The organism is Allopontixanthobacter sp. (genome assembly GCF_034376665.1).
GTDB lineage: Bacteria > Pseudomonadota > Alphaproteobacteria > Sphingomonadales > Sphingomonadaceae > Allopontixanthobacter.
Map to the genome: position 1 here is coordinate 1 of NZ_JAXMJI010000067.1, position 57222 is coordinate 57222.

Here is a 57222-nt window from a genome sequence, read left to right on the forward strand (position 1 = left end):
GGTCGTAGCTGGTGAAGGTTATCTGCGCGAGGCGCGTATTAAGACCGAGAGCCGCGGTAACGTTTTCCTGCAAACGCAGGACAATATCGTCGCTGGTGGCATTTGCGCCGCCATCCTCAAAACCGAGGGCGGCCAACAAGCCGGGATTTGCACTGATCTTCAGGCGTTCCGCGACGCGTTCGGCAGTGTTCCTGCTCAGTATCCGATCAAGCTGCGTTTGCAGGAAGCGTTCGCTTTCCTGTACCGGAATCTCGGGCTCGAGGCCTCCTTCGGGAATGACCGTCGCCGATTGCTGTTCGAGCTGGACCGAGGCTTGGGCCGTATATTTGGGTTCAGTCAGTAGCGTGATCAACAGGCCGATCAGAAGGGCACCTAAAATGAAGCCCAGCAATACCCAGCGTTGACGATAAGCCATTGCCCAGGTTTTGCTCATGGAAACAGAATTCCCCGCCGTCTTGCGGCGCGTGGTGGTGTGGATCTGTGCCCTTGGTACCTGCGTAGCTAGCGTGTTCATCGCGTCACCTCACTCATTATTTTCTGTTTGCCCACCAGTTCCGCGCTCAAAGCACGCGGAACACATTGAAGACCGGGGCAGCAAGGTAGTCCTGCCAGGCTGCTGCCACCTCGTTAAGACCCACCACGACGCGGTCGCCCGCGATGATCGCCGGGTCGGCATCGATCCCCGCCCTGATTCTCTGCAGATCAAATCGCGCGCCATGCGTCTGGCCGTTGATCTGCCGGAAGACGAACACCTGGTCGAGATCGGCTACATTGGTCGGGCTCTGCGCCATCGCCAGTGCCTCGATCAGCGAAGAATTGCCCCGGATGTCGTACACTCCCGGCTGCTTGACGCTGCCTTCGACGATAACCCTCTGGGTGATCGAATTGACGGTCACGCTGACATTCGGATTGACCAGATAGGTCGCCAGTCGCTGCCGGATGTCGGACGCCAGTTCGTCGGCCGTTTTGCCCGTGGCATTGACCGAACCAAGCAAGGGCAGAGGCAGGCGGCCGGACGGGTCAATCTTGACTTCCTCGACACTGAGGTCGGGTTCCTGGAACACGGTGACATTTACCGTGTCCAGCGGGCCGATCTGATAGCTTTCAACAGTCCGCGGCGCGTCTAATGGAGGGATAATAGCATAGGCCGCCTGTCCCGTCGGAAGCGGACTTTTGACACCGCACGCAGCGCAGGAAAGACTTAGAACAGTTACAACAAGAATTCGCTTCATGAGCCTTCCCTCCAGAATTGTGCCATTCGCAAGATACAAACGTGCCTGCAGCAGCCTGCACACCATGTCTGACATCGCAGCATTCAATACACCCCGCTTCGCTTGATGATCGCCCCTGGCGTTTTCAGGATGACCAGCAGATCGAGCGCCAAACTCCAGTTACGGCAGTAGAACACGTCGATCGCAACCCGGCGGCGGTAGCTGGTGTCGTTCCTGCCGCTTACCTGCCACAGACCGGTCAGGCCTGGCCTGACGAAGCAATAATCCGCGAAGTACCGGCCGTAGCGGGCGCTTTCCTTCTCGACGATCGGCCTCGGCCCGACGATGCTCATATGCCCCATAAGTACGCAGAAGAATTGGGGAAGTTCGTCGAGACTGCTGAGCCGGAGGAACTGGCCAAGCCGGGTGATCCGGGGATCGTGGGTCAGCTTGTGCAGCTCGTTCCACTGCCTGCGGGCATCTTCATTCCGTTCGAGATAGTCTGCGAGTGCCTTTTCCGCATCCTGCGCCATGGTACGGAACTTGAGGCAGTCGAATGCTGCCCCGTTAAAGCCGATCCGGCGATGCGCGAAGAAAACCGGGCCTCCGTCAGAGATCTTTATCAGGCCGGCGATCAGCAGCATCAGCGGGCCGAAAAAAATTATCGCGCCGACGCTGATCAGGATGTCCATTGCGCGCTTGCCAGGAGGAATCGTCCGAGCCGACATGGGAACCGGGCGCCTTTCCGTGCGCCGCGCAGATGCATAGTGGGAACGTAAGCCGTTGGCCGATGCGATCGCTCCCGGGTTGGGTCCCGGTTTGAACCTTGCGGTCCTGTCGCCTCTAGCGAACATAATGATAATCCGTAGTTCAGGCGTTCTTTGCGCCTTTCAGGTTAATGTCGAGCGACCCCTCGCTAAACTTACCCCCAGAGCATCCTTCGGATTTTACTTCCGGACGCCCATCCCTCTACAAATCGGAGGCCGTGCTAAAAGCGACGACTTCTTCCATTATGTTTTACAAACGCAACTATCGTGCGGATATTGCGACTCGAATAATCCGAATAACACTGAGATGACAATTGGTAAACATGAAGTGTGCCATATCGGATCGGTTCTGGTCAGAAGATGAACAGTTCGTTATACGCCTGACAGGCGCTGGCGGTTCCGAAGATTCGCAAAACCAGTCGGCCCCGCATTACGCAGGAGCATCGGAAACGGACACTCGGCGCTGCGGTTTTGCGTGGAAAAGCGCGAGACAATACTGCTGTTCAGTGGCCTTGTTACGCCGGGCAACATCTCAATACGATATGCGCCGACTGCGTGATCGACCCGTCAGGCCAGGCGTGTCTATAGTACGCTGGCCAGCAACGAGGAGCCAAAATACAGGATCAACCAAAGAGATGTTGCCATGAAGCCGGCAATGCTGATCCGAAGTGCGCCAGGCCATTTGGCATTTCCCAGCATATCCGCCCAGGATTCGGCGTTTCTGTTACCGGCAATTCGAATCGATCTGGCACCAAACGGCAGTCTAGCCAGTGCCGTGGCCAAAGTAATCCTTGAAATGTGAGCCATTATCCCCTCCGCGACCGTCGGAATCTCCTGAAGCCGGGCCGACGATCCGAGCCATTCATGGCAAACAGCCAAGATTGGCAGGATCAGTCGGAAACTCGATAGTTCGAGAAAGGTTGGGCCATAATGCGGCTTCGCCCCCGACTAACTCTGATGACCAGGATTCTTCCCGGTTCGTTATAAAACATAGGTTAACACCATGAAGGCGGCGAAGCAACTATTCTGGTCTCGACTTTCATGCCGTTGAAGTTCTTGACATCTTTGACGGGCCTCAAAGGTTTTCAACAGACCTTCAACAATGCAGCCATGTACTGCAAGACTGCGAATGCCTGGAACCGTGAAGCAAATCGGAGGTTCTATTCGCAAGCGGACCACCGGCAGCGGGTGCGATTTGCCACGGTTCCGCAGCCACACTACATTGATTGTCCAGTGTCCGCCTGATTTCGGTTTCGATTGCGAGTTGCCCCCTTGATCCGCCACTTGTTCCGCAGGAAAGCAAAAAGCGCCGTCACCCACGCCGGCGAGCGGGTGTACGCGGTCGGCGATATCCACGGACGTATCGACCTTTTTCGCAGTATACTCAAACAGATACAGATTGACGGCCAGGAACGTGGCCCCAACTCGACCCGTATCGTACTGCTCGGCGACCTTATCGATCGCGGTCCGTCGTCCCGGCAAGTGCTGGAACTGGTGCTGCACCTGCATCGCTCCAGCGAGGGCTTCGTTGTGCTGTCCGGAAACCATGAAGAAATGCTGCTGGAAAGTTGTGCCGGAAACGGCACGATGCAGAACCTGTGGCTGGACTGCGGCGGCATGGAAACTCTTCGCAGCTACGGTATCGAGCGTGCAATGCTTCGTGGCCTGAGGCCTGCGGAGCTTGGTGAGCTGATCACCCGGACGATTGGAAGGCCGACACTGGAATGGATCAGCGCGCTTCCCCTTACATTCCGGTCGGGCGACTATTTCTTCTGCCATGCGGGTGTGCGTCCGGGGGTGGCGCTGGATGAGCAGCGGCGAGAGGACCTGCTGTGGATCCGCGACGAATTTCTCGACAGCTCGGCAGACCACGGCGCGATGATCGTCCATGGCCATAGCGAACAGTCCAGGATCGAGGTCGAGAACAACCGTATCAATATCGATACGGCGGCGTATCGAACCAATGTGCTGTCAGCCTTGGCAGTCGAGGGCAAGGAACGCTGGTTCGTGGAAGCCTGCCATCCTTAAAAAAACTGGGATTTTGCCATCCCGCTGTGACCCGCCCCGTTCGCGCGAGATCCACTTTCGGAAGAAACGCTCTTGAAAGCTTGCGTCAGACAGGGGCCTTCAGACGCCCGGTTAGCTTGCCGAGCTTCCTCCACCCAGCGCTTGTCGCCAGCTTTATCATCGCCCCGATGTCCATTACGCCAAGCCGACCGCCGTGGTGCCGTTTGTAACCGAGCCGCTGCATCGCCCTGCCCGGGATCAATTCCAGAGCCATGGTTTCGCGCGTCGACAATTTCTTTTGCCACCTGTCGATCCTGTCAGCCATCGGTCCCCGGCCTACGTTGCGGTGCAGGTGCTTCTGTTCGTCGGGGATCAGCTCGACGAGGGTCGCAGGTTCAGCAGTTTCGCCTGCACTGAGCCGGCCGCTGTCCAGGCCGAGAAGTTCGGCAATCTTGCCAAGCGTTGGCTCGTTTTCCAGAATCAGGTCTTCATAGCGTACCATCATGCCGAAAGGGGCATGGGAAAGCCGGGTTGCCTCATTGACCGCTTGCCGCCAGCGCAAGCCTGCAACCAGAGGATTGTCCTGCATCGGCTGATGAGTCCGGCTTGAAAGGCTTTCCCGCTGCGAGACGAACATGGCGCGCGGGTCGCGGATCAGAAATATTGCGCGCACTTTCCGATCGCGCTGCAGGGCCTGGTATCCATGGCGAGCGATCAGATCGCTCAGGAAGTGACCTTTTACCGCCACCCAGGATGCGTTTGGCCGATGGGTGTCTGCAAAGCTGTCGCAAAGAGCATAGAATATGTCGAGCTCGTCGCTTGCCGCAGCGGCGCGTTCGCCCAGCAGCGAGCTGGACACCTTCCACGATGAAAGTTTTGGATCCATCGTCAGATCTTGCCCGAGACGCTCTATCCGGGCCCCCACTGCGGAAGGCGTGCAGGCCCGGCTCAGCAACCGTTCCAACGGCTCGTGGCCCTCCGGGGCAACGGCTACATCGGGATGCTGGCTAAGCTGGTTGGCCAGGAACGTAGAGCCGGTCCGGTTCTGATAGATCAGGAAAAGAATGTTACGTTTGTACATGATCCGCATCACGGCCCGAGGCGGCGGCGCCAGCCATCGGCTTCGGGCAAGATCGTGGCGAGAGCTTCGAGATCGGAATCGAAAGCCTCCCGGAATATCTGGTGGTCTACTTCGGGCATCTGGGACTTCTCGTTTCCGGCATTGTAAACCTTGTAGTCGATCCCGGAGGGAGGCGGGGCAATTCCCAGATACTCACAGCATTGTGAAACAGCCGTGGCAGGGTCAGACTGGAGCTGGTCAAGTGACAGTACATGTATCCCTTCCGCGCCGGCGATTTTCTGGAACCGGGAAATCTGGGCCATGTATCGGCCGCGGGCAAGATAGGATTGGCGCTTCAACGCCTCGAGATGCGCCCGATCGAGAACCCGGTCCGTCGTGAACCGCAGTCGCTCGCCTTCCGCGCGCAAGGCATCGGCAAAGCCGAGCTGTTCCCTGCCTTTGCGTTTTTCGTGCCGATAGTGTGACCATGCACGTTCGATCGGACAGCGCAGGATAGCAACAAATTTGGCATGAAGCCCAGCCGCCTCGATCCGGTCCGGAACATCCGGGTGGAACAGGTAGAACGGCGTCGCTTCACCTGTTACCGAAGCGCGGCCGGCGTGATCGGGAAAAAACGCCTTGTACCAGCTGAGCGGCGGCAGCGTGAACTGGCTGAAATAATGCACTTCCTTGCGCAGCGGAGGGGCCACATCCGGAGATTGGCACAGGTAATTGTACAGACTGGTCGTACCCGCTTTCTGCGCGCCGAGGATCAAAAAGTCTGGCAAGCGGCCCTGGCCCGTCAGCCGGCGCGCGGTGTGCCGCGAGACAAGTGACGCGCGGGAAACTACGCTCATGGTGTGGCCGCCATTGACTTGCGCGCGGAGAACGCACCTGTTCGGTCAAAAATGAACCAGGAATCTTGTGCTGAAGCGGAGTTTATCCTGGCCAAGGTGAAGCCCTCAATCTCATGTTACATACCTGGCGTGAATTGTTGGTGCATCATGCTAACTCGCTCCTGCCAACATAGTTTCCCGATGCACGATTTATGTCAACCAACCAACCAACCGCTGACCCTCGTCACCCGGCAGCAGGTCCTCACGTTTTCTTAACCAGTTTTGACCAGTCTCCAGGCTTGGGCCACGATTGCCAGCGCTTCGTGCGGCAATCTGGTCTGAACTGTAGGCTAAAAGCGAAAGCGGATTGGGGCCGAACGATGGAAATGAAAAATATCGGGCTCGCCGCGACCGACCGCGGGCATATCCGACCCGCCCCCCGGCTTTGGGCCGGCTGGCTGCGCGTGAGCATTGCTCTGGGGCTGGCGATTGGCACATGGTCCGCCGCGATCTATCTGATCGATGCCATTGCCCTTTGATCGCAAGGGGCACTTCTTGGAGGTTTGGCTTGCCACCGGACGCGCAATTTAGCGGGCCGGAATTGAATAGGGTGTTGTCAAATTCAATTTGAAAGACTTTAATGCAGGGTGAGGGGAACCTTCCAAACTGCGTTAGGCTTTCAACACATTGAGCTTTTGATGGTCCCACAACAAGAAATCCTGACAGAACCGCGTCCCACGATTTTGGAACGGGCTTTGGCGGCTACCTTGCTGGCGGTCCTGCTTCTTATCAACGTGGCCCTGATCGATTTCAGTATAGCCGATTTTCCGGTCCGCGGCATGGCTGCGATCGCCCTGCTTGGTGCAGCGATTCTGATCTATCCTGCACGGGTGTTGGCTGTCGTCCGGCAACATTCGCTTTTGCTGTGGCTCACGGCGGGGTTTGCCTTTCTCGGTGCCTTTGTCAGTTTCGCCAATGGCACCGAATTCAGCCTGGTCTGGCAGGGTCTGATGGAAGTACCCCTGCAAGTTGCGGTGACGGTCATCATCGCCAGTGTCCTGGTTCAGATTGCGGGTGTCGGGGCCGGTATCTGGGTGATTGCCGCAGTAATCGGAGGAAGCGCGCTGGTCGCGGTGCTCCAGTTCATGGGTCTGGATGCAGCCTGGCAGTTGCGCGAATGGCTCGGCAATCTGCAGGGTCTCTCCCGCTCCGAACCGGTGATCAACCGCAGGCCGATGGGCATTTCCTTTTCGCCTATCCAGCTATCCACCCAGCTGTGCGTGGCTTTTGCGGTATTTGCGGCAGCACGGGACAGGCTTGGCAGCACGGCCGAAAGCAAGGCGCCGGCCGACCCCCTGATCCTGTTCGCATTGGCGGTACTCGTGGTGGGAAGCCTGGTCACCCTGACGCGCTCACCCATTTTGGGTGCAGCGATATTCCTGGTATTTTACACTCTGCTTCGACCGGGTACCTGGCTTGTGTTTGGCGGGTTGCTGGCGGTCGTCGCCATTTACCTCATCGGTCCCTACATTCTTGATCTGGTCCAGCAAAGCGCTCCACGGGTGATCCGCACCGATGATGGCTCGGTCATGGCGCGCGCATCGATGAACACCTTCGGCCTGATGCTGTTTGCCGACAACCCCCTGGGGTACGGCTATGCATTCCGGCCGGGAGACCATTGGACAAGATTCTGGCAGGAGCTGCAATATACTCCCTCGCCTGATGCGGCGGCCGATAAGGAATTGCATAATTACCTGCTTAATATGCTCAACACATACGGGATCGGGTTGTTGCTGATCCTCCCGCTAGTGGTCGTGCTGCTGAAGCGGGCACAGCCGGTGCTGATTTTCTTCATTCCCTATATCGTCCACATCCTGTTCCACAATTCCGGCCCCTTCTGGACCGACATTCCGTTCTGGTTCGGGGTCGCAGTGCTTTCCGCTTTGCCGCGGCACGTACAGCCTGACGACGAATACGTGGAATACGCGATGGACGAAGATGGCCGGAACCGCGCCAGCCGTGCGCGAACCGCTGCCGGTTGATCGTAGTTCCTAGTAAATTTGGGCGACTCGCGAAGGACAATTTACGACTTTGTCAGTGTGCAGCTTGGCCGTTTGGTCTCGTTGTGGCGAGTGCAGTTGCCCTTAAATGAAAATCAGTCGTGCAGATCTACGCCCGTGCTCGGGTTGCATTCGAGTATAGGCGGATGGTCGGATGGACCATTGAACATGGATGGATCAATCGCTCCCTGTCTGACCAGCTGCCCGTAAGACTGAACTCTCATTGCTTCGAGATCATCGTCTATGTAATATTCATCGTTCAGCCCCGAGAACGCGCAAATGGATCTGCCATTTACATCTTTATACTCGCCGCCATTGCTGCCCTTCACCTCACCGGCAAAAGAAGGGGGGCTGAGAAACACAGCTGCAGTCGCTGCAAACACGGTCAATTTCTTGGAATACGTCATCACAATATCCTCCTACCTAAACGGAAAAGAACATCTGCGACTCGCCGCGGGTTTCATACCACAGGAACACGTCTTCTGGAACTGAAGGCCTTGAATACGAGGTGGCGAAAGGCGATCGGAAATTCCATGCATCTCATTGGAAACAGCTTTTCCGAGCAGCAACGGTGCCGAAGAAGGGTTGGCAGTGGCGGCTGACACCCGAAGCGGCCTTATTGCTCGCAAAGATCTGACGCTTTAACCCCGGCGCAGGAAGCCTTCCGCAAGGACGGCAATGCCCGGTGCCGCAGATCCGGCGCGGCCCGCACAGGCCGCACCGGAACCCCGCAGACCTGAAACTATTCGCCGATGTCGATATGTCCGACGTGACGCTGCTCCGCTGCGACGAGCGTCTGGAGTTCGTCCATCAGAGCCTTGGCCTTGTCCTCTCCGCCGACCTGGCGAGCAAACTCGGCGTCCCATTTTTTGCCCTCAGGGCTTTCCTTCCATCCCATTTCCGCAATTCCGTGCTTCATCGGGAAGGCAACGATGCTGTTCCATTCGCCGGTCGACATGTGGAAGTCCAGTACGCCCTGTTCGCCCAACGCCTCATCCACTTTTTCGAACATCTCGATGATTTCGTGGGCTCGTGCGCCCTTGCCCGATACCCAGCGTATCATATGGATCTGATACCACTTTACGTCCCGTAGTTCTGGCTGGGCGTCCTGGCTCAAGGCCGGGGCGGCCGGCAAAGTAACGCACAACGCCGCCGCAATAATCAAAAGCTTCTTCATAAGTTCTCTCCGGTTACAAGATGCTACCCTTGAAGCGCCCGAGAATATTCGCTGTTGTCCCCCAGCAACCGGAAAGAGGCGCTCCCGGCCGCGGCTTGTCAAGAATTTTGCTCGCCTGGCTCAGCAGCCGCAGCCGCTCCCCTCTTCGCCTTCGGCGGTGTTGGGCCTTCGGTGGTGACGGGCAGAGGAACCTGCGCCGAACGCAGACGATCCCCTCCGCGCCGGGGAGGACCGTTCCACTTCAAGCCTCAATTTGCTTACAGGAAGTGGGTGGTGCCGCTTAGAGGATTCGAACCTCTGACCCCATCATTACGAATGATGTGCTCTACCGACTGAGCTAAAGCGGCCCATGGGCGCGGGATTTGCTGCGCCGGGGGTATGGAGGCCCGAGCCGGAATCGAACCGGCGTGCAAGGATTTGCAGTCCTCTGCGTAACCACTCCGCCATCGGGCCACTCCCTTGGGCAGCGTTGCAAAAACGCCGCGATGCCCGCCGGAAGCGGCCACGTAGCGGCTCGGCGCGGGCAAGGCAATACGCTTGTGACGAATGGGGGATGGTCATGCGCGCCAGTTTCGGTATGCGCTCGCAGCCATGAGCATTCGAGAACTTATCGATCCGATTTCTGCCGAAGGCGGCGCATTGCATTTGCCAGGTGCGGAGAAGTGGATGCAGGGGCGGACCGTGTATGGCGGTGCGTCGGCGCTGCTGGCCTATGTCGCGGCGATCCGCAAGTTTCCGGACCTGCCGCCGCTGCGGGCTGCGCAGATCGGGTTCGTCGCGCCGGTTGGCACCGCGGTGGAATTGCGCGCCGAGATGACCCGGCAAGGGCGCAATGTTGCCCAGATCCGCAGCGAAATCCTGTGTGAAGGGCGCGTTGCGCTGACCTCCATGTGGCTCTTCGGTACGGGCCGCGAACCAAACGGCAACCATGCTGCGCTGCCGCTGGAAGGTGCGACAGGGACACCTGAGGACGGAGTGCCGGTGGACGATAGGCTGGCGCCAGCGTTCCTGAAGAACAATTACGAGGTGCGCCATACTGCCGAACAGGTGGCACCGGGCGTGCCGATCGTGCGCCGATGGGTCCGGCTGCACGACCGCACTGCGCTCGATCCGGTAGAGGAACTGATCCTGATGGGAGACACGCTGCCCCCTTCGGCAATCCGGATCATGCAGCGGCCGGGCCCGCTAAGTTCGATCAACTGGTCGTTCAACCTGCTCGATCCGGCACCCGCGACACGCGACGGATGGTGGTTGGTCGAAACCGCTAGCGATCACGCCGACCACGGTTATTCGAGCGAGCGACTGAGGCTATGGAACAGTGACGGGCGGCAGATGATTTCCGGGTTGCAAAGCGTCGCGATCTTCGGCTGAAGCGAACTCTTGCGACGGCCCGTCAGACATCGGAGAATTTCGGCTCCCGCTTGGCCATGCCCGCCATCACTGCCTCGATCTGATTGGGCGTGCGCATGATCGCGTGTTGCTCGATACTTTCTTCCATCAGCAGATCGTTGGTCGATCGGTCGTGCATCGCGTTCGACAGCCGCTTTGCCGCGCGAATCGCATGCGGATTGCGGCCGGCGATCTGCTGCGCCAGCGCCGTCGCACGCGCGCCGGGATCATCGTCGAGATAAGTCGCCAAGCCCAGCCCCAGCGCTTCTTCCCCGCTGAATTCGCGATTGGTGTAGATGAGTTCGCGCAGCACGTCGTCACGCACCAGCCCGCGCCACAGGGCATAGCCGCCCATGTCGGGCACCAGCCCCCATTTGAGTTCCATGACCGCCATGCGCGCATTGGGTGCCGCAATCCGGATGTCGGCGCCGCTGGCAATCTGCAACCCGCCGCCGAAACACACCCCATGGATGGCTGCGATGACGGGCACCGGCAGTTTGCGCCACTGCATTGCGACCTGCTGGAACTTGTTAGAATTGCCGTAAGTCCGCTCGGTCAGGCTCGGTTCGTCGGACGAGGGTTCACGGCCGAAACTGGCAGTATCGAGACCGGCGCAGAAGCTCTTGCCTTCGCCTGACAGAACCACCGCCCGCAATCCGCGGACCTTCTGCAGAACATGCCCTGCTTCGATTATCCGGGCAAACATTTCCGGATCGAGCGCGTTCATCTTGTCACCACGGGTCAGCCGGACCTGGGCAACACCTTGATCGTCCATGCTGATGGACACGCGGTCATTCGAGGGGAATTGCATCGGGTTCACCTGTGATCGAGAAGGTCTGCATATCGTTGCCGATGCGATGATTGCTGTCCAGAGATTGTTGCGGCACCGATTCGCACTCCCCCATCATCGCGCCCGCTTCCGCATCCAGCAAATATCCCCCGGCCGGGTGGGTGGCGACCAGCCAGGTCAGGCCGAACGTCCTCAGCTTGGCGCGCAGGCGGGCCACGTGGACCTCGACACGGTTGGTCAGCGGGTCATGATCCAGCCGCCATACTTCGGCCAGCAGGCGCTTTCGAGACAGGCGCTGGCGAGGGCTTTCCGCCAGCCGCCACAGCAATTCGAATTCCCGCGGATGCAGGCCCAGCCACTTGCCATCGAATTTGCCGTCCCGATGGAACAGGTCGAGCATCACGGGGCCGGCGCAGACATGGCGCGGCATCATCCGGGTTCCGGGAACATGGGGGCCGCATGATTCTGCGATTTCCGAACCCGGGATTCCCCCGGCATATCTACTCACAGACACCTGCCCATCCGGATCGAGTAAATATCTGTGCGGGTAAGTATCAGATGATCGAGCAGCGTGATGTCGAGCGCCCGTGCAATAGCGCGCATCCGGTCGGTCGCAGCCAGATCTTCGGCGCTCGGACGGCATTGGCCGGAGGGATGATTGTGGGCCAGCAGCAATCCGCCTGCGCCCAGCGCCAGTGCCCGGCCAAACAATTCGCGCGCTCTGACCGCCACGTAACCCGCCGCTCCGATAACCAGGACCTCGTCGTCAAGATAGCGCCCATGCCGGTCGCTATAGGTCGCGTGGAGCCGTTCCTCTGGTGCGGCAGTCAAGCTTGACTGGAGATGGCGCAGAAAATCGGGGGTGCTGACCTGAAAATTATCGCTCACCTGCGCAGCCGCGCGCCTTAGCGGTTTCTCCACTGGCTCCCGCGGGGCGGCGCAGCTTCGCCCCGCTGGCCAATCCACGAACGGTACGGACCGAACCTCGCCACGCGGCGGCGATGCGCCCATAACCCCAGACCCTGGATCAGCAACTGGAAATAGGACGGTCCGACATACAGGATCGCGTAGGCAATCGGCGTCATTGACTGGGTCAACTCCCGCGCCAGATGCGCGTTGAAGGCGATCAATTGCAAGGCTGCAATCCATAGAGTGTACATCCGGTTTGCGCGCAAGGCGATAATCGCAAAGGCGATCATCGCGGCCAGATCGATCAGGGCACGTCCGTAATCGATTGAAACGAGATTGATGAAATTGCCGAACACCAGACTGTAGATCCGGCTCGAGATCAGCATGCCGAGGAAGACTCCGGCAACCGCCCGTTCCGGACCCGCCCCTTTCCACAGCCCCATGGCAGCAAGGATGAGCAGCGCTACGAGTTGTAGTTGATCCCTCAGACCCGGGATTAGTTCTGCCATGCGCTCATCCTTCGGGGATCATGCCGTTTCAAGCGACAAGGTTTCCGGAAAATCCGACATGGCCTGGATTGCCGAACCGCTTATTTCGGTAGGTATGCCTTCATCGAGGCCCGCCTGTTCGCGGGCGACCTTGCTCAGTTCGCTGTGGACCCGCAGCAGGCTGGTGGACATCGACATGGCCTGCTGTTCCGCCTGGCACAGGCGCATAATTGCGCGCTGTCCGGCATCAAGCGGGACGCCAGGGTTCTGGCGTGCGACCAGCATCGCCTGCTTGAGCTTTGCAAAGGCAACCATCGCTTCGTCAGACAAGGCTTCCGCCTCCCGGATCAACTTACGGATATTGCTGGCATCGTGGGAAAGAATGGTGGTCATCGAAAAATCTCCGGACAGCAGGCCCAGGCTCGCCGCGCTCAATCGGCGTCCGTATTGCTGACGAGGGAAACCGATGCTCTGCCATCCAGGACCTCGCTCAAGGAGAGCGCCGCGGAAACGACAAGGACCACCCCGGCAATGATGCCGAAAGCGAGCGCGACCATAACCACGGAACGGTACAGGACGGCATGTTCACCGTCGAGCGCCCCGAAGACGACCACCGGTTCGATATCGTGTGCCCAAGGCGCATCGCGTGCGACCACATGGGCATCGGACAAACGGATCGAACCGGGGTCGTCCCGGTCCGCCAAATCACTGACAGGCGCCCGATTGCCCATCTGCTTTTTGCTGTATGCAGTATTTCTCAAGGGGGGCATTGCAGCGGGCGGCGCGCCTGCCGGAAGGACAAAACCGCTGCTATCGAGGGGAGCGGAATCTGCGTCTTCGGCCAGATCCGACATGCCGTTGGCAGCCCTGTAGGTTTCAACGAGCTCGTTCAGGCTGCCGGCATTGTAGATCTGTTTGAGCGCACGAATATGCTGGTTGATGCGCGTTGCCGAGACTCCCATCTCGCTGGCAATAAGCTTGATCGGCATCCGGCGATCGATTCGGTGCATCACTTCGCGCTGCTTCTCCGTCAGCTGAGGCGCAGCTTCCCCGATCATTGACAAACAACTCCTATGCTATGCGGACCCAGCTCCGCGGAATACGGCAATCGTCCGGCCTTTGAAAGTAAACCCGTGTAATTTACGCCGCCAGGTCCGCCTCAACCCACTTCTGTAGGTGCTCCGTTATGCCCCAGGGACGCGAGGTAGCGCTTCACGTTGCGGGCTGCCTGGCGCAGCCGCTGTTCGTTTTCGACCATGGCGATCCGCACAAAGCCTTCGCCTTCTTCGCCGTAACCAACGCCCGGCGCTACGGCGACTTCGGCGTGGAGCAGCAGCTGCTTGGAAAATTCAAGGCTGCCCATATCCTTGAGGGCCGGCGGCAAAGGCGCCCAGGCGAACATCGATGCTGGCGGCGGCGGGATATGCCATCCGGCGCGGCCAAATGCCTCAACCATTACGTCGCGGCGCTTGTGATAGAGCTGGCGGTTGCTTTCCACGATGTCCTGCGGCCCGTTCAGCGCTGCACACGCCGCCGCCTGGATCGGGGTGAACGCGCCGTAATCGAGGTAGCTCTTGACCCGGGTCATGGCGGCAATCAGTTCCTTGTTGCCCACCGCAAAGCCCATGCGCCAACCTGCCATGGAGTAAGTCTTGGACATCGAGGTAAACTCCACCGCCACGTCCTTCGCGCCCTTGACCTGCATTATCGAAGGCGTTGGCTTGCCGTCGAAATAAAGCTCGGAATAGGCGAGGTCGGACAGCACCCAGACCTTGTTTTCCCGCGCCCACGCGACCAGCCGTTCATAGAATGCGAGATCGACCACCTCGGCAGTCGGATTGGACGGATAGTTGACCACCAGCACGCTCGGCCGCGGCACGGTAAAGGCCATCGCGCTTTCGAGGGCGCGCCAGTATTCCTCGTCAGGCGTGGTCGGCACGGAGCGGATCGTCGCCCCGGCGATGATGAAGCCGAAAGTGTGGATCGGATAGGACGGGTTCGGCGCCAGCACCACGTCACCCGGTGCGGTGATCGCGTTGGCCAGGCTGGCGAGGCCTTCCTTCGATCCCATCGTCACCACCACTTCGCTGGCCGGATCGAGTTCGACCCCGAAACGTGTCGCGTAGTAATTCGCCTGCGCCTTGCGCAATCCGGGGATGCCCTTTGACTGGGAATAGCCATGGGCATCTGGCTTGCGCGCCACTTCGCACAGTTTGTCGATCACATGCGCCGGTGGCGGCTGATCGGGATTGCCCATGCCGAGGTCGATGATGTCTTTGCCCGCCGCGCGCGCCGCCGCCCGAAGACCGTTGACTTCGGCGATCACGTAGGGCGGCAGGCGCTTCATGCGGTAGAAATCGGTATCCATCATATCCCTTGATGCGGCAGATCGGGGCGTGCCGGTGTTTGGCGTGGTTGGTACAAAATGTTCGTCTGATTATTCCGTGAAGCAATAAATGCATAGGTGCAATCTTATCCGTCAGCCTGTATGAGTTTGCGGGAGCGAAGAGACCACGCAACGGGAAGAGAGCCAAGATGGCGGCTGCAAAGACACCGGATGACCCCTTCACCGCGCTGATAAAACTGCAGGCCGAACAGGCGCAGTCCTTTTTCAAGCTGATGACGCCGGTGACGAGCGGTGCGGCGGCTGCCCCGCAGTCTGCAGATGCCGCCGACCAATGGGCACAGCTCGCCAGCAAGCTGCAATCCATGTGGAACGATTTCCAGACCGCACAGCAAGGGTCCGCCGATCCGGCGGCGGCGATGTTCGACCTGACGGGATGGACCGATCTTTCGAAAAGCTGGCTGGCCCAGATGCCGCTGGTTGATCCGGCGCGGCAGCAACAGCTGATGGAAGATTCGGTGCAGCTGTGGCAGGCAGTTCTCGGGCAGTACGCCCCCGGCCCGGACGGCGGAAAGCCGGAAAGCTCCGTGCCCGAACTGCCGCGCAAGGACCGCCGCTTTGCGGATCCGCGGTGGCAGCAACAGCCACTGTTTGCGCTGATCCACCAGACCTATCTCCTGATGACCGAGCGGCTCCTCGCCATGGTCGACGACGTCGAGGGTCTCGACGCGGCGAAGCGCGAACAATTACGGTTCGCGACCAAGGGCATGATGGAGGCGCTCAGCCCGGCGAATTTTCCGCTGACTAACCCGGTGGTGCTGGAACGCACGCTGGAGAGCGGCGGCGAAAACCTGGTCAAGGGAATGGAACACCTGCTGTCCGATCTCGAACGGGGCCAGCTGACCCATACCGATCCGGCCGCGTTCCAGCTTGGCCGCAACATCGCTACCACTCCGGGCAAGGTGGTCCACGAGACACCGCTGTACCAGCTGATCCAGTACAGCCCGACGACGGAGGAGGTTCTGGCCGTACCGCTGGTGATTTTCCCGCCGTGGATCAACCGGTTCTACATCCTCGATCTCAATCCGGAAAAGAGCTTCATCCGCTGGGCGGTGGAGCAGGGCCTCACCACATTCGTCGTCAGCTGGAAATCGGCCGATGCCTCCATGGCCGACGTGGTGTGGGACGATTATATCCGCGCCCAGATCGACGCGGTCGATCACGTGCGCCAGCGGCTGGATGTGCCCTCGACCCATGTCATCGGTTACTGCGTCGCGGGCACCACGCTGGCCGCAACGATGGCGATTCTGGCGCGGCGGGGCGAGGCGGACAAGATCAAGAGCGCCACCTTCTTCACCGCGCAGGTCGATTTCGAACGCGCCGGGGAATTGCTCAATTTCATCGACGACACCCAGATCGCTGCAATCGAGAACCTCGCGCGCGATGGCTATCTCGATGGGCGAGTGATGGCGGCGACGTTCAACCTGCTCCGCGGCACCGATTTGATCTGGAACTATGTAGTCAACAATTACCTGTTGGGAGAAGAATATCCGGCGTTCGACCTGCTCCACTGGAACGGGGACGTCACCAACCTGCCCGCCAAATGGCACAAGAGCTATCTGATCGACCTGTACCGCGACAATCGGCTGGTAAAGCCCGATTCGCTCAGCGCCGACGGAACGCCGATCGATCTGCGGCTGGTCGAAACGCCGAGCTATATCCAGGCGGGCAAGGAAGACCACATTGCTCCAGCGGAAAGCGTGTGGCGTATCACGGAGCATTTCTCCGGCCCGCTGCGCTTCGTTTTGGCGGGGTCCGGACACATTGCCGGGGTGGTAAATCCGCCCGCCGCCGGGAAATACCAATACTGGCGCAACGACGATAAAGCCGCGTCGCTCGAAGAATTCATCGCCGGTGCAACCGAGCACAAGGGGAGCTGGTGGCCCGACTGGATCGAGTGGATCACCGGGCAGGACAGCAACAAAGTTCCCGCCAAAGGTGCCCGGAAGCCTGGAGGAAAAGGCGATAAAATCATCGAAGACGCGCCGGGTCGCTATGTCCTCCAGCGCTGATTACTGCTTTTGATCAACAGCTTGTGCAAATTATGCTGCACTGCACAAAAAGCTTGACATAGTCGCCGCACCGCCTATTTTGTGCACTGCAACATAAAGGTCCCGATTATGGGATCGGCAACGCACAAGGATCGGTATCATGGCAGACCAAGCCACGAGTAAAATTGATGCAGCGGCCGAAAAGGCTTTCGCCGAAGCGGCTGCCCAGAGCACGGTTCAGAAGACTGCTGCGAAGACTGCCGCAGCGGAAACCCCGTCAAAGCCCACTATAGCGCAGAACGTCGCTGAAGCAGTGGCTGCGCCGAGCCCCGCCGCGCCAGCGAAGAAGGCCGCACCGAAAAAGGCTGCCGCCAAGAAGACCGTCGCCCGCAAGACCGCAACCAAGAAGGTCGCCGTAAAGAAGCCTGCTACGCGCAAAGCAGCTCCCAAGGCGGCGCCGAAAAGCCGCAAGCCGGCGGCTGTAAAAACCCCCTCGATCAAGAAATCCATCACGAAGGAAACCATCATGACCAAAGCACAGGAAACCGCCGCTGATTACACTGCACAGCTGAAGGACGGCCTGGCCGACCTGCAGACCCGCGCCAAGACCGTTTACGAAAAGAGCACCGTGCTCGCTTCGGAAATGGGCGAATTCAGCAAGCATAACGTCGAAGCCATTGTCGAATCCGGCAAGATCCTCGCTTCCGGCATGCAGGAACTGGCGAAGAACTATGTCGAAGAAGGCAAGGCCGCCGTTTCGACCATGACTTCGGACGCCAAGGAAATCGCCGCCGTCAAGTCGCCGACCGAATTCGTCCAGCTGCAGAGCCAGATCGCCAGCCGCAATTTCGATGCGACGATTGCAACTGTCTCCAAGACCACGGAAGCCTGGGTCAAGCTGGCCAACGAAGCGTTCGCGCCGATTTCGAGCCGCGTCAGCGTTGCCATGGACAAAGTCCGCAAGGCAGCCTGAACCGGCAATCGGGTGACGGAAGCCAACGGGCTATCCGCTGTCCCGGGATTAAGCGTACCGGGATCCTCTCCTCCCGGTAGGCAAAAGAATGCGGGCCGAACGACATCCTCGTTCGGCCCGTTTCTTTTGTCCGGAGACCGCACTTGTTCGGCCGATCGCTTCCTATCCAACCCTGCAGCAGCGATTTTGCGATGAAATGTGCGTTAGCGGGCGGATTACTACCTCGGCCACCTTGCGAAGTGCGGACCGGATACGATATTACTGCAGACATGACCTTTGACCGAGCCGACCTTCCCACCCTGATTCAGGATGCCAGCGCCCCTTCCCGCCGCAACGGCGCACTGTGCGCGGGTGCGGGCGGCGGGGCCAAGGATGGCGGCAAAGGCGGTGAAGGCCAGGTGGGTGTGGTCACCAAGACCCAGCCCAAGACCAAGCAGCCCAGCATGTACAAGGTGCTGCTGTTGAACGACGATTACACCCCGATGGAATTCGTGGTGATGGTGCTCAAGCGGTTCTTCAAGATGGACCTTGAGCAGGCGACCCGGGTGATGCTGCACGTCCACCAGAAGGGCGTCGGAATTTGCGGGGTATTTTCCTACGAAGTGGCCGAAACCAAGGTCAACCAGGTTATGGATTTCGCCCGACAGAACCAGCATCCGCTTCAATGCACGCTGGAGAAAGCGTGAACGATGGCTTCGAATAGCGACCCCGGCCGCATTGGGGGGCATGACCGCGGGCGTTTTTCGCGCTAGGGGCAGGAATCCAGTCTTCGGGCTGACCTTTTGAAAGACTGGCAGGCGCCGAGCTATTGTTCAATTTCATCCCCGCCATTGACCGGTACATCTTCCGGCTTGTGACTGTACCGATGCTGGGCGTGTTCGTACTGGCTGCATCGCTGCTGACCCTGGACAAGATGCTGCGGTTGTTCGACTTCGTCGCGACCGAAGGCGGTCCGATCGGCGTGGTGTTCAAGATGCTCGGCAGCCTGGTGCCCGAATATGCCAGCCTGGCGATCCCGCTCGGCCTGCTGCTGGGGATCCTCCTCGCCTTCCGCAAACTCGCCACCAGCAGCGAACTGGACGTACTGCGCGCGGTCGGCCTCAGTTACTGGCGCTTGCTGCGCGTCCCCTATGCGATCACCCTGATGTTGGTCGGGCTGAACGCCGCATTGGTGTTCTATATCCAGCCGGTCAGCCGGTATTATTACGAACAGCTCGATTATGACCTGCGCTCCGGCGCGCTGGGCGCCTCCATCAAAGTTGGGGAATTCACCACGCTCAAGGACCGCATGGCGCTGCGGATCGAGGAAAGCCGCAACGAAGGCCGGCAGTTGATCGGCATCTTTGCGCGGGTTGCCAATGAAAAGGGCCAGGTGCTGTCGATCACCGCGCGCGAGGGGAATTTCCTGGCCACCAGCGACAATCCCAACACCATCATCCTGCGGCTGAACGATGGCACAATCGTGCAGGATATGGGCCGCGGCGAAGAAGGCGGCACACCCCGCGTACTCAGCTTCACCCGCCACGATTTGCCGATCGACCTGCCAGCGATCGAGGAATTTCGCGAACGCGGGGATGCGGAGCGGGAATATATCCTGCCCGAATTGCTCAGCATTGGCTGGAGTCCGGAAAGCACCCAGCAAGTGCGTGATGCCAGCCAGGCCAGCTTCAACTTCCGCATGGTGGAAGTGGTGATGATGCTGCTGATGCCGCTGCTGGCGGTCGCGCTGGCGATACCGCCCAAACGGTCGACCTCGGCGCTGGGCGTGTTCGTGTCGATCGTGATGGTGGTCGCCTATCACAAGGTCAATCAATACGGGGAGGACTTTGCCGCGCTCGGACGGGCCGACCCCGCCCTGGCATTATGGGGTCCGTTCATGGTTTTTGCCGCACTGATCATCTGGATGTTCTACCGCGTCGCCTATGTGCCGGGCGGACAAGCGATCGGAGCGTTGGAAAGCGGATCGGCAAAGCTGGCCAAACAGCTGCGCAAGCTGCTTGGCCGCAAGCGCCGCCGGTTCGAAGCCGAACATGATACCGTCCCTCATTTTCAGGCGGCGGAATAGACGGTGCAGCTGGAATTCTTCCCGTCCCGTACGCTCACGCTTTATTTGGCGAAGTTGTTTTTCGTCCGGATCGTCGCGATGCTGGCGGTCCTGGTGATGGTCCTGATGATGCTCGACCTGCTCAGTACCAGCGGCGATATCCTTGCAGCGGAAGGCAACGGGCAGGCGCAATTATGGACCTATGTCACGCTGCGCGTACCGCAGCTGGTGGCCAGGTTCCTGCCCTATTCCGTGCTGCTTGCCACGATCATCTCGCTGATCACGCTCAACCAGAACAGCGAGGTGATCGCGATGAAGGCCGCAGGGCTGTCCGCGCACCAGGTGCTTGCGCCCTTGCTGCTCACAGCCGGCCTGGTGTCGATTGTGAGCTTTGCCTTCAACGAGCGCGTCGTGACGCAGGCAACCGCCACGCTCAGCGCCTGGGAAGCGAATGATTACGGCCCGATCCCGCAGGATACGGGGGTAAAGGCGAACGTCTACCTGACCGCGGGGAACGATATCCTCACCGCGAACACTGTCACCGGCAGCAGCGAGGGTATGACCATGCGCGGGGTCACCTTCTACCGCCGAGACGCACAAGGAATATTGCTGGAGCAGATCCGGGCCGAGCGAGCGACCTATGCCGCGCCCGGATGGACCATGAACGATGCGGTCCGTTTCGACGTCCAGACCGCAGATACCTCGATGGTAGCTTCTGCGACGGTCGCACCCGAAGTCATCCCCGAACAGATCGAGTTGAGCGCGGTCAATCCCGATGCGCAAAGCTTCTGGCAATTGTCCGGCTCAATCGCCGATTTCGAGGCTGCGGGGCGGCGCACCGCTGAATTACGGGCCAAGTGGTGGCACAAGATATCCGGGCCGCTGTCCGCGTTCCTGATGCCGCTGCTGGGCGCGGTCGCGGCGTTCGGTCTCGCCCGGTCGGGCCAGCTGTTCGTTCGCGCGCTGATCGGGATGGGGCTGGGCTTTACCTATTTCGTGGTCGACAACGCCGCGCTGGCGATGGGCAGCTTCGGCGGTTATCCGCCATTCCTTGCCGCGTGGGCCCCGTTCTTCCTGTTCCTGCTGATCGGCGAGACGGTACTGGTCCGGACCGAGGAATAGCCGCCGGTCAGCGGACTTTCATGGTGCTGCTCAACAACCTGCCGACCAGCGGTGCAAGGCCGCGGTGGTTTGACCGGTCGTAAGTCGATCCGGCACCAAGATGCTCCGCCAGCCGGCGATGCGCCTCGGGCAAGGCATGATAGGGCATACTCGGCAGCAAATGGTGCAGCGCGTGATAGCGCAGGCCGACCGGCGCCCAGATTTCCGCCAACAGGCCCGGTGGGGGCACATTGACCGAATCGAGATATTGCGCGGTCACGGTCATCGGCTCGCCGTCATTTTCCCACAGATGCGCCACCAGCGTGCGCGTCTGGTTCAGCACGGCGGTTAGCGAAAACACCGCAAGCGCGATCAGCAGCGGGCGCCAACCGAGGAACGCAGTGCTGGCCAGCAGTGCGATTGCCCAGACCGTTGCGCCTGTTTCCTGCCAGAAAAACCGGCGGCGAAATTCCTCGGCCGGAGGGCGGCGGCGGAAATCCGGGTTGATCGAAAGCGCCGAAAACCGCTCCCACACCAGTTTGCGCAGCGGCGGGAGAACCAGCCCAATGGGGGTCAGGATGGCGTAGCGGATCACCAGCGCGGGCGGGGCCAGCAGCGAGATCAGGATGAACACCGGCAGCGACCACGGCTTCATCAGCGCCAGCGGCAGATATTCGGGATCCTCGACAGTCCCGTAGCGCGTTCGTGCATGATGGATCGTGTGAACCCCTTCATACATCAGCGACGGGGTCAGCATGGGTATGCCGACCAGCACGTTCCAGGCCATGCGAAACCCCGGCAGCGCGTTGCGGTGAATATGCGACAATTCGTGGATGAACAGCAGCGCCCGGTAGAGCACCAGCGCCGACACGAGGCCGAGCAGGATAGCGAGGCCGGTACTATCCGCCAGTATCGCCCCGGCAAGAGCCGCATAGCCGACCGCGGCCGATACCAGCATATCCGCCCAATAGATGCGGGGATTGACCTCGGCGATGTCCTTGGTCAGGTCCCGCGCGCCGCGCAGCATTGCCATATCGTCGGCAATCGGGACTCGAACCGGATCCGGGCCCGCCAGCGGCTGCGATCCAGCCGTTCCTGCTAAATTGTGCGAATTCATGAAGAGATCCGAATTTTCCTGTTAGCCCGCACCGTTCCGCCTGCAGCTTCGGGGGTGAACCGTGGAACCAAATCGCGGCAAGTGCAAATGTTTGATCAATCTTGTGCGGCGAGTGCGGGAGATCGGGATTGCAGGCTGGCTTGACAAGCCCCTGTTCGCACAGGAGACGAAAACCAAACCTGAACAGGAACGCCTGCGTGACCGAAGCACCGATTACCATTGTCCCGATATCCGGAAAAAAGGGCCGGGCGGCCTTTGTCGATCTGGGCCGAAAATTTGCCTCGCGGGTGCCGCATTTCGTTCCGCAATTGCGCGGCGAGCAGCTGGAACTGATCGATCCCGGCAAGAACCCGTTTTTCCAGCATGCGCGGGTGCAATTGTTCATGGCGTACCGCGGCGATGTTCCGGTGGGCCGCATTTCCGCCCATATCGACGAACTCGCTTTGGAAATCCCGCCGGAACAGGGCATGGGCCCCGGGACCGGCATGTTCGGCTATTACGACGCGGAGGACGAACGGGTCGGCGATGCCTTGCTGGCGGCGGCGGAAAGCTGGCTGCGGCAGCAAGGCATGACCCAGGTACTCGGACCGATATCGCTATCGATCTGGGAAGAACCAGGCCTGCTGGTGCGCGGCCATGACCACGCTCCGATGCTGATGATGGGCCACCATCCGGCCCACTACCAGACCTGGATCGAAGGCGCGGGCTATGTTCCGGCCAAGAAACTGTTCACATACCACTTGCCGATAACCGGCAGCTTTCCGCCGCTGGTCGAACGGATCGTGAAATCGGGCGAACGCAACGAACGCATCCGGATCCGCGAAGTGGACAAATCGAAATTCGAGGACGAGGTGCGGATCATCCTCCACATCCTCAACGATGCCTGGTCGGGTAATTGGGGCTTCGTACCGTTCACCAACACGGAGATTTCCTACGCCGCGAAAAAGATGCTCCCGCTGATCCATCCCGAACTGGTGCGCATTGCGGAACTGGACGGCAAGCCGGTCGCCTTCATGATAACCTTTCCCGATGTCAACGAGGCGCTGGTGCAGACTGGCGGCAAGCTGTTCCCCTTCGGATGGTTCACCTTGCTGCGGTGGATCCGCAAGCCCCGCGGCAAGCATATGCGGGTACCGCTGATGGGTGTTCTCAAGGAATACCATAATTCCCGGCTGGCCAGCCAGCTTGCCTTCATGATGATCGAGTTGATCCGCCAGCAGGCGGTGGGTAAATTCGGGGCTTCGCGCGCGGAAATCGGATGGATCCTCGACGACAATCAGGGAATGGTTGCGATTGCCGACATGATTGGCGGGACAATCAACCGCGAATATCTGATCTACCGCAAGCCGCTGTGAATCGTTGCAGAACTCCGGTTCGCCGCCCATAATGCGCCGGCCGGCTCTAATCCGGCTCGAGCGGGAACTTCAATCGACAGAGTAACGTTTTGTCGCCATGTCCTGCCGGATTCTTTTGGCTGGGTACCGGCCAATCTGCCGATCGAATGCAAACTTCCGATGGAGACCTGGGACTGTGGTTAAATCCGTTCAACCTGCTGCCGGGAAATCTGCCAAACGCCGTGTTCCTCCGGGGTTCGGATTGATCCTGGTCGTCGAGGACGACAGCCTTCTGGCGATGGCTATAGAGCAGGCTCTGATCGATGGTGGGGCGGGCGAAGTCGTGCTGTGCAACTCCACGGAAGCGGCCCTTGCATTTCTGCGCGAACGCAAGCCCGATGCCATAATTCTGGATGTCCATCTGGCGGACCGGGATGATGGCTGGGCCATCGCGGAGTTGCTCGACGATGTCGGACCGAACCGTCCCCGAATCGTGTTTTCCACCGGCGCACCGCAGGATATTCCGGACAAGATCGCAGACCTGGGCCCGGTGCTGGTAAAACCGTACGAGCCGGCAGAGCTGATCGAGGCCATTCGCGGTCCGCAGCGGCGCGGTCTCTTTTCGCTGCTGCGGCGAACGACCACTGATCCCGGCAACTGAATTGGCGACAAAAAAAGGGCCTCCTGACTCACTTGGAGCGGAGGCCCTGGGGGGATCGCGTCACAGGCCGTATGGACGGGAGGGGGGGTCACGGCCGGTGACACACACTAAATGCCCCGCTCTGCGCGGGGTTCCCTGCCAATGCAAAAAAATCAAAAAATATCTGACACACGGCGCTGGCTGGCCTATGGTTGAGCCGCCGGACCAGCCAAAATACCTGATGCTCAAGCGGTCCGGAACCGAAGCGCAACAGATGCGTTTCAGGACGGCTTATCAGGCGGAAGGGTTTCTATGTCATTGGGCGAACAAGTCGCGAAAAATCTCCCATATCTACGGCGCTATGCTCGGGCGCTGACCGGCTCCCAGAAAACGGGGGACACATATGTGCAGGCAACGCTCGAAGCCGCCTTGGCCGATGAAAGTCTCAAGGCGACCCTGGCTGGCGGCCGGGTGCCGCTTTACCGCGCTTTCAACAAGGTGTGGTCCAGTGCGTATCTCGAAGTTGTCAACGGCCCGGCCGCGGGCAGCGATCATGAAATCGCCGCAAACATGCGTCTCAAATCCATTACTCCGCTTAACCGACAGGTTCTCCTGTTGACGACACTTGAAGATTTTTCGGTCGAGGACACAGCCGAGATCATGGATATGGACGCGGCCGATGTTTCAACCCTGGTGAAAGAGGCCGTCGATGAAATCGACCAGGAAACAGCCACCAGCGTCCTGATTATCGAGGATGAGCCGTTGATCTCCATGCAGCTGGAAGATCTGGTGACTTCGCTTGGACATAAAATCTGCGGCACGGCGGCGACCCGTCGGCAGGCCCAGGCCGTCGTGGCAGAGCGGACGCCGGGCCTGGTGCTGGCCGATATTCAACTGGCTGACGGATCGTCCGGCCTCGACGCGGTGGACGACATTCTCTCCATCGACAGCGTGCCGGTGATCTTCATCACCGCATATCCGGAACGGCTCCTGACGGGTGACCGGCCGGAACCGACCTATCTGGTGACCAAGCCATTCCAGGAATCGACGGTTCGCGCTGCCATTTCCCAGGCACTGTTTTTCGGGTCGAGCCGACCGCTCGATTAACCGGTTTGCCGCGATGCGAGGTGAGAACTGGCGCTAGCGGCTGGCGCGGATCGCGAAATCGCTGGGGACGCGGATCGGAACGGTAATGACGCACCGGACACCCTCGGGCGCAAAGTCCAGCTCGACCGGGTTATCGAGTTCGTGGGCGACGATTTTCTCGATCAGATCGGTGCCGAACCCGCGTTTTCGCTGGGTCGGCACCGGTGGCCCGCCCGATTCCTGCCAGACAATCCGCACCACGCCGTCCTCGCGCGTCCAGCTTACCGACACCCGGCCGCCAGCATGGCCCAAGGCCCCGTATTTGGCGGCGTTGGTCGCCAGTTCGTGGATCGCCAGCCCGAGCGACAGCGCGTCGCCCGGTGCAAGTTCGACCGGCGGCCCGCTAACGGAAAGCACTTCACCGCTGCCGTTGTAAGGCGCAAGTTCGGTGGCCACGACATCCGCTATCGGTGTGGTTCCCCATTCCGACTGGGTTAGCAGATCGTGCGTCGCGGATAGTGCCCGGATACGCCCATCGATCCCGTCGACAAATTCATCGAGGTTTTCCGCCCGCCGCCGCGTTAGGGCGATGATCGACAACACATTCGCCAGCGTGTTCTTGACCCGGTGGTTGAGTTCCCGGGTCAGCGAATTGCGGATGGAATTCTGTTCGCGCAGCCACTCCAGCGAAGCCCGGTCCTCCAACGCCTGCTGGCTGAGCAGGCGGGCCACCACCATCAACAGGCTCGCGACCAGCAGACCGAAAATGAGTGTCGCCATGGATAATTGCGACAATGTCCCGCTGAGCGCCGATTCCAGTTCCAGGTACATCGTACGGTTTGCAATGGTGAGCGGCCTGGAAATGACGTTGCCGGTGGATCTTTCGGGCGCAACTTCGGCCAGGAGATTTTCCGGAGCGACCTGGCTGTCATACAGGCGAACCCCGCTTTTCCCCAGGGTTTCGGACTGCAGGACCGAATCGAGAAATTGCTGGGCATCGAAGGGGCTGTAAACAAAGCCCCGCAAGGGGCGCCTGATCGCCGTGCTCTCGATTTCGTTGCTTTCGAACACCGGCATGTAGATCATGAAACCCTTGGCGGCGCCGTTCGCTGTCGGCAGCAACAATTCGATCGGTGCGCTGGCGGTAGGCCGCACGGTGCGTTCGGCTTCCTGCATCGCCGCACGGCGTGCGGGCTCTGAATACATGTCGAAGCCCAGGGCCGCGCGGTTGCGTGCCGTCCGCGGTTCGAGAAACGTGACCGGGGTGATCCACTTGCGGGTCCCGTCATAGGCTGGATAGATACCCAGGCCGCTGGGAAAATAATTGCCCAGCCGCTGGAGGTATTCGTTGGCTCCCTCGGGCCGGACGGCTTCCGCCCAGCCGACGCCGCTCGCACCGCGGTATTCGGTGTCGAGCCGCAGTTCATTGACGAAACGCCGGAATATGCGCTCGTCAACGCGTTCGACAGTGCTGAACAAGGCTGCACCGGCACGAAGATAGGCCGCGTTGGAGCTGCCCCGCCGTTCCAGCGCTGAGCCGACCGCTTGCGAAATAGCCTGAAGTCGGGCGTGTTCGCGCTGCTTCTCACCGCGCTCGATCGCAAAAACACTCAGCGCCGTAATTGCGGTTATCAGCAGGAATATGATCATCGGCACGGCACGCGGATATTCCACAAGCCATCGGCGCAACGAGTGTTGGTGCCGCCTCACCTGATTCACGGACGATGTTCGTTCACGGATGGAATCCCCCAGGTAAGGCCACCAATTCGAGGACAAAAAACCTATCCCTTTAACTCAGGTGTCAGGCAGGGAACCAAACAGAAGCCCCTTCGTTCCCCCTAGCACATTCACATTAATCCAGCGCGGCCTGCAAAAACAAGCTAGACCCAAGTCAGCGATCGAAACGGGGAAGATACAGATTTCCTATGGAACCTGACAAGAAGAAGCGCGCGACAGATAGCTCGGAGAACGCAAAAGTGAACCTACAGCCGGCGGGGAGCCATAAAGGGCACCGGGCGGAACGTCATCCGGAATGGACGAACGGCCTTCGTCGTCTGTACGATTCAGTCGTCGCGGAACCGCTGCCCGATAGTTTCAAGGAGCTTCTGTCGCGGCTGGATGAAAAGTCCTGATGAGCGAAAGCAAGCGAACACCGACCGAAAAGGCCGACTTCAAACGCGAATTGACGGAAGTAATTCCGCACCTTCGCGCGTTCGCGCGCGGGCTGTGCGGCCGTCCCGACATGGCGGATGATCTGGTCCAGGAAGCGATGATGAAGGCCTGGGCGGCGCAGGAACGGTTCGAACCGGGCACATCGATGCGGGCCTGGACCTTCGTGATCCTGCGCAATGCCTATCTGACCGACATGCGGCGCAACCGGTTCCGCGGCGAATATGACGAGAATGTCGCCGAGCGGATTCTGACCGCGCCCGCCGGACAGGAAGAACCCCTGCACCTGTCCGACATGCACCGGGCCCTGTTGACCCTGCCGCCGGAACGGCGCGAAGCGCTGCTGCTGGTCGGCGCGGGCGGGTTCTCCTATGAAGAAGCCGCGAGCATTTGCGGCTGTGCAGTGGGAACGATCAAGAGCCGCGTGGGCCGCGCACGCGCCGCGCTTACCTCGATGATGGAAGACGGCGACATTCCGCGTCGTTCGACCGACGATGCGGCAGCCCACTACGCCATCCTCCAGGAACTCGATTTGGTGGCATCAGGCAACGGGCTCGCTTCCAAGACCCGATAGGACTGGCTATACAGCGTCATGCAGGCTGCACCGCCCACGGTTTGGGGGCGGGTCCGGTCGTTCGCTCATTATCCCCACTGGGGACCTGAAGGATTCGAAATGGGCGTCAATGTCTCTCCGTCCGATCCTCCCGGCAGGGAGCGCAATCCAGCCGGCCGCCGCAAGGCATTCGCGGAACAGGAACTTCGCCTGATCTCCGCATTGGTGGTCATTCTGGGGGCCGGGCTGTTCCTGGCGCTTCCCTTTGTTCTTTCGATCGGTTCGGTGGTGTTCCTGCCGGTTGTGACTGCAATTGTGCTGACGATCATCTTGTCGCCGCTCGCGGACAAGCTCGCCGGTTGGGGCCTGCCGAATGTCCTTGCATCGCTGATCGCCCTGCTGACCTTCTTCGCAATCATGCTGCTGGCGCTGGCCCTGATCCTGCAACCGGCGGTCGATCTGTATGACCGCGTTCCCGCCATGGCCAACCAGGCTGCGGAGAGGTTTGGCGAATTGCGCGACCAGTTTGCCTGGATCGCCATCGCCAACGCGGAACTGGCCGAGCTGATGGGGCAGTCGCAAGGGCGCGAGGTCGTGCTTGCCAGCCCTTCGGTGATCGAGCAGCTGGCGTTTGCAACGCCGAGCGTAGTTCTGGAAACGCTGCTGACCCTGCTGATGACATTCTTCATGATCGAGGCTCGGGTGAGGATGCGGAAGCATTTGCTGCTCGACCGGTCATCCTTTGGCACCAGTATCAAGGCCGCCCGCGCGATCCGCGAAATGCAGGACCGCGTCGCGGCTTATATTTTCACTGTCGCCTGGATCAACGGCATCGTCGGTGTAATCGTCGCGGCCGGCGCATGGGCGCTGGGGGTGGAAGCGCCGGTGATGTGGGGCGGCCTCGCCGCGCTGCTCAACTTCATTCCCTATATCGGGCCACTGGTGATGACGGCGCTGCTGGCGCTGTTCGGGATCGGCACGGCGGAAACCGCGCTGCTGGGGATCATTCCGGCGATCGCCTATCTGGGCCTCCATACAGTCGAAGCGAATATCGTCACGCCCTCGATCCTCGGTGCGCGATTCACCATGAACCCGGTGATGATCCTGATTGCGCTGAGCTATTTCTCATGGGTCTGGGGCGTATTCGGCGCGCTGCTGTCGGTACCCATCCTGCTGATGCTGACCGCGTTCTTCGATAATGTCGGGCGGCCGAACCTGATCGGCTTTATCTTCGGCGAACCCCTGTTTGCGGCCAATCTGCTGGATTTGGCCGAAGGGCCTCCACCCCCCCAGGCATAGCAAAGCCTGCACGAAAAAGCCCGCCCCGGTCATTCCGGAGCGGGCCTTTGCCGTATGGCGGGCTTGGGTGCCGGGCCTTTCCCGATCAGTCGGGGTATTTCCAGGTCGTGCCGCGTGCCAGATTCTCCGAGGCGAATGCCCAGTTGAGCTTCTGGTTGATGACCGCCTCGAGATAGGCAGGGCGCTTGTTCTGATGATCGAGGTAATAGGCGTGTTCCCACAAATCGATCACCAGCAGCGGATTGAATCCGCTGTCGGCCAGCGTGTCGCCGTCATGCGTATCCTCGACCGACAGTGTGCCGTCCTTTTCCGCCAGCCACACCCAGCCGCTGGCGAAATGGCCCGCGCCGCGCTCGGCCAGCTTTGACTTGAGTTCATCCACCGAACCGAAGGCAGTATCGATCATCGACGTCAGTTCGTCTGACGCGCTGGTGGCTTCCGGCGCCAGCGAATGCCAGTAAAAACCGTGGTTGTAGCTTTGTGCCGCATTGTTGAAGAGCCCCTTGTTCGATCCGCGTGCGGCGGCGATGACGTCCTCCAGCGAAGCGTCCGCATGGTCGGTACCTTCGATCGCAGCGTTGGTCTTGTCCAGATAGGCCTGGTGATGCTTGCCATGATGGTAGGACAGGGTTTCCGCCGAAATTGCCGGAACCAGCGCGGTGTCGGGGTAAGGCAAAGGGGTGAGCTTAAAAGGCATGGTTTTTCTCCAATCCGTTTGGTGTGAATCTGGTCCGGGGCTTACCCCTTCAACGCATGGGCAGTCAAAGGGTTGCCCGGTTTACGCTTCAGTCCTGCGTAGAACGCTCGACCGCCGCTGTCACGGCAACATTCATCGTCACATTGCCCAGGGTGCGCATGATGTCGGGCAGCATTTCCACCGCCACAAGCAATGCCAGCGGCTCCACCGGCACACCCATCGCAATAGCAATCGGGCCGATCGAAACTACGAAGCTGATCGAACCGGGCAGGCTGACCGATCCGACGCTGATGATGAACGCGACCGCGACACCCGCAATCATCAGCATCGGGGTCAGTTCCACACCGGCCAGCGCTGCGACGTAGATCACCACTGCCAGGTTCATGGCCGGACTGGTCGCACGAAAGATCGCAACCGCCAGCGGCAGCACGAAATCGGCCGTCCGGTCGCGAATGCCGAGCATCCTTGCGCTGGCCAGCATGGCAGGCAGGCTGGCGAGCGAGCTTTGGGTCGAGATCGCCACCGCCTGCGCCGGGATCATCGCCCGGGCAAACCGCAGCGGACTGATCCGTCCGACCACCCACGCCAGCAGATAGGCTCCGACAAGGACCAGCGTACCCATCGCGCTGACGGTAAGGATATAATGCGCGAGCGTGGCGAAGGCGCCCCCGCCGCTGCGCGCCGCCACACCGATAGCCAGGGCAAACACCCCGACCGGCGCCGCCCACAGCACCCAGCCGATGATCGTCAGCATGGTATTGGCCAGCGCGCGGAAGAACCGCAGCAGGGTCTGCCGCTGGTCATGGGGCAGCCGCCCCATTGCGAGAGCGAACATCGCAAAGAAGATCGTCAGCGGCAACATGGCCGTTTCGGCCGCAGCCGCAATGATGTTGGGTGCAATCAGCGACGTGATGAAATCGCCGATCACCGGGACCTGCTGCGCCGCGCCTGTATCTGCCGCAAGCATTCCCGATGCCGCGGCCGGAATCGGAAATATTGCCAACAAGGCAGGCATGGCGAGCACCGTCACCGTCCCGCTCAGCACCAGCACAGCGAACACCAGCCCCAGCATCAGCCGCGCCGCTCTGCCCGCGCGCGCCGCCTGCGCCATCTGGGTGATCCCCAGGATCAGCAGCGCCGCGACCAGGGGGATGATGGTCATCTGCAACGCGCGCAGCCACAGCGATCCAACCGGCTGGGCAATCGCCAGCACCGCCTCAGCCTGAGAACTGTCGGCCAGCGTCAGTCCCGTAAGCAGCCCGGCAATCAATCCGCCAAAAGTCCACCAGACGGGCAGCCGTATGGCGATAAGGTCACCCTTTGGGGGGTTCGCTTGTGTGTTAATGTCCGGCAATGTCTCGGCCCCCTTCCCTTTGCGCACTTAACGCGCCAGTAGTCCGTGGCAAGGGCCGGTGGTGCCTGCGCATGAAATTGAGGCAAGTTTTCTATGGTACGCAAGTTTTTCGGCACCGACGGCATCAGGGGCCGCACCAACCAGGGCGTGATGACCGCGGCGACCGCGATGCGCGTGGGACAGGCCGCCGGCCGCCACTTCCTGCGCGGCGACCACCGGCACCGGGTGGTGATCGGCAAGGATACCCGCCTGTCGGGTTACATGATGGAAAGCGCATTGGTGGCCGGATTTACCAGCGTGGGCATGGACGTGATCATGACCGGACCGCTGCCCACCCCGGCAATTGCCCTTCTGACACGGGAAATGCGGGCCGATCTCGGCGTGATGATCTCGGCCAGCCACAATCTGTTCGAAGACAACGGGATCAAGCTGTTCGGGCCAGACGGCTTCAAATTGTCCGACGAAGACGAACTGGCCATCGAAACCCTGATCCAGACCGACCAGCCACTCGCAGCGTCGGCCGATATCGGCCGTGCGCGCCGGATCGACGACGCCCGGGGACGTTATATTCACGCGATCAAGCAATCGGTTCCGCAGGATGTCCGATTCGACGGGCTGAAGATCGTGGTCGATTGCGCCCACGGGGCGGCTTACGAGGTCGCGCCGTCGGCGATCTGGGAACTGGGCGCGAAAATCATCACCCTCGGCGTCACCCCCAACGGCAAGAACATCAACGACGCGTGCGGATCGACCTCGCTCGATGCGCTCAAGGCCGCGGTCGTTGAAGAAGGCGCGGATGTCGGCATTGCTCTGGATGGCGATGCCGACCGCCTGATCGTGGTGGACGAAACCGGACGGACGGTCGACGGAGACCAGATCATGGCGCTGATCGCCACCGGCCTTGCCGCCCGGGGCGAGCTGAGGGGCGGCGGGATTGTGGCCACGGTGATGTCCAATCTCGGCCTGGAACGCTATCTTGCGGGCCTGGGGCTGACGCTCGAACGCGCCAAAGTGGGCGACCGCCATGTGCTCGAGAAAATGCGGACCGGCGGCTTCAATGTCGGCGGCGAGCAATCCGGCCATATGATAATGCTCGACCATGCCACCACCGGCGACGGGACGATTGCCGCACTGCAGGTACTCGCGGCGCTGGTCCAATCGGGCAAGAAGGCGAGCGAACTGCTGCATTTATTCGATCCGGTGCCGCAATTGCTCCGGAATGTCCGCTATTCCGGCGGCGCTCCGCTTGAAAACGAGATCGTCAAATCGGTCATCGCGGGAGCGGAGGCGGAACTGGCAGGCAAAGGCCGGCTGGTCATCCGCCCGTCCGGAACCGAGGCGGTCATCCGCGTGATGGCCGAAAGCGATGACAAGGATCAGGTGGAAGCGGTGGTGGACCGGATCTGCGCCGCGGTTCAGGACGCCGCCTGATGCTGGACATGCGCCCCGATTGCGAGCGCTGCGGGGCCGATCTGCCCGCTGCGGCCCCCGGTGCGTTCATCTGTAGTTTCGAGTGCACCTTCTGCGCCCGTTGCGCCGAGGAACTGGATGACCGGTGCCCCAATTGCGGGGGCGAGCTGATGGACCGGCCATCGCGCAGTGCGGCCCTGCAGGTAAAATTCCCGGCAAGTTTGGAGCGCAGGTACAAGGGGCCCGCAGAATGAGCCGGACTCCGCCCCGCATTCTCAGCATTGCCGGTTCGGACAGTTCCGGCGGCGCCGGCATCCAGGCCGACATCAAGACGATCACCATGCTCAGCGGCTATGCCATGACGGCGATTACGGCGGTGACGGCGCAGAACACCATCGGTGTTCAGGGCATTACCCCGATCGCGGGCGAGTTCGTGCTGGAACAGATCGCCTCGTGTATCGACGATATCGGCGCGGACGCGATCAAGATCGGGATGCTGGGCAATGAAGACATAGTGCGCCATGTCGCAGCGGCGCTGGTTGCGGCTCCTGAAGTCAGCGCCCGATCCGCCGCAGGACATATCGCCAAGAACGCACCGCCCGCGACAGGCCGCTTTCCGATCGTGCTCGACCCGGTGATGGTCGCCACCTCCGGTGCCCGGCTGATCGACGAGGCCGCGATTTCAGCGATGCGGGCGCGGCTGTTTCCGCTAGCGACGCTGCTGACGCCCAATCTGCCCGAACTGGAACTGCTGGCCGGCCGCGAACTGCGCACGCTTGAACTGATGCAGGACGCCGCCGGTGAACTCGCCCGGGAGGCCGGCTGCGACGTGCTTGCGAAAGGCGGCCATACCGATGACGAGCGCGTGATCGATGTGCTGGTCAGCCCGATGGGGGAGGCTCAGGTGTTCCACCACCGGCGGCTGTCCACCCCGCACACTCACGGCAGCGGCTGCACCCTGTCATCGGCCATTGCGACCCTGATCGGCCATGGGCAACCGCTTGAGGATGCAATCCGGATAGCGCGCAAATTCGTCTACAGCGCAATGGAGAACGCACCCGGCTTCGGTCTCGGCAGCGGTCCGATGGGCCATCAGGCCGTTCGCAACACCACCTAGGCTTCGAGGTCGTAGAACTCCGCGATATGGTGCCAGGCATCTTCGGCGGTTTCGCACCAGTGGAACAGGTCGAGATCCGCGAGATTGATAGTGCCTTCTTCGGCCAGGGCCTCGAAATTGACGACTCTGGTCCAGAATTCCCTGCCGAACAGCAGCACTGGGATCGGCTTCATCTTGCCGGTCTGGATCAGGGTCAGCAATTCGAGAAATTCGTCGAGCGTTCCGAAACCGCCAGGAAACACCGCCACCGCCCGGGCACGCAGCAGGAAATGCATCTTGCGAAGTGCGAAATAGTGGAACTGGAACGACAAATAGGGCGTCACATAGGAATTGGGTGCCTGTTCATGCGGCAGGGCGATATTCAGCCCGATCGATTCCGCACCAGCGTCGGAAGCGCCGTGATTAGCCGCTTCCATGATCGAGGGCCCGCCGCCCGAACAGATCACAAATTGCCGCTTGCCGTCTTCGATGATCGCCTTTTCGCTGACCAAGCGGCCGAGATTGTAGGCCTCCTGATAATACTTCGATTTCTCCGCCAGCTTCTCGGCTACGGCTTTCTTGTCCGCTAGGGCACTCGCGACCAGTAATTCGGCCTGCGCCGGCGACGGGATTCGCGCGGAACCGTACATGACCAGGGTTGAGCCGACGCCGGCTTCTTCCAGAAGCATTTCGGGCTTCAGCAATTCAAGCTGGAAGCGAACCGGGCGCAATTCCTCGCGCAGCAGAAAATCATCATCCTGGAACGCCAGCCGGTATGCCGGGTGCCTTGTCTGAGGTGTCTGCCGGGGTGCTGAAACAGCAGTTTTCGCCTCAACACTCGCAGGATAGAATTTGCGCTGGCTGAGTTCGTGGTCGTTATTGTCGTTATTCATACCAGCCGCCCTAATCGCGCGGCGATGCGGGGGCAAGTTGTGAATTGGGCACAGGAAATCGGAGGCCTCCCGTGACCCCCACTCTATGGTTTCAGAAGGGAAGCCCTCTTTGATCAGGATGGCCCTGTCGGCACCGGTCTATCCGATACATGCAGCAATCGCAGCGCCATATGTGCGTCCGATTGGCACTTCCGTCTTGTCACCGAGGACCAGAATGCGGCCGCCACCGGGGCGGGGTCTGGTTCCGGTCACATGTTCACGATTGACGGCATAACTCTTGTGCACGCGCAGGAACTGCGGTGACATAGACTCAAGCAGACGGGCGAGGTTCATCGTAACCAGAAGCCGGCCGCCACTGGCAAGCACCACGTCGCAATAGTCGTCGGCTGCCTGGACATAGAGAATGTCGCCCTCCGCGACGCGGTGTGTCCGGGAGCCAGTTCGCAGAATCGCAATGGGTTCATTTTCGCGTTGCGCCCTACCAAGCCGCTCTTCGAGTACCGCCGCTCGTTTCGCTTCTGCGTCCCGCTCGAGACTAATGCTCCGCAAGCCCGCAATTTGCTCGATGGTCACAATCATGAGCAGCACCGCCAGTAGGGCGAAATAGCTCCGTTCGAGAAAGCTGGTGCCCTGCCAGATTGCTAGGGCGATCACGATCAACCCTGTCGCCAGGCCGGTCTGGGCCGCGCGCGGCTCTCGATCGAGCGCGTACCACGCGCAGACGCTTAGTCCTGCCGCGCCGGCCAGGATGGCACCTAGAGCCTTGAAGCCATACCAAGGCATGAAGACGATGCTGATTACTGCGGCGGCTGCAACACCCAGAGAGACAAAGCCTTGCCAACCCTGGGCGAACCGGCGGGCCGCATAACCTGCCGCAAGTACGGCGGTCACCGAGGCCAGCCCGGGAATCGCCACCATACGCACCATGTATTGCGGATATGAATAGGCAATAAAGGCTGGGCTTACCTGGAGGACAAGCTGCAGCACAGCAGAACCACCTATCAGTGCGAGCAACAGGGATCCTCTGTCACGCCGGTCGCTGATCGCTGCGGCGAGGAAGTACATGCCTGCCGCGGCTAGCACGCCCAGAATGAGGAGCGTGGGAAGATATGCCCACAGGTCTCGAAGCTGCTGGTTCTGAAACGGTCCTACGTGGAAAACGCGGACCGCAGGCTTCACCGGCAGCCAGGCATGATGGGCTGAAATACGCGCGGATACCACATTGGATCCGGGCCGCACGAGATGCGAAGGCACAGGAAATGTCGCCACGAACCGGCCGGCCTTCTCCCGCGCGGCCGTCGCTGCCGGAACGCCGTTACGGCCCAGAAGAACGCCGTTCCAGCGGACTTCCGAACTGGCCAGGGCAACAATCCGTACCATCAGCGGGCGCGCGAGCGGCAAAGCCTGCTCACTCACCTCGACCTTGCGCTGGATTGTGACCTCGGCTTGTTCGATGGAGATATCCTCCAGCTTGACCGGCCCGCATTGCGAAGCCGGTGGCTCCGCGCATAGGCGGACCGGTCCCGAAGAAACCGGGTGTGGGCCAGCCCCAACCAGAAGCAGGATGGCCAAGACGCTGAGTATGATCCTCATCATCTGGCCATAGCCCTGTTTCTTCCCCCTGTCCCTGTCGTTCACCGACGCTGCCGGTCATTGCCCGAAAGCTCGTCGACACATTCCTCTGCCAGGGTAAACGCAATGCCCGGGTCGAGTGCGGGGATAGTCCTTGCGGAACCAGACGTCCCACCGCGCAGCCAATCCTAGGCTCGTCTGCCTGTCCAACAGAACTGGAAATATTCTGTCATGAAACTCGTATCGACTGCCCCGCACCCAGCCGCCTTTCGGCCGAGCTTGCCGTTTGCGGCCTTTTCTGCCGTTATTGCCATGGCGCTATCCCAGCCAGCGGCAGCGGGCGCTCCGCAAAGGCAGGGCGAAACCGAGTTGGTAAGGCCGACCGTTGGCCCTGCCCAGATTGCCGACCGGATGCTCGCAGCGCTGGTGGAGGTGAACGGCGTACCGGGCATGGCAGCCGCGGTGTGGAAGGATGGAGCCATCCTCTGGGCAGGGGAGGCCGGGTTCCGTAACGCCGAACAGCGACTGCCGGTGGAGGCGGGAACGGTGTTCCGGCTCGCCAGCGTTTCGAAGATATTCGCTGTTGTCGCCGCAGCACGGCTGCGCGAGCAAGGTCTCCTCGATGTCAACCGGCCTGTTCAGGAAATCGTCGATCATCTGGACAATGATTGGCCGCCCATAACAAGCCGACAGCTCGCATCACATACCTCTGGCATTCCGCACTATCAGGAAATCGACAGCGGGCGCGGCGGCATCAAATTCGAAAACATGGAAAAATCCGTGAGCGTATTCAGCGGCCGCGACCTGCTGTTCACGCCGGGCACCGGGTACAATTATTCCTCCTATGGCTACACACTTCTGAGCGCGGTGGTCGAAAAGGCTGCTGGCCAGCCCTATCTGGACTATCTTGCTGCGGCGATCGTTCCGGGTTTGCATATCGGGCCGGACATTACGGACACCTCGCACACCGATGCCTCCACAGCCTATACCTACATAGAGGGTGAACTCGCCGTCGCACCACCGCATGATTACAGCTACAGTTGGGGCGGCGCCGGGCTCGGCTCCAACGCGAGCGACCTTGCAGAGTTTGGGGGCCGGATTCTTTCCGGAGCCGTCATTTCGGACGCCAGCTTTGCATGGATGCAGCAACCGGCGCGGCTGTCCGACGGCAGTTCTGTCGAAGAAGGCGGCTTTCCCGTAGGATTCGGCTTACGCGGCGGAACCGACATCGATGGAGAGCGCATCGTCCATCATGCCGGCGTTACGTTGGGCGCCCGCAGCGTCCTTATGCTGTATCCCGACAGCAAGGTCGCCGCCAGTGTGCTTTCGAACGCCCCTTGGGTCTCGAACATTGAACAGACCGCGATCATGCTCGCCGCCCCTTTCCACAAGCCGCTTGCCCCCCAGGATTCCAATCCCTGCCCCCTCGAAGCGACCCGCTATGCCGGCACCTCTAATGGCGTATCATTGGTCGGCACAGCGCACTTCGTGCTGGACGAAGGGATATGTGTCGGCACGATTTCCATCGCAGGCCCTCTTGCCGAATGGTTCAACAACGCGCCTCAGCGGGATACGGACTCAATCAGGATAATCGGTCTCAATGCCCACCGCGGTCTGGCCAGCGCGGCGCTGATTACCCCCTATGGCGCCTATGATTTTCGGCCGGATGGCGGGGCCTATTCTACCGAATTCAACAGCAAGCGTTCGCTTTCGGTCACATTCGAGTGAAATCCGATACCCGGGTGCTGCCATCCGTTCCAAGGCTGCGCGTCGGAACAACGTCCGTCTTGATGTTGGCTAACCAACCAATCATTGAATGGACGTAGTCGATCGGCAGAACGTGCAGACGGGAATCGTTCTGGGATGCGCGCGGCTATAACAATCAGACCATAAGCTTCCCGTGCCTGCCTTGGCCAAACAACCTATGGTGTGCCGCCGAGCAGGCTCAGCCGGCGAAATTCACTTGGTGCCATACCGGCATGGCGGGAGAAAAAGCGCGCGAAATAGGCGGGGTCGGCAAAGCCCACCAGACCGGCGATCTCCTTGACCGTCAGCATGGTGTACACAAGGTTGCGCCGCGCTTCGAGATAGATGCGGTCGTGAACCACTTTCTTGGCGGTGCGCCCCAATGCAGCGCGAGAAATGTTATTGAGCTGCGTTGGCGTGATGCTGAGCCGCGCGGCGTAGAACTCCAGCGTTGCACCTTCGCGAAAATGCTTTTCCACCAGCGCCGTGAACTCAGCCGCCCGCCGGTCCTGTCGTAGCGAATTGGTTGGGCGCCGGCCGATTTCGGTTGCAAGCTCCCGGGTAATCCATACCAGGATGAGCGAGAAGTACGCCCGCAATGCCACCTGGCGCACTGGTGAAATTCCGGAAAATTCCCCCACCAGCTGATCGAAAAGATCGCCGATCAATTTATGTGCAGCGGATTTGGCGGCAGAAATGATCCGCGGCTTTGACAGCGCGTCTATTACTTCAACGGTCGCCCCCAGACTTTCATCGAGCGTGCGGCCGTGCAAGGTTACCACATGGCCATCGATGTCGGTACCGAATGTAAAGCTGTGCACGGTCTGCGCCGGGACGATCATGACACAAGGCATCACCAATTGGTGCGAAACCATGTCGAGCTGCACCTGGCCGCTGCCTGCAGCAAAGTAGAAGATGTGCAGCAGTTCCTGATGCTGATGCGGCTTGATTGTCCAATTGTGCAGTGCGCTTCTCTGAACGATCGACTCGCAATGGATTGGATCGAGCGGAATCTCGATAAGTTCTTCATAGATATCAAACCGATGAATAGATTCTTCCTGCATGGAACCAATCCTTTCGTGCATTTCGCCGGCACATTCTGACTGCTCGAACTTTTGAAAAGTACAGTTTTAGTCGAGTTTTGTCCATTCTCACGCGGGTCGGTCCGGTTTAGGTCAATGATTGAATGAAACCCTGGTCGCATTGCCGCGACGCATAATAACGGGGACGCCGACATTCGGAGAGGATATGGACATCACGCAGCCATTGATCGCGCGCAATTATATCGGCGGAGCGTTTCGGGAGTCCTCCTCGACTTTTGAGAAGCTGTCCCCGGTCGATGGACGCAGCGTAGCGCTGGTTCATGAAGCCAGTGCCGATGATGTCAACGATGCTGTTATGGCTGCACGCGCGGCGAGCGATGGTGCATGGGGCGCGATGTCCCAGCGCGAGCGAAGCGCAATGCTGGGCAAGGTTGCCGGACTGATCGAAGCGCGTTTTGACGATTTCGTCGAGGCCGAACTCGCCGATACGGGCAGACCGCGCGCCGCCGCGCGCGAGTTCGATGTACCGCGCACCGCCGATACATTCCGGCTGTTTGCGGGTCTGGCAGGCAGCTATCCAGGGCAATCCTGGCAGACCGAGGCTCCCGGTATAATGGCGGTCAATTACCAGCTGCGCCGCCCGGCCGGCGTGGTTGCCGCGATCGCGCCGTGGAACATGCCGATGGTGCTGCTGGCGTTCAAGATCGCGCCCGCGCTGGCGGTGGGCAACGGCGTGGTTGCCAAGCCTTCGGAAGAAGCGCCTTCAACCGCCTCGATCATGGCCGAGGTTTTCGACCAGGCCGGGCTTCCCGCCGGGGCGTTCAACCTCGTCAACGGTTTCGGCGTCGATTCCGCCGGCGCCTTCCTCACCTCGCATCCCAGCGTCAACCGGATCTCCTTCACCGGTGAAACCAGCACAGGCGCGCATGTCATGCGCTCGGCCGCCGCCATGGTTCGGCCAGTTTCGCTTGAACTGGGAGGCAAGAATCCCGCAATCGTGTTCGAGGATGCGGACCTTGCCGCGGCCATTGCCGGCACGGCCCGCGCCGCATTCTACAATTGCGGCCAGGTGTGCCTGTGTACCGAACGGGTCTATGTCCACCGTTCGCGGTTCGATGAGTTCGTTGCCGGGCTCAAGGCAGAAGCGGAAAAGCTGGTGATCGGTGCGCCCGACGATGCCGGTGTCCAGATGGGCCCGCTGATTTCGCGCAAGCACCGCAACCGGGTGCTCTCCTTTCTAGAGATCGCCCGGCAGGATGGAACGATCGTCACCGGCGGCGGCGTACCGCAGTTCGGCGATGCCCGCGATGAAGGCGCGTTCGTGCAGCCGACCATCGTCACCGACATTCCCGAAACCTCGCGCTTCGTGACGGAGGAAGTGTTCGGGCCGGTATGCCATGTCGCCCCCTTCGACGATGAGGACGAGGCGGTGGCCCTGGCGACTGGTTCGGATTACGGGCTCGTTTCGGTCGTCTGGTCGGGCAACACTTCGCGCGCGCTGCGCGTGGCCGGGCGGATGCGCAGCGGCGTGGTGTGGGTCAACGGCTGGCTGATCCGCGACCTCAGAACGCCGTTCGGCGGCGTCGGGCTTTCGGGCATCGGCAAGGAAGGCGGCTATGCCAGCCTCGATTTCTACACCGATCAGACGAATGTCTGCGTAAAGCTGTGACAACCGCCAACCTCCTTGGCACTTCGCCCCTGCCGCGATTTTTCGCCGTCGATGATGTGGCCGGGGAGCCTTTACCCGCGCCCGGCGCTGGCTGGGGGCACACGGTCAGGGCGACTGTCCGCTCGCTCAGCATGATGCAGAAGGAAGCTGTCGTCAGCTCCTCTGCCAGCAGCCGATCGTGGCGGCTGGTGAGCGACGAGGGTGATTATCTCGACGGGTATGACGAGGCACCTCCGCCGCTTGCCTTCCTTTCCACTGGTATGGTTGCCTCCTACATGGATGAGTTGCTGGCCCTGGCTGCAATGCGCGGAATTGATACGAAGGGTATCCGCCTGACGCTGGACAATTATTACACCATGCAGGGCTCTGCGCTGCGCGGCACGATGGTTGCGGGGGCCGATCATCCGGTATTGACTGCCGAATGTCCGGCGCTCGCGGGCAATCGCTCCGAAGCGATGTCTCTGCTGCTTGGCGCAACGGGCGCATCGCCCATGCACGGGCTGGTTTCGACCTCGCGGAGCGGATCCTTTGCGCTGATCCACAATGGAGAACGCATCGCGCAAGGTGAAGTTGGCGGTCAGGACGACGCAGTCGAGCCCGACAGCGACGCCCGGTTTGAACAGCTGTGCCCAGCCCCCGGGGCGTGGGAAGCACTGCTGGAACGCGGCGGCCCAACGCCGCGCACGGGCGAGGCGGATTCCGGGCCCGGATCGAGCCTCGCCGAAACGCAGGACCGGCGGCTGCATGTCCGCGCGGTGTGCACGCTGCGCGGGGATGGACTTAAGGAAATCCAGCAAAGCATGTTCAACCCCCAGGGGACGATGTTCCGGTTCCTTTCGGACCCTGACGGTCAGCGCGCGCCAGGCGCCTCTGCCTATGTCGCGGCCGGGATCGGCTTCTGCTTCATGACCCAGCTTGGCCGCTATGCGAAGATCACCCGCCGCGATCTTGAACGCTACGCAATCGTGCAGGACATCGATTTTTCGCAAGGCGGGGCGACTGGCGACACCGGCCATGCAGGTGATGCCAGCGCTCCGCGAACCACCGTCAGCATTGCCAGCAGCGAAGACGCGGATTTCGCGCGCCAGCTGCTGAAAATGGGCGAGCAGACCTGCTTTCTGCACGCGCTGTGCCGGACCGCACTCAAGACGCGCATCCGGCTCGCCTGAAAAGACATAAAGAGGGAGTTACGACACAATGCTTCTAACTGACTGGATGGCGATCGCCTCGGTGCTGCTTCTGGCAGCCGCGATCTTGCCCGGAACGCTGGTTTTCCTGATGCTGACCAACAAGCTGGCAGTAAGCGAAGGAGGCGCGCGCTACATCTATGGCAACGCCTTCTGGGTAGGGATATTGTCTCTCGCGCTGGCGCTTTACACGCTGTTCCTGGCGATCCAGGCGGGGCCCTCGCACTATTATTCGGCGGCGTTCGTGGTTTCGGTGGTGCTCTATGGCGCGGTGCTCGTCTGGGGCTTTTTCATGCACACCAAGCTGATGTTCCAGCCGGTGCGAGAGCCCCGCTACCTCGACACTGCGCAGGCGCTGAAGCGCTTTGGCGGCGAAGAAGAGGTCGTCGGCGTAATCGATGGCGCGGGCCGGCCCTGGGCCTATATCGCGCGTCTATCGCGCCGTCCGCATGTCGTCTATCAGCCCGAGGGCGAAAACCCCTTCATCATGACGCACTGCATCCTGGCGCATAGCTCGATGGCCTTTGCGATGAATGACCGCTTCAATCAGCCCGACATTACCATCACTGCGGCGCTCGCCAACAACATGGTGTTCTACGACAAGAACACGCAGTGCTCGGTCATCCAGATGCACAACCGCTCGCTCGACAAATCGATGCCGCTGGACACGCTCCCCACTGTCTCGATGAGCCTCGCCACCTGGGCAAGGCTCTATCCCGATAGCAAGATCTGGTTTCGAGAAATTTCCTGGCGCGACGTCTTCTATCTGAAGATGCTGGCCCGCGCCGATGTGATCGATCCCAAGAGCCCGGTCATCGTTTATCCGTTGCAAAACGATCTCGACGATCGGCTGGGGATGAAGAGCAATGTCATGGGTGTGAAAATCGGTGACAACAGCATGACCTATCCGGCGTCGCTGTTTGCAGACCGCGACTTCCGCGTAATCAACGACGCGGTAGATGGCGTGCCGATTGCATTGGTCTCGAAGTCAGGCGGCGATTTCGTGCAGGTTTACGACCGGCGCGTTGATGGCCGCACCCTTACCCTGGAATTCACGGGTGAAGGCAATTTGCGGGACACGGAGACCGGCTCAACCTGGTCAATCACCGGAACAGCTACTGCTGGGGAATTGTTCGGCAAGCAGCTCGAGCCGGTACCGCATTACAACAAGATATTCTGGTACGTCTGGTCCGACTTCAATCCAGGGTCGCCAATTTATTCCGAAAGATAACCGCGCGCAAATGACGCGGGAAAAACAGGAGAGGGTAAAGCAATGAAAACCGGAAAAACGACGAGGCTGCTCGCCTTGATAACAACCATGCTGACTGTGCCGTCGGTCGCACTCGCTCAGGAACAAGGCGAGGTGGGCGCAGCGGAGGCCCCGCGCGGCGTTGGCGAAATCGTAGTGACCGCACAGAAGCGATCCGAACGCTTGCAAGACGTTCCGATTGCCATCAGCGCCTTTGATGAAGCCAAGTTGGCCGAAACCGGCTTCGACGAGATCAGCGATCTGACCCAGCTTGTTCCAGGTATGCAGTTTGGCAATTTCGGGCCTGTCGCATTCGTTGCGCTGCGCGGTATTTCCTACGAGAATACCACTGCTGCGGGCGACCCTGGCGTCGCCCTGCACCTCGACGGTGTTTATATTGGCCGCCCGGTGGCGACGCTGTTCAGCGCTTTCGATACCGAGCGGACCGAAGTGCTGCGCGGGCCGCAGGGCACACTCTATGGCCGTAACGCCACCGGCGGTTCGGTCAATGTCATCACCAAGAAGCCGTCCGACGAGTTCGAAGGCTCGTTCGAAATGACCGCGGGCAATTATGACTGGTTCCGCGAGCGGGCAATGATCAACGTGCCGCTGGGCGATACGGTACGAGCGCGCATCACCGGCTTCAAGGATGACCGCGACGGCTTCACCCGCAATACATTTCCCGGCGGAACACGCGCCAACGGGATCGACAATTGGGGCCTGCGCGGGCACCTCGATATCGATCTGGCGGCCAATCTCAACATCTTGCTGTCGGCCAATTATGTAAAGGTGGGCGGCAGCGGCAGCCAGCCTGAAGTGCGCGAACCCTTCCCCGCTGCCGGGACCAGCATTCCCGGTTTCGGTGCCGGTGCATTCGGCAGCAATGTCAACGATCTGCGCCCCTTTGTCGAATCCAAGAACACCCCCGAACTGGTCGATAATGACATCTTGCTGCTGTCGGGTACGATGACCTGGGATTTCGAGAATTTCTCGATCAAATCGGTGACTGCCTATGGCGAAAGCAGCTTCTTCAGCCGTCAGGATTCGGATTCCTCCCCGGTCGATATCGCCGAACTCAACCTGGTTGAAGACGCCTCGCAATTCTCACAGGAATTGCAGATTCTCTCCAACGGTGGCGGCAATTTCGACTGGATTGTCGGCCTTTATTATTTCAACGAAGACGCCTTCCGTTCATCGCGTTTTCTCGGGCCGCAATTCGATGCCACGGTTGCCATGTTCCCCAACCTCAACTTCGGAGTGGACTTGGGCGGAACCGTAGAAACCGAAAGCTATGCCGCATTCGGCCAGTTCACCTGGCGCTTTACCGATACGCTGTCGCTGACTGCAGGTGGCCGGATCACCCGCGATACCCGAAACGGGGTGAACGACATTACGCTACGTGCGGTCAACCCCAATTTCCCGCCAGTGATCGTCATGCTGCCATCCAGTATCAAATCGACCGAACCCACCGGCCGTGTGACGCTCGACTGGAAGGCGGCGGACGATATCCTGTTCTACGCAACCGCGGCGCGCGGCTACAAGAGCGGAGGGATCAACCAGCAATCCGCATCGGCCAACCGGACCTTCGAGCCGGAATTCGTCGACAGCTATGAAATGGGCATCAAGTCGCAATTGTTCGACCGCCTCCTTCAGGTGAACCTGGCCGGCTTCTACAACGAATATAATGATCTGCAATTCCAGGTCTTTGGATTCGCCGGGCCGGAGGCGGCCAACGCCGGACAGGCGCATGCCTATGGATTCGAGGCTGAATGGGTCGCGGCACCCAGTGATTACGTAACAATCGACGGATCTTTCAGCTACCTCAACACCGCCTATGACGAACTGTTTTTCAGTGTGAACGGTACCACCCTGGTCGATCTTTCCGGCAACGAATTGAGCCGGGCGCCAGAATTCACCTTTGCCTTGGGGGCAACGGTCGGCGGTCCTCTGGGCGGCGGAAAGGGCGACCTCAAGCTGCGCTCAGACGTCAGCTATCAGGACTCGGCCTTCTTTACGCCCTTCAACCGGCCCGCGGACCGTACCTCCAGTTACACCAATGTGAATCTGCGTTTGATGTGGACCAGCGAGAACGAGCGTTACAACGCTCAGCTGTTCGTCACCAATCTGTTCGACACCGTTCAGGAGGGCAATCTGCTGCGCGGCGTGGGTTTCATCGATGAACCCGGCGGCGGCGGCCAGGAATTTGTGACCTATCGGGCACCGCAGCAATACGGGGTGACTGTAGGCTTCAAGTTCTGAAGCGAAAATGCAAAACCCGGTGGGCCTGGCTCATCGGGTTTTGTCATTTCCCGTGCCGCGCTCGAGCATGTCCGGTATGAAATGCGTCAGCATCCCGGCAGCTTTGTAAAAATCCAAGGATGCCGGTGCTCAAAGCGCATTACCCGCTTAGAGCACCGGCAACACCTTACGCTCAGCCGGCGTTTACAATCTGCGGCCAAAGCGCATCGACGCGGGCTTCCACTTCGGGGTCGGGCAGTACCCTTTCCATGATCTTGAGCCCGAGTGGCAGGGTGCAATCCACACCCATGAAAGTCCGCACGCCCTTGGGAATGGCGTTGTGGCCATCGTGCACACCCAATTTGGCCGTTGCCCCCGCGTCGCCCTGCGCCAGCGGATCAAGGATATTGCCCAGCACATCGGGAACCACCAACAGATCACGGTCGGCCATGAAGCGGTGCGCCAGCGCCCAATCGCGTTCGTGCGGATTGCGAATGTCAATGTCCTTGTCATAGACGAACACATGTTTGCAGAAGCCCTGAAGCGCGGTGTAGGCGCGCATCATGGCCATGCGCGGTTCGCCAACGCGCTTCTTGTCGATCGAGACATGCGCGGTAAACCCGCAGCCCGCTGACGGATCGACAAACACGTCCACCACATTGGGCAGGACCTGCACCAGATCCTGATAGACCTTCACCGATCGGAAGAACGCCGCGATATTGTTGGTTTCGTTGAGCGGCCGCCCGATGTGGATATGCTGGTAGATCGGCTTCTTGCGCATGGTGATCGCAGTCACCTTGAACACGGGCCGGCGGCGCGGTTCGTCGTAAAAACCGTTGAAGGAAGCAAACCGCCCCTGAATCGTCCAGTCGAAAGGCATGAACACGCCTTCGATTATGATTTCAGCGTCTGCCGGCACATCGACATCGATAGTGGCACAGCGTGTCAGCCTGACCGGTTCGTTCGTCAGGCCGCCAATGAAGGCGAAGTCATCATTCTTGTACGGCAGGGCCGAATTGGCTGCGGCCAGGACCATTTCCGGGCCGACACCGATGACGAAGGCCATGGGGAAGGGTTTGGCCTTGTCCTTGTCCCAGCTCGAGGATGGATCATCGATCTTCGCGCCCCAGCTTTCCTCCATCGATTTTGCATCGCCAGTGCCGCGAAAGATCCATACCGATCCGCCATCACGCTCGGTAATCTCGAAGCGGTGGTAGGAAAGGTTGTGCGCGCCTTCAGCCGGTTTGGAACAAGCAACTGCGCAGATGAAGCGCCCATCCTTGAAATCGCGCGATTTGGTGCCGTCTTGAGGGTTCAGCCGCAAGATCGGGAGGATACCAAGGTCGATGTCATCCCCTGTCAGCACCACTTCCTGACAGGGTGCATCCTCGCGGCCGACATGGATGGGCGCGACCGGGTTCATCATGGCGCTGCGCATCCGTTCGGCAGCGCCCGGCACGGCCCGCGCTTCGTCAACGCCGAAGCTTTCGGCAATCCGGCGATAGGTCGAACCGATAGTATTGGCGAAGACCGGAATATCGAAGTCCTTGGGATTTTCGAACAGCAGGCCCTTGCCGATTTTTTCGTAGTCGGACCGGGCAATGACCGCCCCCATTTCCGAAATTGTGTCAATCTCCGGCTTGATTCGCAGGACATCACCGGCCGCTTCCTGCCGAGTAAGAAAATCCCTCAATCCATGTCCCATATCGTCCAACCTCTCCGATCCTGCATCTGACAGCTTGCCATAAGCTGATATGTACCGTACTGTACGGTACACTTACGAAGCTGGCAACAGGATTCAATTCCTCCATGAACAATTCCGCGCTGCAAATACCTCTCGAAAGCCCCGGGGACGTTGCCGCAGAACCGCTGATGCGCGTTGCGCGCGCCCGGCGTCTCCTGATATTGCAAGAGGCCACCCGCCTTTTCCTTGATGAAGGTTATGGCTCCGCCACGACCAATGCTCTCGTCGCCCGTGTCGGCGGCTCCAAATCGACGATTTACAGCTACTTCGGGAACAAGGAGAAGCTGTTCGGTGCGGTCGTAGATCACGTTCTGGCACAGCTGAAAGCCGCAACAGAAGACTACGATCCGCCAGGCGGGGATCTGGAGGACTGCCTGGTTGATCTCGGCATGAAGCTTCAGACCATTGTTCTGTCCGACGATCACATTGCCTTGGCGCGGATGGTGATTGGCGAAGCGCATCGCTTCCCCGAAATCGGCGAGATATACCACGAACACGGACCGGCGCTGGCACAGCGGGGAGTGGTTGACTTTCTGCTGGCGCATGACGCCATGCCTGGCGCGAGCCTTGAGGATATTCGCGATGCCGCCGAATGGTTCACCGGCCGCCTGATCCACCGCGCCTTCATCCGCGCGCTGTGCGGCCCGGGCACCGATGCCGATCCGCAGGAGCCGGGCAGGATTGCACAGGATGCCGCACGCACCTTCGTTCAACGCTTCGCCGGTCCGGCACGTGGGGCTGCAACATGAAGCGTATCATCGTGGGCATCGCGGGTGCCAGCGGCGTCATCTACGGCATTCGTCTGCTCGAGGTGCTGAGGGCAATCCCCGAAATCGAGACGCATCTGGTGCTCAGCCGCACCGCGCGAATGAATATCGGCATCGAAACCGACTACACTGTGGCCCAGGTCGAAGCCCTGGCCGATCAGGTCCACAAATTTGGCGATGTCGCCTCGAAGCTTTCCTCGGGATCATTCCATACCGAGGGGATGATCGTTGCTGCCTGCTCGATGAAAACCCTATCGGCGATCGTCAACAGCCACGCTGATGATCTGATGTCGCGCGCGGCAGACGTTGTGCTGAAGGAACGGCGGCGCCTCGTCCTCATGCCGCGTGAGACCCCCCTTCACCTGGGGCATTGCAAACTGCTGTATGAAGCCTGCCAACTTGGCGCGATCGTGGCGCCGCCAATGCCCGCTTTCTATGCGAGGCCGACCAGTATCGAGGCGGTGATCGACCATAGCGTTGGGCGGGTACTCGATCTGTTCGGGATCGATGCCGGGGTTTCCTTCCGTTGGCAGGGGTCTGCCCCTGAATGACCGGCAAACGCCTTAGCCGCCAGGCAAATTCGCTGTGGCATTTTTCGCTGGCGGTTTATGCGCAGCCGCAAGTCCCGCCCGCCTGCCTCTGGTTGCAGGACCAGCATGACGTCGATGTCAATCTGTTGCTCTATGCCGGATGGCGCGCAGGGAACGGTGATGCCTTGTCACGCGAGGGGTGCCGAACGGCCAGGGAGCGCAGCGAAGTCTGGCGATGCGAACTTGTCCAGCCGCTGCGTAGCATCCGCCGCCATGCGGGCAATCTGGCCCGCACCGATCCCACTTTCGCACAATCCTATGCCGCACTCAAGGCGTGCGAATTGCAGCTGGAACGCCAACAGCAGGCAATGTTCGCCGATGGCAGCAGCCTGGACAGCGGCGAGAGCGCCGATATCGGCACCGCGCTTGAGGTCTTCGCATCATGTTTGGGCATTCTGGACAGGCCTGGCGTCAGGCCAACTCTGGCGACGATCGCAGCGGCGATGGAAGGCGTCGCTGACTAAGCCATCCAGGAACGCATCACCATGGCTGCTTCCAGTCCGCCATCCACCGGCAAATCGATCCCCCTTACCCAACCGGCTTCGGGAGAAGCGAGAAATGCAAGAACAGCCGCGATCTCGTCAGCGCTGGCCGCGCGGCCCGTGACGGCGAGATCGCTTGCGGCCTTGTCGCCAAAGGCCGACACGAATGTGCTCAAAATTGGCGTGTCCACCGGCCCCGGCGAAACACTGTTCACCCGGACTTGCCTGTCACCAAGTGCGCATTGCAGCTGCTTGCTCCACAGGACCATCAATTGTTTCGAAAAGGCATAGCTGTCGAGAGCGCCGATGCCCTGCTGATCGAGAAATGCGGCAAGCTCGGCGGGCGAAATTTCGTCCGCAAGGCGCAATGCCGCGCGCGTTCGCTCCAGGTCATTACGGAACCGCATCGCTGCCATTGACGCGACGTTGATGATCGCGGCCCCTTCGCGCAGATGACCGAGCGCAGCCAAGGTCAAGTGCCGGGTGCCGAAGAAATTGATCCTGAGGACCCGCTCCGCATCATCGCACGGCGGAATGCCCGCGATATTGCACCAAATATCGATTTCTGGCGGGAGGCGGCCGGCCGCACGGGCGATCGACGCCGGATCAGCCAGATCGAGCTGAATATGATCATCGGCCCAATCACCCGCCGGATTGATGTCCAGACCAATGACATAGGTGCCTTGGGCCTGAAACCGGCGGCAGGTCGCCGCCCCGATCCCCGACGCGGCGCCGGTAATGCAGACAATTCGATCAGTCGCCACCCGACAGGCTCCTGGCCAAACTACCGGGACGATTCGGCTTATGTCCATCAATCAGGCCAGCACCCTGCAACGTGCTGATTACCGCATATTTCCGCATGGAATTACCTGTCCTTTGGGCCGCCATGATTCCGATTTCAGACCAAGCGGACACAGTTGTGCAGCAATCCCGCGGCGGCAATGGCATTGATGCCTGACTTTCCAAAAGTACTGATGAAGTCAACTTTTGTCCCTTCCCCGCGCCCCCGCGTTATGACCTAATGCTATCATCTCCGGTCAAATGCGCGTGTCGGGGAACGGGGTCTGGTAGCCAAGTCTGGAAAAACCAAACCAATCAAAAAATAGCGCGAACCAGGGAGGAAGAAATGGCCAGGATTGATCGGGCGCGCACGGGATTATTGCTTTCCGCTGCCTTCATTTTCGGCATGTCGTCTCAGGCACAGGCACAAACTGCCGATGCCGCCGGGGAAGCTGACGCAGTCGCGGAAGCCGGGCCGGCAAGCGGCGAGATTATCGTCACCGCGCGCAAGCGGGCTGAAAGCCTCCAGGACGTTGCGGCATCGATCCAGGCTTTTCAGGGTCCTGTGCTGCAGGCTGCAGGCTTTGTCGATATTCAGACGCTTTCGGCGACCATTCCCAATTTCCATTATTCGAACGCGACCGGCGCAAACGATATTCTGGTGATGCGCGGGCTTGGTACGGTCGGCTCCGGCCCGCATTTCGAACCTGCCGTTGGCCAGGTATTCAACGGATTCTTTGCCTCCCGCAGCCGGTTGGGCCGGTCCGCTTTCATGGATGTCGGGCAAGTTGAAGTGCTGCGCGGCCCGCAAGGCGCGATTATCGGGAAAAATACCTCGCTCGGCGCGATCAATGTCACCCCAAACAAGCCGACCAATACTCTCGAAGCTTCGCTGTTCACCAGTTATGATTTCGAAGACCGCGAAGGGTACGAAGTCGAAGCGGTGGTGTCCGGCCCGATAACAGAAGGGGTCCGCGCCCGTTTGGCGGTCAATTACAAGGACCGCGACGGCACCATCCGCAATACCGCGATCGGCGGCTTTGCCCAATCGGTGGAAGATCTTTCCACCCGCATCATAGTGGAGGCGGATGTTTCCGATCGGGTGACGGCGGAACTGATGTGGCAACGCAGCGATTTTGATCGCAACGGTAATGCGCGCGAGCTTTCGTTCTGCAACAACCCAGCCGCAGTGCTGGCGGCGATCGGCGACGATTGCACGCTCAACGGCAGCCACGTCAATGTGAACTTCTTTGCCGGACAGCAGATTGACGAACCGTTCAGCCTCGAAGCGAATATGTTGGGTTTCACGCTCAATTTCGATTTCGACGCCTTCACCGTCAGCTCGCTTACCGGATACCAGGAATACACGATTTCCGACCAGTTCGATTCCGATCTGTCGCCGCTTGACCAGCGGACCATCAACAATGTCGAGGATTACGAACAATTCTCGCAGGAACTCCGGGCGGTATCGAACGGACGCAACCCGGTCGATTACATCTTCGGTGCCTTGTTCGTGACCAACAAGATCGACTTTGTGCAGGATTCCGACTTCCGCGATGCACCCGCCAATGGCGGCCCACTGCGTCGCCGGCAGCTGGCCTCGCTCGATACCGACAGCATCTCGGTGTTCGGAGAACTGACCTGGAATGCAACCGACACGATATCGCTCACCGGCGGCGCGCGCTATACGCACGAGGAACGCGACAGCACGGTGCAGCAAACCAACTTCACCATCTACACGACCGATAACGAAGGCGCGCGATGCGGCGGCGGCGGGTTCCGCATCTGCCACGATGTCGAAGGCTCGCTGAGCGACAACGACATATCGTGGAACGCCAGCGTCCGGTGGAAGCCGATCGAGCGCACGATGTTCTATGCCTCAGTCGCCACCGGCTTCAAGAGCGGCGCCTTCAACCTGCTAAGCGGCTTCCAGGATGCACTGCTGGAACAGGTCTTTGCCTTCGGACCCGAAGATTCGATCAATTATGAATTCGGCGGCAAGCATGAATTTTCCGGCCGCCGTATCCGGTTCAACTGGACTGCTTTCTACACGCAGATCAACGATCTGCAGGTTTCGCAGAACGACCCGACCGTGATCGCACAGATCATCAGCAACGCAGGCAAGGCGCGCGCCAAGGGGGTCGAGATCGACAGCAGCTTCGATCTGACCGACCAGCTTACCGTGAAGCTTGTCGGGTCATACCTTGATGCGCAATACACAAGGTTCGAAAATGCGCCCTGCTTCACCGGTCAGACTGCCGCGCAGGGGTGTGTTCGCAACAGCGCCAACCAACTGGTGCAGGACCTTTCGGGCGCGCCAACTACTCGAGCGCCCGAATGGACGTTCACCGCCGATGCGGAATATACCATTCCCCTGGGCGGAAATCTGGAGCTGCGGCCTTCGGGACGCTGGTACTATGTCGATGACCACGTTCTGGCGGTCGACAACGATCCCCGCTCGGTGCAGGAAGCGTATCACAAGATCGACGCCAGCCTGACGCTGGCCGAGGCAGACGATCGCTGGTCGATCTCGCTGGTCGGGCGCAATCTGACCAACAAGTTCACCAGGTCCTTTGATGATGCGACCACCGCGATCAATGCGTTCGGCGGTGGCGGCAGGTTCGCCAATACCGAGGAAAGCCGCACGATCGCCCTAAAAGCGCGGGTGCGTTACTGATCTCAACAAGGGCGGTAAGGCATAATGTTTGCAGCTTCCAAGGATCTGCTGGACCACAAAATCGGCAGGCGGGCTTTCATTGGCACCATGACTGCCGGGGGCATGTCGGTGGCAGGCGCATCGGCATTGGCCGAAACGCTCGACATTCCAATTGCCTCTGCCCCGCCGCCCCAGTCGGCACGCATTGTCGAAGGGTTGACCGGGGGCGAGGCGCTGGCCGAATTCCTGATCGAATGGGATGTGAACTATGTATTCGGTCTGGCAGGATCGGAGGAGGTCGGCTTTCTCGATGCGCTGATTGACCGGAAGCAGCTCAATTACTGCACCTGCCTGCATGAATCTGCGGCCATGGCGATGGCTGATGGCTATTCGCGGTCAACCGGGCGCACACCGTTCATCCAGCTGCATTCAGTGGCCGGTGCGGCCTATGCGCTGGGCCAATTGGTCAATACCTGGCGTGACCGCGTGCCTGCCGTAATCATGACCGGCCGGCAGTCGAGCGATTTTCGCGGGCAGGATGGCTTTCTGGAAGCGGTCAATCTGCACGAACTGCCGCGCGATTATACGCAGTGGATCTGGGATGTTATGGACCCGGCCACGATCCCCGAAGTAATGCGCCGCGCGTTCCTGTTGGCCGAGGCACCGCCGGGCGGGCCAGCTTTTGTCACCGTGTCCAAGGATTTCCTCGAACAGCCATTGCCGCCTACTCAAATCACGCCCCGGTCGCGGTCCAGGATCGATTATGACGTGGTCCCGCCCGATGACCATGTCGCGCGGATTGCCGATGCGCTTTCCACTGCGCAATTTCCCGCATTGTTTGTCGGTAACGAGGCAATACGCTGGGATGCCAGCGCCGAAATTTCCGCGATTGCCGAACATATTGGCGCCGCGGTGATGACCGCGCCAAAGGTGCCGCTGATCTTTCCGACAACGCATCCGGCCTATCTTGGCGAACTGGGTGACGATCCGGCAATTGCTGCGCGCATCGACTGCTTCTGGAGCCTGGGCGGGCACATGTTCAAGCATGGCGCCAAGGCAAAGTCACCGCCGATACCGCCCGGTGCCGTCACCATCCACACCGGCCTCAACGAAGGCGAGGTCGGGCGCAATTACCCGGTGGATATCGCCGCCGTTGCCGGAATGCGCGCGACCGCCAGCGCCGTCATGGCGGAATTGCTTCGCCGCGGAAAGCCAAGCGGCGCGATGAACGCCCGGCGGGATGCCATTGCCAATGCGTCGGCTAAGCGGCGTCAGGATCTGGACGCAATCGCCGACCGCGAAGCCGGCAACGAGCCAATTGCCACGAGCCGCCTGATGCGCGAATTGAACGCGGTCATGGCGGATGATGCCAGCGTGGTTTCCGAAGTGGTCAGTTCGGACCAGTATCTGCGCTATTACCTCGATATCGATCATCGCCGGCCGATGGCCCAACGCAGGCGCAATTTCGATACCACCGGCGGCGTCCTTGGCTGGGGCGTTGCTGCGGCAATCGGCGTAAAAATCGGCAATCCGCAGCGCGAAACCTGGTGCCTGACCGGCGATGGCGCGCTCAATTTCGGGGCGCAGGCGCTATGGACCGCTGCCCGATACGAAGTGCCCATCGGTATCGTGGTGTTCAACAACGGCCAATATCAGTCGAACCGGCGCTTCCTCCACTGGTATGGCCGCCGCGCCGCGGAAACCGGACAGTATCCCGGGGTGAACCTGGGACATCCCGATATCGACCATGTCGCACTGGCTAAGGCGTACGGAGTCGAGGGCGAAACTATCGATGATCCCGCCGGGCTCGCTGCAGCGCTGAAACGGGCGGCGCGCGCAATCCGCGAAGAAAAGCGGCCCTATTTGCTCGATGTCCGGATCGAAAAACGGTACGGCGGGGCGCAATCGGACTGGTTCGATTTCTTTTCAGTGGCCAAGGGGATGGGGCGCACTTCATGACAATGGCGGCAACTGTCCCTGAAGATCGCATGACCCGCGCGGAAATGATCGCAGTTGGGATCTGCATCTTCATCAACATGCTCGATGGGTTCGACGTCCTGGTGATCTCCTTCGCAGGCCCTGCAATCACCCGGGCCTGGAATCTCACCCCGCCGGAACTGGGGCTGCTGTTCAGTTCCGGGCTTGCCGGGATGATGATCGGTTCGCTGTTCCTGGCGCCGCTTGCCGACCGGATCGGCAGGCGCCCGGTGGTGCTGATCAGCCTGACGCTGGTCAGCGCGGGGATGCTCGCCTCGTCCGTGTCGAACGGCCTCTACGTGCTTGCCGCTACGCGCGTGATTTCCGGCCTCGGAATCGGGGCGATGCTCGCGGGGCTGACCGCAACCGTTGCCGAATACACACCAGAAGCGCGCCGAGCCCTCGCCGTCAGCCTGCTGCAGACCGCCTACCCGGTCGGCGCGATTGTCGGCGGAATGATTTCGGCCATACTCATCGCCGATTTCGGCTGGCGCTCCGTATTCGTGGTCGGCGGCCTACTGCCGGCGCTGCTGATCCCGGTGGTCTGGTTCGCCTTGCCCGAATCGCTGGCGTTCCTGTCATCGCGGCAAACGCCCAACAGCCTGGCCCGGACGAACGCGGCGCGGCGCAGGTTGGGCCGCGCTGAATTGGCACAATTGCCCCCGCCCCCGGTCAGCACCGGCAAGCAAGCGGGTTCGGTTCTGGCTTTGCTCACGCCCGAATACAAGCGCCGCACACTGCTCATTACCGTTACCTATGTCATGGTGATGATGACCCTCTATTTCGTGCTCAGCTGGACGCCAAAAATCGTCGTCGATGCGGGATTGACCGAAGCCAAGGGCATTTCCGCCAGCGTACTCGTCAATATCGGCGGGGTCGTCGGCGCTTCGATATTCTGGATCCTTGCAGTACGCTTCCGCGAGGTGCGCACTCTGCGCGTCTATATGCTGCTCTGCATGGCCGGGTTGATCCTCTTTGGGCTGGTTGACATGCACAGCGCCATGCTGTGGGTCGCAGCCTTCATCATGGGCTGTTTCCTGCACGGGACCACCATCGGCCTCTACACGCTGCTTCCGCGTCTTTACCCGGCCGAAGTCCGCTCGACCGGAGCAGGTTGGGCGATCGGCGTTGGCCGGCTGGGCGCGATATTCGGCCCTGCGATCGCGGGCTGGCTGTTCAGCGCCGGATTTGGCGCCGGAATTGTCTATGCCTTGTTCGCCTTGCCGGTGGCGTTTGCCTTCATCGCGGTTTCACGGATAGATGACCGCCCGGCGACTGCAGGCGAGGCAGCTCAATCGGCCCAGTAAAGCCGGGAGGGATTGTCGACCAGCAATTTGCGCTGCAATTCTTCGGTCGGAGCGATACGCGGGATCATGTCAACCAGATGCCCGTCATCGGGGATCGCGTGCTGCATGTTGGGATGCGGCCAATCGCTGCCCCACAGCACGCGGTCGGAATAATCGGCAACCAGCGGCGCGACTGCGGCGGCAAAGCAGTTCCACGGATCGCCCCTGGGGTCCAGCCGGTCCGGGCACGTAGCCTTGAAGTGGATATCGTCGCGGCTGTCGAGCAGTGCGCGAAACGCCTGCATGTCCGGCCCGGCTGGCCCGCCCGTGACATCGGGGCGGCCCATGTGATCAATCACGATCGGCACGGGTATCGCATCGATGAAGCCGCGCAATTCTTCGAGGATGTCCGCTTCGAAATATATGACTACATGCCAACCCTGGGGCAGTCGCTTCGACACTTCGAGGAACTGGTCCCTGGGTGCATCGTCCACCAGGCGTTTGAGGAAATTGAAACGGATCGCGCGCGCTCCGCCATCATGCAGAGCGTGAAGGCCCGCTTCGGCAATCGCCGGATCGACCATGGCCACACCCCGCGCCCGCCCACCCGATCTTGCGATGGCGTGCAGCATGGCAGAATTGTCGGTCCCGTGGCAGCTCGCCTGGACGATCACATTGCGGTCGAAACCCAGATGATCCCGCAGCGCAAACAGCATCTCAGGTCCGGCGTCGGCAGGCAGGTATTTGGCCTTGGAACTGAAAGGGAATTGCGCGACCGGGCCGAACACATGGCAATGCGCGTCGATCGCGCCGGGCGGCGGGCAATAGCGCGGCGGTGACGGGCTGGCGTGCCACGAGACGATGCGATCCAATCGGCTCTGAGTTTGCCGAAGGGTCATGCAAATACTATCCCGTCCATCAGCTTGCGCGCGGTGCGCAGCAAAGCAGCGGAGACGACCTCGCCCGCGTCGTTTACTTCAAGCACGCAGCCCAATTCGCCGGTCGGATGTTCCACCGACAGCATTTTGCGCGGCCCCGGCGGGATCACCGCCACCTCGGCTGCGGGCGAGCCGGGGACAAGGCAGGCGGTCGCCACACTGACCGCGCCGAGCACGCCGATGGTGGCATGCGCGCGGTGCGGAATGAAGCTGCGCACGCAGATCGCGCCGCGAGATTTTGGCGGGGCGACAAGCATCATCTTGGGCACGGATTTTTCGCGCACATCGCCCAGGTTCATGCGCGCGCCCACGGCCAGGCGAATTGCCTCGATCGTTACCTTGAGTTCGGCATTGGCGTCCAGCCATTCGCGGTCCTCATAGCCGGTAATGCCGACATCAGCCGCCTTCATCACGACGCAGGGCATGCCATTGTCGATCAAGGT

55 protein-coding genes and 2 tRNA genes (1 of these 57 only partly in view) are annotated in these 57222 nt (G+C 60.5%); 29 read left to right on the plus strand and 28 right to left on the minus strand.

All coding sequences use genetic code 11. From position 1 onward, the window contains the following. From U0988_RS06980 to U0988_RS06990, 3 genes are all read right to left on the minus strand, one after another. Positions 1-514 (minus strand): Wzz/FepE/Etk N-terminal domain-containing protein (locus tag U0988_RS06980; protein WP_322291907.1); only part of this gene is annotated, 514 nt, incomplete at its 3' end. 46 nt (positions 515-560) lie between these two features. Then, the gene (locus tag U0988_RS06985) at positions 561-1307 is read right to left on the minus strand and encodes a polysaccharide biosynthesis/export family protein (RefSeq protein ID WP_322291908.1); all 747 of its coding nucleotides are present in this window, start codon (positions 1305-1307) and stop codon (positions 561-563) included. An 8-nt stretch (positions 1308-1315) separates the two neighbouring features. After that, on the minus strand, positions 1316-1903 hold the full coding sequence (locus U0988_RS06990) for a sugar transferase (protein WP_322291909.1): 588 nt from the start codon (positions 1901-1903) through the stop codon (positions 1316-1318). A 1332-nt stretch (positions 1904-3235) separates the two neighbouring features. On the opposite strand from U0988_RS06990, the gene U0988_RS06995 reads away from it, so the two are divergent. Continuing rightward, a complete protein-coding gene (locus tag U0988_RS06995; RefSeq protein WP_322291910.1) occupies positions 3236-4006 on the plus strand; it encodes a metallophosphoesterase family protein in 771 nt (256 codons plus the stop codon). Between the two features lie 85 nt (positions 4007-4091). Here the strand turns inward: U0988_RS06995 and U0988_RS07000 are convergent, their stop codons facing one another. Both U0988_RS07000 and U0988_RS07005 read right to left on the minus strand, forming a co-directional pair. After that, positions 4092-5066: a sulfotransferase gene (locus U0988_RS07000; RefSeq protein WP_322291911.1), complete on the minus strand. Its 975-nt coding sequence runs from the start codon at positions 5064-5066 to the stop codon at positions 4092-4094. Positions 5067-5074: 8 nt separating this feature from the next. After that, positions 5075-5902: a sulfotransferase family protein gene (locus U0988_RS07005; RefSeq protein ID WP_322291912.1), complete on the minus strand. Its 828-nt coding sequence runs from the start codon at positions 5900-5902 to the stop codon at positions 5075-5077. Between the two features lie 359 nt (positions 5903-6261). Here U0988_RS07005 and U0988_RS07010 point away from each other — a divergent pair, with 359 nt between their 5' ends. After that, the gene (locus U0988_RS07010; RefSeq protein WP_322291913.1) at positions 6262-6420 is read left to right on the plus strand and encodes a hypothetical protein; all 159 of its coding nucleotides are present in this window, start codon (positions 6262-6264) and stop codon (positions 6418-6420) included. 159 nt (positions 6421-6579) lie between these two features. After that, positions 6580-7923 (plus strand): O-antigen ligase family protein, encoded by a 1344-nt coding sequence (locus tag U0988_RS07015; protein ID WP_322291914.1) that lies wholly within the window; start codon positions 6580-6582, stop codon positions 7921-7923. Positions 7924-8036: 113 nt separating this feature from the next. On the opposite strand, the gene U0988_RS07020 is transcribed toward U0988_RS07015, so the two are convergent. The 4 genes from U0988_RS07020 to U0988_RS07035 all read right to left on the minus strand — a co-directional run bounded on the left by U0988_RS07020 (position 8037) and on the right by U0988_RS07035 (position 9571). Further along, positions 8037-8348 (minus strand): hypothetical protein, encoded by a 312-nt coding sequence (locus U0988_RS07020; protein ID WP_322291915.1) that lies wholly within the window; start codon positions 8346-8348, stop codon positions 8037-8039. Positions 8349-8683: 335 nt separating this feature from the next. Continuing rightward, complete coding sequence (locus U0988_RS07025; protein WP_322291916.1) at positions 8684-9118, minus strand: hypothetical protein; 435 nt, start codon at positions 9116-9118, stop codon at positions 8684-8686. A 271-nt stretch (positions 9119-9389) separates the two neighbouring features. Next, positions 9390-9465, minus strand: a tRNA-Thr gene (locus U0988_RS07030). Between the two features lie 32 nt (positions 9466-9497). Beyond that, a tRNA-Cys gene (locus tag U0988_RS07035) sits at positions 9498-9571 on the minus strand. Positions 9572-9709: 138 nt separating this feature from the next. Here U0988_RS07035 and U0988_RS07040 point away from each other — a divergent pair. After that, positions 9710-10489: a thioesterase family protein gene (locus U0988_RS07040; protein ID WP_322291917.1), complete on the plus strand. Its 780-nt coding sequence runs from the start codon at positions 9710-9712 to the stop codon at positions 10487-10489. 22 nt (positions 10490-10511) lie between these two features. Here U0988_RS07040 and U0988_RS07045 read toward each other — a convergent pair whose 3' ends face one another. The 7 genes from U0988_RS07045 to U0988_RS07075 form a co-directional block, all read right to left on the minus strand. Continuing rightward, positions 10512-11318, minus strand: a complete 807-nt coding sequence (locus tag U0988_RS07045; RefSeq protein WP_322291918.1) for a crotonase/enoyl-CoA hydratase family protein — start codon at positions 11316-11318, stop codon at positions 10512-10514. After that, positions 11299-11730: a winged helix-turn-helix domain-containing protein gene (locus tag U0988_RS07050; RefSeq protein ID WP_322291919.1), complete on the minus strand. Its 432-nt coding sequence runs from the start codon at positions 11728-11730 to the stop codon at positions 11299-11301. Before U0988_RS07050 ends, U0988_RS07045 begins: the two co-directional genes overlap by 20 nt. Positions 11731-11801: 71 nt before the next feature. Then, entirely contained in the window at positions 11802-12185 is a 384-nt protein-coding gene (locus U0988_RS07055; RefSeq protein WP_322291920.1) for a JAB domain-containing protein, read from the minus strand. Positions 12186-12202: 17 nt separating this feature from the next. Next, positions 12203-12715, minus strand: coding sequence for a hypothetical protein (locus tag U0988_RS07060; protein WP_322291921.1), 513 nt, complete (start codon positions 12713-12715; stop codon positions 12203-12205). 18 nt (positions 12716-12733) lie between these two features. Beyond that, positions 12734-13087 (minus strand): hypothetical protein, encoded by a 354-nt coding sequence (locus tag U0988_RS07065; protein WP_322291922.1) that lies wholly within the window; start codon positions 13085-13087, stop codon positions 12734-12736. 38 nt (positions 13088-13125) lie between these two features. Continuing rightward, positions 13126-13752 (minus strand): hypothetical protein, encoded by a 627-nt coding sequence (locus U0988_RS07070; RefSeq protein WP_322291923.1) that lies wholly within the window; start codon positions 13750-13752, stop codon positions 13126-13128. A gap of 101 nt (positions 13753-13853) precedes the next feature. Beyond that, positions 13854-15062, minus strand: coding sequence for an LL-diaminopimelate aminotransferase (locus U0988_RS07075; protein WP_322292014.1), 1209 nt, complete (start codon positions 15060-15062; stop codon positions 13854-13856). Positions 15063-15229: 167 nt separating this feature from the next. On the opposite strand from U0988_RS07075, the gene U0988_RS07080 reads away from it, so the two are divergent. Further along, positions 15230-17110, plus strand: coding sequence for a PHA/PHB synthase family protein (locus U0988_RS07080; protein ID WP_416172373.1), 1881 nt, complete (start codon positions 15230-15232; stop codon positions 17108-17110). A 216-nt stretch (positions 17111-17326) separates the two neighbouring features. On the opposite strand, the gene U0988_RS07085 is transcribed toward U0988_RS07080, so the two are convergent. After that, positions 17327-17617, minus strand: a complete 291-nt coding sequence (locus tag U0988_RS07085) for a hypothetical protein (RefSeq protein ID WP_322291924.1) — start codon at positions 17615-17617, stop codon at positions 17327-17329. Between U0988_RS07085 and U0988_RS07090 the strand changes: the two genes are divergently transcribed. The 4 genes from U0988_RS07090 to lptG all read left to right on the plus strand — a co-directional run bounded on the left by U0988_RS07090 (position 17616) and on the right by lptG (position 21228). Next, on the plus strand, positions 17616-18062 hold the full coding sequence (locus U0988_RS07090; RefSeq protein ID WP_322291925.1) for a phasin family protein: 447 nt from the start codon (positions 17616-17618) through the stop codon (positions 18060-18062). The two genes, U0988_RS07085 and U0988_RS07090, sit on opposite strands and share 2 nt — an antisense overlap. Before the next feature lie 269 nt (positions 18063-18331). Next, positions 18332-18748 (plus strand): ATP-dependent Clp protease adapter ClpS, encoded by a 417-nt coding sequence (clpS, locus tag U0988_RS07095; RefSeq protein WP_322291926.1) that lies wholly within the window; start codon positions 18332-18334, stop codon positions 18746-18748. Positions 18749-18870: 122 nt separating this feature from the next. Further along, positions 18871-20127 (plus strand): LptF/LptG family permease, encoded by a 1257-nt coding sequence (locus U0988_RS07100; protein ID WP_322291927.1) that lies wholly within the window; start codon positions 18871-18873, stop codon positions 20125-20127. 3 nt (positions 20128-20130) lie between these two features. Beyond that, on the plus strand, positions 20131-21228 hold the full coding sequence (gene lptG, locus U0988_RS07105; RefSeq protein ID WP_322291928.1) for an LPS export ABC transporter permease LptG: 1098 nt from the start codon (positions 20131-20133) through the stop codon (positions 21226-21228). A 7-nt stretch (positions 21229-21235) separates the two neighbouring features. On the opposite strand, the gene U0988_RS07110 is transcribed toward lptG, so the two are convergent. Continuing rightward, positions 21236-22240: a fatty acid desaturase family protein gene (locus U0988_RS07110; RefSeq protein ID WP_416172374.1), complete on the minus strand. Its 1005-nt coding sequence runs from the start codon at positions 22238-22240 to the stop codon at positions 21236-21238. A gap of 281 nt (positions 22241-22521) precedes the next feature. Here U0988_RS07110 and U0988_RS07115 point away from each other — a divergent pair, with 281 nt between their 5' ends. The 3 genes from U0988_RS07115 (at position 22522) to U0988_RS07125 (ending at position 25405) form a co-directional block, all read left to right on the plus strand. Beyond that, a complete protein-coding gene (locus U0988_RS07115; protein ID WP_322291929.1) occupies positions 22522-23679 on the plus strand; it encodes an N-acetyltransferase in 1158 nt (385 codons plus the stop codon). A 175-nt stretch (positions 23680-23854) separates the two neighbouring features. Beyond that, the gene (locus tag U0988_RS07120; RefSeq protein WP_322291930.1) at positions 23855-24319 is read left to right on the plus strand and encodes a response regulator; all 465 of its coding nucleotides are present in this window, start codon (positions 23855-23857) and stop codon (positions 24317-24319) included. A gap of 291 nt (positions 24320-24610) precedes the next feature. Then, positions 24611-25405 carry a response regulator gene (locus tag U0988_RS07125; RefSeq protein ID WP_322291931.1) on the plus strand — a complete coding sequence of 265 codons (795 nt, stop codon included), beginning with the start codon at positions 24611-24613 and terminating at the stop codon, positions 25403-25405. A 33-nt stretch (positions 25406-25438) separates the two neighbouring features. On the opposite strand, the gene U0988_RS07130 is transcribed toward U0988_RS07125, so the two are convergent. Beyond that, a complete protein-coding gene (locus U0988_RS07130) occupies positions 25439-27034 on the minus strand; it encodes a CHASE domain-containing protein (protein WP_322292017.1) in 1596 nt (531 codons plus the stop codon). Positions 27035-27309: 275 nt separating this feature from the next. Here U0988_RS07130 and U0988_RS07135 point away from each other — a divergent pair, with 275 nt between their 5' ends. From U0988_RS07135 to U0988_RS07145, 3 genes are all read left to right on the plus strand, one after another. Then, positions 27310-27516, plus strand: a complete 207-nt coding sequence (locus U0988_RS07135; protein ID WP_322291932.1) for a NepR family anti-sigma factor — start codon at positions 27310-27312, stop codon at positions 27514-27516. Further along, positions 27516-28127, plus strand: a complete 612-nt coding sequence (locus tag U0988_RS07140; protein WP_322291933.1) for a sigma-70 family RNA polymerase sigma factor — start codon at positions 27516-27518, stop codon at positions 28125-28127. Before U0988_RS07135 ends, U0988_RS07140 begins: the two co-directional genes overlap by 1 nt. Before the next feature lie 99 nt (positions 28128-28226). Continuing rightward, positions 28227-29405: an AI-2E family transporter gene (locus U0988_RS07145; RefSeq protein WP_322291934.1), complete on the plus strand. Its 1179-nt coding sequence runs from the start codon at positions 28227-28229 to the stop codon at positions 29403-29405. 85 nt (positions 29406-29490) lie between these two features. On the opposite strand, the gene U0988_RS07150 is transcribed toward U0988_RS07145, so the two are convergent. Next, complete coding sequence (locus tag U0988_RS07150; protein ID WP_322291935.1) at positions 29491-30102, minus strand: superoxide dismutase; 612 nt, start codon at positions 30100-30102, stop codon at positions 29491-29493. 88 nt (positions 30103-30190) lie between these two features. Next, a complete protein-coding gene (locus tag U0988_RS07155; protein ID WP_322291936.1) occupies positions 30191-31456 on the minus strand; it encodes a dicarboxylate/amino acid:cation symporter in 1266 nt (421 codons plus the stop codon). Positions 31457-31549: 93 nt separating this feature from the next. Between U0988_RS07155 and glmM the strand changes: the two genes are divergently transcribed. From glmM to U0988_RS07170, 3 genes are read left to right on the plus strand one after another with little or no spacing between them, the layout of a single operon-like run. After that, a complete protein-coding gene (gene glmM, locus U0988_RS07160) occupies positions 31550-32887 on the plus strand; it encodes a phosphoglucosamine mutase (RefSeq protein ID WP_322291937.1) in 1338 nt (445 codons plus the stop codon). Then, entirely contained in the window at positions 32887-33120 is a 234-nt protein-coding gene (locus U0988_RS07165) for a DUF1272 domain-containing protein (RefSeq protein ID WP_322291938.1), read from the plus strand. Before glmM ends, U0988_RS07165 begins: the two co-directional genes overlap by 1 nt. Continuing rightward, positions 33117-33983: a hydroxymethylpyrimidine/phosphomethylpyrimidine kinase gene (locus tag U0988_RS07170; protein ID WP_322291939.1), complete on the plus strand. Its 867-nt coding sequence runs from the start codon at positions 33117-33119 to the stop codon at positions 33981-33983. Before U0988_RS07165 ends, U0988_RS07170 begins: the two co-directional genes overlap by 4 nt. Here U0988_RS07170 and U0988_RS07175 read toward each other — a convergent pair. Beyond that, positions 33980-34855: an LOG family protein gene (locus U0988_RS07175; RefSeq protein WP_322291940.1), complete on the minus strand. Its 876-nt coding sequence runs from the start codon at positions 34853-34855 to the stop codon at positions 33980-33982. The genes U0988_RS07170 and U0988_RS07175 overlap by 4 nt on opposite strands. 138 nt (positions 34856-34993) lie before the next feature. Continuing rightward, positions 34994-36493 carry a LytTR family DNA-binding domain-containing protein gene (locus tag U0988_RS07180; RefSeq protein WP_322291941.1) on the minus strand — a complete coding sequence of 500 codons (1500 nt, stop codon included), beginning with the start codon at positions 36491-36493 and terminating at the stop codon, positions 34994-34996. A gap of 246 nt (positions 36494-36739) precedes the next feature. Between U0988_RS07180 and U0988_RS07185 the strand changes: the two genes are divergently transcribed. Beyond that, entirely contained in the window at positions 36740-38155 is a 1416-nt protein-coding gene (locus tag U0988_RS07185) for a serine hydrolase domain-containing protein (protein WP_322291942.1), read from the plus strand. Positions 38156-38349: 194 nt separating this feature from the next. Here the strand turns inward: U0988_RS07185 and U0988_RS07190 are convergent, their stop codons facing one another. Next, entirely contained in the window at positions 38350-39237 is an 888-nt protein-coding gene (locus U0988_RS07190; RefSeq protein WP_322291943.1) for a helix-turn-helix domain-containing protein, read from the minus strand. A 184-nt stretch (positions 39238-39421) separates the two neighbouring features. Here U0988_RS07190 and U0988_RS07195 point away from each other — a divergent pair, with 184 nt between their 5' ends. Genes U0988_RS07195 through U0988_RS07210 form a run of 4 tightly spaced genes read left to right on the plus strand, consistent with a single transcriptional unit; the run spans position 39422 to position 45580 of the window. After that, a complete protein-coding gene (locus U0988_RS07195) occupies positions 39422-40885 on the plus strand; it encodes a 2-hydroxymuconic semialdehyde dehydrogenase (protein WP_322291944.1) in 1464 nt (487 codons plus the stop codon). Further along, on the plus strand, positions 40882-42054 hold the full coding sequence (locus U0988_RS07200; protein WP_322291945.1) for an OsmC family protein: 1173 nt from the start codon (positions 40882-40884) through the stop codon (positions 42052-42054). The genes U0988_RS07195 and U0988_RS07200 overlap by 4 nt, the downstream gene beginning before the upstream one ends. 28 nt (positions 42055-42082) lie before the next feature. Then, positions 42083-43303, plus strand: coding sequence for a DUF3179 domain-containing (seleno)protein (locus U0988_RS07205; RefSeq protein ID WP_322291946.1), 1221 nt, complete (start codon positions 42083-42085; stop codon positions 43301-43303). Between the two features lie 42 nt (positions 43304-43345). Beyond that, positions 43346-45580, plus strand: coding sequence for a TonB-dependent receptor (locus U0988_RS07210; protein WP_322291947.1), 2235 nt, complete (start codon positions 43346-43348; stop codon positions 45578-45580). Between the two features lie 172 nt (positions 45581-45752). Here U0988_RS07210 and U0988_RS07215 read toward each other — a convergent pair whose 3' ends face one another. After that, positions 45753-47264, minus strand: a complete 1512-nt coding sequence (locus U0988_RS07215; RefSeq protein ID WP_322292018.1) for a UbiD family decarboxylase — start codon at positions 47262-47264, stop codon at positions 45753-45755. 104 nt (positions 47265-47368) lie between these two features. Here U0988_RS07215 and U0988_RS07220 point away from each other — a divergent pair, with 104 nt between their 5' ends. From U0988_RS07220 to U0988_RS07230, 3 genes are read left to right on the plus strand one after another with little or no spacing between them, the layout of a single operon-like run. After that, the gene (locus tag U0988_RS07220) at positions 47369-48052 is read left to right on the plus strand and encodes a TetR/AcrR family transcriptional regulator (protein ID WP_322291948.1); all 684 of its coding nucleotides are present in this window, start codon (positions 47369-47371) and stop codon (positions 48050-48052) included. After that, positions 48049-48621, plus strand: coding sequence for a UbiX family flavin prenyltransferase (locus tag U0988_RS07225; RefSeq protein ID WP_322291949.1), 573 nt, complete (start codon positions 48049-48051; stop codon positions 48619-48621). The genes U0988_RS07220 and U0988_RS07225 overlap by 4 nt, the downstream gene beginning before the upstream one ends. Next, entirely contained in the window at positions 48618-49124 is a 507-nt protein-coding gene (locus U0988_RS07230) for a TIGR02444 family protein (protein WP_322291950.1), read from the plus strand. Before U0988_RS07225 ends, U0988_RS07230 begins: the two co-directional genes overlap by 4 nt. Here U0988_RS07230 and U0988_RS07235 read toward each other — a convergent pair. Continuing rightward, positions 49121-49906: a coniferyl-alcohol dehydrogenase gene (locus U0988_RS07235; RefSeq protein WP_322291951.1), complete on the minus strand. Its 786-nt coding sequence runs from the start codon at positions 49904-49906 to the stop codon at positions 49121-49123. The genes U0988_RS07230 and U0988_RS07235 overlap by 4 nt on opposite strands. A gap of 362 nt (positions 49907-50268) precedes the next feature. Between U0988_RS07235 and U0988_RS07240 the strand changes: the two genes are divergently transcribed. The 3 genes from U0988_RS07240 to U0988_RS07250 are packed head-to-tail and all read left to right on the plus strand — an operon-like array spanning position 50269 to position 55862. Then, on the plus strand, positions 50269-52599 hold the full coding sequence (locus U0988_RS07240; RefSeq protein ID WP_322291952.1) for a TonB-dependent receptor: 2331 nt from the start codon (positions 50269-50271) through the stop codon (positions 52597-52599). 24 nt (positions 52600-52623) lie between these two features. Continuing rightward, the gene (locus U0988_RS07245) at positions 52624-54537 is read left to right on the plus strand and encodes a thiamine pyrophosphate-binding protein (RefSeq protein WP_322291953.1); all 1914 of its coding nucleotides are present in this window, start codon (positions 52624-52626) and stop codon (positions 54535-54537) included. 2 nt (positions 54538-54539) lie between these two features. Beyond that, positions 54540-55862: an MFS transporter gene (locus U0988_RS07250; RefSeq protein ID WP_322291954.1), complete on the plus strand. Its 1323-nt coding sequence runs from the start codon at positions 54540-54542 to the stop codon at positions 55860-55862. On the opposite strand, the gene U0988_RS07255 is transcribed toward U0988_RS07250, so the two are convergent. Both U0988_RS07255 and U0988_RS07260 read right to left on the minus strand, forming a co-directional pair. Next, positions 55847-56740: an amidohydrolase family protein gene (locus U0988_RS07255; protein ID WP_322291955.1), complete on the minus strand. Its 894-nt coding sequence runs from the start codon at positions 56738-56740 to the stop codon at positions 55847-55849. The genes U0988_RS07250 and U0988_RS07255 overlap by 16 nt on opposite strands. After that, a protein-coding gene (locus U0988_RS07260) for a 4-oxalomesaconate tautomerase (RefSeq protein ID WP_322291956.1) crosses the window boundary here: on the minus strand, positions 56737-57222 show its 3' portion. 570 nt of this gene lie beyond the right edge of the window; the window shows 486 of its 1056 coding nt (coding positions 571-1056); its start codon lies beyond the right edge, outside the window; it ends in the stop codon at positions 56737-56739. Before U0988_RS07260 ends, U0988_RS07255 begins: the two co-directional genes overlap by 4 nt.

Bases quoted from the DNA above. Each gene is read 5' to 3' on its own strand.
- U0988_RS07220 (WP_322291948.1), top strand. From the start codon at position 47,369: ATGAACAATTCCGCGCTGCAAATACCTCTCGAAAGCCCCGGGGACGTT.
- U0988_RS07025 (WP_322291916.1), bottom strand. From the start codon at position 9,118: ATGAAGAAGCTTTTGATTATTGCGGCGGCGTTGTGCGTTACTTTGCCG.
- U0988_RS07110 (WP_416172374.1), bottom strand. From the start codon at position 22,240: ATGGCAATGCTGCGCGGCGCGCGGGACCTGACCAAGGACATCGCCGAG.
- glmM (WP_322291937.1), top strand. From the start codon at position 31,550: ATGGTACGCAAGTTTTTCGGCACCGACGGCATCAGGGGCCGCACCAAC.
- U0988_RS07205 (WP_322291946.1), top strand. From the start codon at position 42,083: ATGCTTCTAACTGACTGGATGGCGATCGCCTCGGTGCTGCTTCTGGCA.
- U0988_RS06985 (WP_322291908.1), bottom strand. From the start codon at position 1,307: ATGTCAGACATGGTGTGCAGGCTGCTGCAGGCACGTTTGTATCTTGCG.
- U0988_RS07045 (WP_322291918.1), bottom strand. From the start codon at position 11,318: ATGCAATTCCCCTCGAATGACCGCGTGTCCATCAGCATGGACGATCAA.
- U0988_RS07085 (WP_322291924.1), bottom strand. From the start codon at position 17,617: ATGATGGTTTCCTTCGTGATGGATTTCTTGATCGAGGGGGTTTTTACA.
- U0988_RS07090 (WP_322291925.1), top strand. From the start codon at position 17,616: ATGACCAAAGCACAGGAAACCGCCGCTGATTACACTGCACAGCTGAAG.
- U0988_RS07000 (WP_322291911.1), bottom strand. From the start codon at position 5,066: ATGTACAAACGTAACATTCTTTTCCTGATCTATCAGAACCGGACCGGC.
- U0988_RS07210 (WP_322291947.1), top strand. From the start codon at position 43,346: ATGAAAACCGGAAAAACGACGAGGCTGCTCGCCTTGATAACAACCATG.
- U0988_RS07215 (WP_322292018.1), bottom strand. From the start codon at position 47,264: ATGGGACATGGATTGAGGGATTTTCTTACTCGGCAGGAAGCGGCCGGT.
- U0988_RS07135 (WP_322291932.1), top strand. From the start codon at position 27,310: ATGGAACCTGACAAGAAGAAGCGCGCGACAGATAGCTCGGAGAACGCA.
- U0988_RS07145 (WP_322291934.1), top strand. From the start codon at position 28,227: ATGGGCGTCAATGTCTCTCCGTCCGATCCTCCCGGCAGGGAGCGCAAT.
- U0988_RS07255 (WP_322291955.1), bottom strand. From the start codon at position 56,740: ATGACCCTTCGGCAAACTCAGAGCCGATTGGATCGCATCGTCTCGTGG.
- U0988_RS07190 (WP_322291943.1), bottom strand. From the start codon at position 39,237: ATGCAGGAAGAATCTATTCATCGGTTTGATATCTATGAAGAACTTATC.
- U0988_RS07075 (WP_322292014.1), bottom strand. From the start codon at position 15,062: ATGGATACCGATTTCTACCGCATGAAGCGCCTGCCGCCCTACGTGATC.
- U0988_RS07020 (WP_322291915.1), bottom strand. From the start codon at position 8,348: ATGACGTATTCCAAGAAATTGACCGTGTTTGCAGCGACTGCAGCTGTG.
- U0988_RS07065 (WP_322291922.1), bottom strand. From the start codon at position 13,087: ATGACCACCATTCTTTCCCACGATGCCAGCAATATCCGTAAGTTGATC.
- U0988_RS07140 (WP_322291933.1), top strand. From the start codon at position 27,516: ATGAGCGAAAGCAAGCGAACACCGACCGAAAAGGCCGACTTCAAACGC.
- U0988_RS07040 (WP_322291917.1), top strand. From the start codon at position 9,710: ATGAGCATTCGAGAACTTATCGATCCGATTTCTGCCGAAGGCGGCGCA.
- U0988_RS07175 (WP_322291940.1), bottom strand. From the start codon at position 34,855: ATGAATAACGACAATAACGACCACGAACTCAGCCAGCGCAAATTCTAT.
- U0988_RS07010 (WP_322291913.1), top strand. From the start codon at position 6,262: ATGGAAATGAAAAATATCGGGCTCGCCGCGACCGACCGCGGGCATATC.
- U0988_RS07165 (WP_322291938.1), top strand. From the start codon at position 32,887: ATGCTGGACATGCGCCCCGATTGCGAGCGCTGCGGGGCCGATCTGCCC.
- U0988_RS07170 (WP_322291939.1), top strand. From the start codon at position 33,117: ATGAGCCGGACTCCGCCCCGCATTCTCAGCATTGCCGGTTCGGACAGT.
- U0988_RS07005 (WP_322291912.1), bottom strand. From the start codon at position 5,902: ATGAGCGTAGTTTCCCGCGCGTCACTTGTCTCGCGGCACACCGCGCGC.
- U0988_RS07125 (WP_322291931.1), top strand. From the start codon at position 24,611: ATGTCATTGGGCGAACAAGTCGCGAAAAATCTCCCATATCTACGGCGC.
- U0988_RS07050 (WP_322291919.1), bottom strand. From the start codon at position 11,730: ATGATGCCGCGCCATGTCTGCGCCGGCCCCGTGATGCTCGACCTGTTC.
- U0988_RS07195 (WP_322291944.1), top strand. From the start codon at position 39,422: ATGGACATCACGCAGCCATTGATCGCGCGCAATTATATCGGCGGAGCG.
- U0988_RS07225 (WP_322291949.1), top strand. From the start codon at position 48,049: ATGAAGCGTATCATCGTGGGCATCGCGGGTGCCAGCGGCGTCATCTAC.
- U0988_RS07130 (WP_322292017.1), bottom strand. From the start codon at position 27,034: ATGATCATATTCCTGCTGATAACCGCAATTACGGCGCTGAGTGTTTTT.
- U0988_RS07185 (WP_322291942.1), top strand. From the start codon at position 36,740: ATGGCGCTATCCCAGCCAGCGGCAGCGGGCGCTCCGCAAAGGCAGGGC.
- U0988_RS07245 (WP_322291953.1), top strand. From the start codon at position 52,624: ATGTTTGCAGCTTCCAAGGATCTGCTGGACCACAAAATCGGCAGGCGG.
- U0988_RS07150 (WP_322291935.1), bottom strand. From the start codon at position 30,102: ATGCCTTTTAAGCTCACCCCTTTGCCTTACCCCGACACCGCGCTGGTT.
- U0988_RS07060 (WP_322291921.1), bottom strand. From the start codon at position 12,715: ATGGCAGAACTAATCCCGGGTCTGAGGGATCAACTACAACTCGTAGCG.
- U0988_RS07250 (WP_322291954.1), top strand. From the start codon at position 54,540: ATGGCGGCAACTGTCCCTGAAGATCGCATGACCCGCGCGGAAATGATC.
- U0988_RS07070 (WP_322291923.1), bottom strand. From the start codon at position 13,752: ATGATCGGGGAAGCTGCGCCTCAGCTGACGGAGAAGCAGCGCGAAGTG.
- U0988_RS07015 (WP_322291914.1), top strand. From the start codon at position 6,580: ATGGTCCCACAACAAGAAATCCTGACAGAACCGCGTCCCACGATTTTG.
- U0988_RS06990 (WP_322291909.1), bottom strand. From the start codon at position 1,903: ATGGACATCCTGATCAGCGTCGGCGCGATAATTTTTTTCGGCCCGCTG.
- U0988_RS07240 (WP_322291952.1), top strand. From the start codon at position 50,269: ATGGCCAGGATTGATCGGGCGCGCACGGGATTATTGCTTTCCGCTGCC.
- U0988_RS07080 (WP_416172373.1), top strand. From the start codon at position 15,230: ATGGCGGCTGCAAAGACACCGGATGACCCCTTCACCGCGCTGATAAAA.
- U0988_RS07230 (WP_322291950.1), top strand. From the start codon at position 48,618: ATGACCGGCAAACGCCTTAGCCGCCAGGCAAATTCGCTGTGGCATTTT.
- clpS (WP_322291926.1), top strand. From the start codon at position 18,332: ATGACCTTTGACCGAGCCGACCTTCCCACCCTGATTCAGGATGCCAGC.